Origin of the sequence: Salinivibrio sp. VGrn1 (assembly GCF_009377995.1) — a bacterium.
Classification (GTDB): Bacteria; Pseudomonadota; Gammaproteobacteria; order Enterobacterales; family Vibrionaceae; genus Salinivibrio; species Salinivibrio siamensis.
In genome coordinates this window covers 519041-576711 of record NZ_SATA01000002.1, presented here as the reverse complement: position 1 = coordinate 576711, position 57671 = coordinate 519041, and the positions used below count along the sequence as shown (strand labels likewise).

Here is a 57671-nt window from a genome sequence, read left to right as displayed (position 1 = left end):
AATGGCGTGTAGGGGTGTACTCTTTAAATGTGTTTTTCCCTTCATGCTTGGCACAATAAAGGGCATCATCCGCTTGCGCCAACAAGCAATCAATTGTGACAGTTTCAGCGTCCTCGCGCCGATGCTATCCATAGCTCGTGAGCGATAGGATTAGTTGCGATACAAGACCTTGATAATGTGCCAGCCGAATTTGGTTTTTATCGGCCCAAGCGGGCGCAATAACTCACCACTGAATACGGCTTTATCGAAAGGGGGTGCCATGTCACCGCGACGAAACTCGCCTAAATCCCCGCCTCGCTTACCCGAGGGGCATTGCGAGTACTTCTTCGCGAGCGTTTGGAAGTTTGCACCTTTTTTAAGCTGATCAAGCAAAGAGGTTGCTTGCGACTTATCGTTCACCAGTATGTGAAGGGCTGCTGCTTTCTTGGCCATCGGGATGCCTCATGAAATTAAAGCCGATCAGTATACCGGATTTCTTCAACTGAATAACAAGAATTGTGCGTCGACCAGCGCCGAAGCGCGCGAAGGGAGTCTAAGCAATGATGTCGGCGAGTATGACGGTTAGCGCGAAAAACAAGCACAGATTACTTAGAGGTGGAAGCATAAACTAGAAAAAAGCGCCTTGCCCCAGCCTTTTTAATGCCAGTTCTATTGAGTTTACTCATGCTCAATCACGTTTGACTTCTATCCGCCGCTATTGCAGTAGCCCCCCTTAAAACGCTGATTTGATCGCATTTTGATGCAAAAGAACACGTTATGGAGCGTCGCGTTTATCGTCATAAAAAGTATCAAAAAGAGATCTAAATCACACTGCTGGCACATTGATATTCATCTGACTTTAATATTTACACCTCTGATGGTTAAGCTGTCTGTATTATCTGCTATTTGTTTAGAAACATCGGCAGATGCTTTTACGGGTATAGGAGAGACAGGCACTTGCTGCCACCTCACTCGATGAGAAACCGATCTCAATCACACTCTCGTTAACCACGAGTGAAAGCTAATCCACATATCGGAGGGACATGATGTCCATTTACAGCCACCTTAAGCAATTGACTGCAATTTCATGCGTTGCCGCCGCGTTAGGCTTCTCAGCCATGGCTAATGCCGACACTTGGCGTTATGCCCACGAGGAGTACGAAGGTGACGTGCAAGACGTCTATGCACATAAGTTCAAAGAATATATTGAGGAGAACTCTGAGCACACACTGCAAATTTATCGTTTCGGTGAACTCGGTGAATCCGACGACATCATGGAACAAACGCAGGCAGGTATCCTTCAGTTTGTAAACCAATCACCTGGCTTTACCGGTTCGTTGATCCCAGAAGCACAAATCTTTTTTATCCCTTACCTGATGCCGACGGATATGGAAACCGTGATTGAATTCTTTCGTCAGAGTAAAGCGGTGAATGAAGACTTCCCCGAGCTGTATGAAGAGCAAGGCCTTGAGCTGCTCAAAATGTATCCTGAAGGCGAAATGGTGATGACGGCGGACGAGCCTGTGACTGAGCCTGCCGATCTTCAAGGTAAGAAAATTCGCGTCATGACTAACCCACTGCTTTCATCAACGTATGAAGCCTTTGGTGCGACGCCAACGCCATTGCCATGGGGTGAAGTATACGGCGCACTTCAAACCAATATGATTCAAGGTCAAGAAAACCCGATTTTCTGGATTGAATCAGGCGGTTTGTACGAAGTGTCACCTAACCTGATCTTTACGCACCACGGCTGGTTTACCACCGCCTCAATGGCAAATAAAGACTTCTTTGACGGCTTGTCATCCGACGAGCAAGCGATGATCCGCGATGCCGCTGACTATGCGTTTAACGAAACGGTTGAACACATCCGCGGCTTGGCTGAAAAATCGCTCGAGAAAATCAAATCATCGAGTGATGAAGTCACTGTGACACGCTTGACTGATGAGCAAATTGAGAAGTTTAAAGCACGTGCGCCACAGGTAGAGGAAACCTTCTACGAAATGACCGGTGAAAGCGGTAAAGCACTTCTTAACCAGTTTAAGAAAGACTTGGACGCTGTTACTAACTAGTCGCTAATCACTCAGGCACCGTGTCATGCGGTGCCTGTTTACCCGAGGAATACGTAATGACCGATTCCGACTCTCTCACGTACCACTCCGAGCTTCCCGGCCTCCTTGGCAAACTGGATACCCTGATTTGTAAAATCGAGTCCTTTATGTTGGCCGCAGGTGTGCTCCTAATGGCCCTTAATACCTGTGTCAATGTCATTGCTCGCTTTGGCTTTGGGCAGGGCTTGTTTTTTTCTGGCGAAATCAATCGCATTTTAATTGTTTTAATCACCTTTGCAGGGATTGGCTACGCGGCGCGTCATGGTCGCCACATCCGTATGTCTGCCCTGTATGACACCCTGCCTTTCAAAGGTAGAAAAATTTTAATGACAAGCATTGCGCTGATCACAGGCCTTATCATGCTGGTGTTGGCGTATTTTTCTTATCAATATATTGTCTCCGTTTATGACCGCGGTCGTATCTTGCCAGCACTTGGCTTCGAGATTTGGTGGATTTATATCTGGGTACCACTCGGCTTTATCGTCACCGGCATTCAGTACTGGTTGACTGTCTATAAAAATCTCACCTCGCCCGATGTTTACCTCTCCGCTGGCGTCCTCGATGGTTACGCTGAGACAGAAAGTGAAGTTTAAATAGGCACCTACCACTATGGCCATGACGTTAATGCTCATCATGATTGTCTTGCTCGTGCTTGGCTTTCCAATGATGGTCCCTTTGATTGCTGCCGCGCTAACCGGTTTTTACATGATGTTTGGCGGCGTTGGTCAAATGGATACTTTTATTCAGCAAGTGCTGGGAGGGATCCGTCCTGCCTCACTGATTGCTGTTCCTATGTTTATTCTCGCCGCCGATATTATGACGCGGGGGCAATCTGCTAACCGCTTGATTGATATGGTCATGACCTTTATTGGTCATATCCGCGGTGGGTTGGCGATCAGTACCGCCACCTCTTGTACTCTGTTTGGTGCCGTGTCTGGCTCAACGCAGGCAACCGTGGTAGCGGTTGGCTCGGCATTGCGTCCAAAGCTGCTTCGCGCAGGCTACAGCGACTCTTTTTCGCTCGCGTTGATCATCAACTCCAGTGATATCGCCTTTTTGATCCCACCCAGCATCGGGATGATCATTTACGGGGTGATCTCAGAAACCTCCATTGCCGAGCTATTTATTGCCGGGATTGGTCCTGGGTTAATGATTCTGACCTTTTTCTCGCTCTACTGCTTGTATTACGCCACTGTCCACAAAGTGCCGACAGAGCCTAAAGCGAGCTGGAGTGAACGGATTACCGCTACACGAAAAGCGTTATGGCCACTGATGTTCCCACTGATTATCGTGGGCGGGATTTATGGCGGCGTCTTTAGTCCCACAGAAGCGGCCGCGGTGTGTGTGCTTTATGCGATGATCTTGGAATTTGGTGTCTTTCGTTCACTAAGCAGCAAAGATGTGTTCACGATCGCGCGTTCAACCGGCTTAATTACCGCTGTGGTCTTTATTCTTGTCGGTGTCGGGAATGGCTTCTCTTGGATCATTTCTTTTGCGCAAATTCCGCAAACCATTCTCGAGGCAGTGGGGATAAGTGAAATGGGCCCGATGGGCGTATTGGCCTCCATTTCAATTGCCTTTTTTGTCGCCTGTATGTTCGTTGACCCGATTGTGGTTATCTTGGTGCTCACGCCTATATTTGCACCTGCGATAGAAGCCACTAGTCTTGATCCTGTACACGTCGGGATTGTGATCACCTTGCAAGTGGCGATCGGCTCAGCAACGCCTCCGTTTGGCTGTGATATTTTCACCGCTATTGCGATTTTCAAAAAACCCTATTGGGAAGTTATCCGTGGAACGGGGCCATTTATTGCAATGCTGCTTCTGTCAGCGGCATTACTGGTGATGTTCCCTCAGATTGCGTTATTCCTGCGTGATATTGCGTTTGGGTAACTAAACAACAGGAGTGATTGGATGTTTAAACGAATACTAGTTGCCGTCGATGGCTCATATTCTGCGTTAAATGCGTTAGATAAAGCGATTGAGTTGCAACAACTCACCCATGCTGAGCTCTACTTATTGTGTGTGTTTAAACATCACAGTTTGTTTGAGGCATCACTATCGATGGTTCGCCCCGATCGGTTGCAGATCCCAGACCAGACCCTGAGCGAATACGCCCGCAATATTGTTGAGCAAGCCAAACAACATGCAGTCGAAAACGGTGGCGAGAGTGTGCGCGGATTTGTCAAAGGCGGGCGCCCTTCCAAAACCATCATCAAGTTTGCGAAAAGCAAAGAGGTGGATTTGATTGTGATGGGCGCGCATGGCACCCACTCAGACAAAGACGGTATGTTTCTCGGCAGTGTCTCCCATCGTGTGGCAGGGCGGGCACATTGTCCCACTATGGTGGTTTAATCACCCGTGATGGCGTTTTCCGCGTTGTAACGCACTCTCATCACAACAAGAAAAAGGCCAGTATCGAAAGATGCTGGCCTTTTTTATCACTGTTTGCAGCGCTTTTATTGTAGGTGGAAATAATGACTATTTAGTACCAGATGAACACCGATAGAGGCAAGGTAACCGAGCATGATCACCGGTGCCCATTTTAGGTGGCCAAAAAAGGTGTATTTGCCGTGGGCTTGTCCCATCAAGGCCACCCCGGCCGCTGAGCCTAACGACAACAAGCTACCACCAACACCCGCCGTTAACGTCACCAATAGCCAGTTACCGTGCGACATCTCAGGGCTCATGGTTAATACCGCAAACATGACCGGAATGTTATCCACCACCGCAGATAAAATCCCAACCAGTGTATTCGCCCAAATAGGATTCCACTCGAGATACATCACATTCGAGACGAGCGATAAGTAACCAATCAAGCTAAGGCCGCCAACACACATCACGACCCCATAGAAGAAAAGCAAGGTATCCCACTCCGCGTGCGAGATGCGACGAAACACATCAAAAGGCACCACTGAGCCTAGGCGACGTAATGCCGCTTCGTCATTCTTCGCCTCCGCAATCGCACGCTTACGTGCCAATGAGCGCGGCAGGGTACGACGCAAGTAAAAGCCGAAGAACTGCAAGTACGCGAGGCCCATCATCATACCCATCACCGGTGGGAAGTGAATAAAGCCATGGAACGCAACCGCAGTGGCAATGGTGAGTAAAAACAACACCATAATACGACGCGCGCCACGTTTAAGCTCGACATGCTCTTGCATCACATCCGGTTGTGTACGTGGGATAAATAGCGACATGATAAAGGCGGGGATCACGTAATTGACCACAGACGGAATAAACAAGGCCCCAAATTCGGCAAAGGTCACTTTACCCGCCTGCCACACCATCAAGGTGGTGATGTCGCCAAAGGGACTAAATGCACCGCCGGCGTTTGCCGCCACAACAATGTTGATACAAGCCAGATTAATAAACCGAGGGTTATCACCGCCAATTTTTAGCACAATGGTACACATCAACAGTGCAGTGGTGAGGTTATCCGCCACTGGCGAGATAAAGAAAGATAGGATCCCAGTAATCCAAAACAGGCTTCTCAAATCGTAGCCTTTACTCAAAATCCACGCTTTCAAGCCATCGAATAAACGCCGTTCTTCCATCGCCGAGATATAGGTCATGGCCACCAACAAGAACAGCAATAGCTCGGCGTACTCCAATAGATTGTGCTCCAGCGCGGCATGCGCCGGTGCCATATTGCCCCATTGAGAGTAAGCAAAACCAATGAGTAGCCAAATCAAGCCAGCCGCCAGCAAAACAGGCTTCGATTTTCGCAAGTGAAGCTTTTCTTCTAGCATCACTAAGCTGTAAGCAACCGCAAAGATTGCCAAAGACGCATAGCCCACCCAAGACTGAGTTAAATCCAGTCCTTCTCCTGTCGTAGCGGCAAAAGCCGTTGGCGATACCATTGCCAACGCCGCAACCAAACGCTTCATCCTTGAGCCTCCAAATTTTGTTTCCTTACTTCTGATATGACAATTACGTCGTGTTAATCAGCCTGTTTCCGACTGTTTATTGACCGACCACCCGCCATAGAGACAAATCGCGTCGCCTCGGCGTGGTGACACATTTCTCACCATTAAAAGACAGTTTAAAAAGCGTGCTCTGTGGCAATCGTGCAATGTATCAATTGTTTATTTTGCACGGATAGGTCACCGCAGAACAAAAGCGAACATAATATTAACAAATATGGCGTTAACGTCTATTACTAAGCACGTTTCAACCGCAAAAAAGAGGTGACATGGGTTACTGTCAAGATTAATAATATCAACTTACTAGTTGGTAATCGCTGTCATAGTCAGCAAAAATCGACTAGATTTAAATAAAAAGTGAATGATTTTAGTCATCCTCATTGAAAAAACCAAAAAATAACACTTACACAACATCGCAAACGCATCATTGCTATCTTGCTGGGATGCATAATTCGAAGAAGGGAGTCACTATGAAAGCACCTAAACTCGCGGCCATCGTCTGCGCGGCTGCGCTGTCAGTGGGAACGACCACCTCCGCCCTGGCTGAAACGGCGCGTGTCGCCGTCTCTCAGATTGTGGAGCACCCGGCACTTGACGCCGCCCGCAATGGTCTATTGGATGGGCTAATTGCCAAGGGTTATACCCAGGGCGAGAATCTCGATTTTAAATATCAAACTGCACAAGGTAACCCCGCTATTGCGGTACAAATCGCTCGCCAGTATGTCGGCGAACAGCCGGATGTACTTGTCGGGATTGCGACGCCCTCTGCACAAGCACTCGCGGCCGCTACCCGTGATGTGCCAGTGATTTTCACCGCCGTAACCGACCCTGTCGGCGCTAAGCTGGTCAAAAACATGGATGCCCCTAGCGGCAATGTGACAGGCCTGTCTGATCTTTCCCCAGTGGCACAACACGTCGCACTGGCCAAAGAACTTTTACCCAACCTCTCCTCTATTGGCGTGGTGTACAACCCGGGCGAAGCAAACGCAGTGACCTTAGTCGAACTTCTCAAAGAAGCGGCGCAGCAGCATGGGATTAAAGTGGTCGAAGGGACAGCACTAAAAAGTGCCGACGTCCAGTCTGCCGCACAAGTCGTTGCGACACAGTCTGATGTGATTTATGCCCCAACAGACAATACAGTCGCCAGTGCCATTGATGGCTTAGTGGCAGCGGCCAATTCAGCCGGCAAACCCGTCATCGGCGGCTCCACCTCTTATATCCCTAATGGTGCCGTGGTGGCATTAGGCTTTGATTACTACTCGGTTGGCGTACAAACCGCAGATTATGTTGCCGCAGTGCTGGAAGGCAAACCGATTTCATCATTGCCAGCTAAAGTGGCGGAAGGGTCAGACCTTGCTGTCAATCGCGCAGCGGCTAAGAAACTCGGCCTCGAGGTACCTGCGTCTATCTTAGATCGCGCCTCACGCATCGTAGACTAGTTTGTATCAGTCTTGGAGTAGTAAATGACTGCAATTGCGTTCTTCGGCACCTTAGAGGTTGGGCTGATCTATGGCTTGGTCGCTCTCGGGGTCTATCTGACATTCCGTGTTTTGGATTTTCCTGATCTGACCGTTGACGGCAGCTTCCCAATGGGTGCTGCCGTCGCAGCAACCATGATCGTCGCTGGCTATAACCCATGGCTAGCGACGGCAGTGGCTATTTTGGCCGGGGGGATCACCGGGCTCGTCACCGCCTTTTTGACCGTAAAATGCGGCATCCTCAATTTACTCTCGAGTATTTTGACCATGATTGCCGCTTTCTCTATCAACATCCGTATCATGGGGCGCCCCAATATCGCTTTGCTCGGGGAAGAAACCATTCTCACCCCGTTCGAATCACTCGGGATTGCCCCAGCCTATCTTCGCCCCTTAGTGGTGGGCGTATTAGTGATTATTAGTGGCCTCCTCGTCATCCGCTTATTGGCCAGTGACTTCGGTCTTGGGCTACGTGCCACCGGGGTCAACGCACGGATGGTGAAAGCCCAAGGTGGGAGTACCGCGATGTATACCTACTTTGGTCTTGCGCTATCCAACGCCTTTGTCGGCTTTGCGGGGGCATTATTTGCGCAAACCAATAGCTTTGCGGATGTAACCTCTGGCGTCGGCACCATTGTGGTGGGGCTCGCCGCGGTGATATTGGGGCAAACGCTCATCCCTGGGCGTAAAGTCTGGGTAGCCGTTGTCGCGGTTATTTTAGGCTCTATCCTCTATCGTCTCGCCGTCGCATTCGCGCTGTCGAGTGGTATGTTTGGCTTGCAAGCCTCTGATCTCAACTTGGTGACCGCGGTACTGGTTGCCGTTGCGCTCATTGCGCCTAAAATGCGCCAGCAATATCAAAAGTCAAAACGTGCGAAACAGGCGGAGGTGTCAGGATGATCTCGCTTAACAACATTCAAGTCACCTTTAATCCTGGGACCGTGCTGGAGAACCGCGCGTTACGAGGCGTTAATCTCACGATTCCTGAAAAAGAGTTCGTCACCATCATTGGCTCCAATGGCGCGGGGAAGTCGACCTTGTTGGGTGCAGTGACAGGTGAAACCCCGATGATTGGTGGTCAGGTCATGATTGACGACATCGATGTGACGAAAAAAGCCGTTCACCAACGAGCCACCCTCGCCGCTCGTGTGTTTCAAGATCCACTTGCGGGTACGTGTGCCTCGTTAACCATTGAGGAAAACTTAGCCCTAGCCTATCGGCGTGGAAAAGGCCGGGGCTGGACACGTGCGCTTGGCAGTAAACGGCGTCAATTATTCCAAGAGCGCATTGCGATTTTGGGGTTAGGGTTAGAAGATAGGCTCGGTGACAGCATCGGCCTGCTTTCAGGGGGCCAACGCCAGGCGGTAAGTTTGGTCATGGCAACACTGTCAGACAGTAAGCTCTTACTGCTTGATGAACACACCGCAGCGCTGGATCCACGTATGGCCGCATTCGTGATTGATTTGACCAAAACCATCGTCAATGAGTTTAACCTCACGGCGATGATGGTCACTCACTCAATGAAAGATGCCTTGGCCTGTGGCGATCGCACCGTGATGTTACACCAAGGCAATATTGTTCTCGATGTGCACGGTGATGAACGCAAGAATATGGATGTCCCGCATCTGCTGGAAATGTTCAATAAAGTCCGTGGCGAAACCCTTGCCGACGACAGTTTGCTGCTCGGCTAACTCAGCCTTTCACATCAAGGAAAACAGACGGCGCTTATTTTCGAATAAGCGCCCAATTTTCTATTCTTGTTGCCAGATTTTTCGTGATAGCCAGTCTTCCATGCTAGGGTAGCGGTATCTTAGTAAGGGACTGACTATGAACATCCAAAGCGTTCTGCTCGCTTTATTGGTCGTACTGATCTGGGGCGTCAACTTTTCCGTCATTAAAGTTGGGCTGGAAACCTTGCCACCCATTTTGTTTTCAGGGTTACGATTTTTTATCGTCGCCTTGCCGGCGGTATTTTTTATTCCGCGTCCTAAGGTAAAACTGTGGCAACTATTCGCCGTGGGACTGAGCCTAGGCGTCATTAAATTTAGTTTGTTGTTTATTGCCATGCAGGACGATGCCTCAGCGGGTATCGCCTCGTTGCTATTACAATCACAAGTGATTTTTACCATTGCGTTAAGCGCCCTGTTCCTTAAAGAACATATTACCTTGCCGCAACGCATCGGACTTGCTGTTGCCTTTGTCGGCTTTGGGCTCTTCTTCGTCACGTCAACGGGGAGCGCAACACTCACAGGGGTGGCGATGATTGTTGCCGCTGGCTTTTTCTGGGCCATCGCCAACATGGTGATGAAACAAATGCCAGGCGTCAACCTGATGCACTTTATGGTTTGGGTGAGCTTAATCCCACCGCTGCCACTGTTTGCCCTTTCGTACTGGTTTGAGAGTCATCAACCTCTTGCGCTATTACAAGCGACACCGTTATCCGGATGGATATCAATTGCTTATGTGGGTTACTTATCTACACTGGTAGCGTTCGCTATCTGGGGATGGTTACTCAACCAGCACACCTCGGCCTCGGTCACCCCGTTTGCGCTATTGATCCCAATTGTCGGTATGGCGGCAGCGTCAATCGGGTTGGGAGAAACCTTATCGATGATTGAGTGGGTTGGCGCGGCCTTGATTGTCTCTGGCTTGAGCCTGTCTGTGTTGGGTCGGCGCATTGGTCGCTGGTTGGGACTAAAAGCGCGTGCCAGACCTACTTCTGCGCTGTAAGTGATTTACTCGGCCACCACTGATTAAGCAACCTGCCACCCAACGACGGCTGATACCGCCAGCAATAATCAAACATAGCCATTAGGCTGGGATTGCCATATTTGGACAGGCTGACGGCATGAAAGCGATTGTGGTTGGCTTTAAGAGTCTCAACCTTGTTGATCATCGCATCCGATTGCTTAGGCGCGATAAAATCTGACACCACCACTAGATCGGCGTTTTGATAGCGATCGCTTTCCATCAGATTGAGCGCTTTATCAATGACTGGCGTCATATCTGTGCCGCCATGAAAACGGTAGGAGAGAAAGCTCATCGCTTCTTGCAAACCACGCTCACCGGTTAACTCGTAGCTAATATGGTCAGTGGAAAACAGCATCACGTAGCAGTCTCGGTGCTCGGTGGCGGCAATTCGCATCAGCACGTACGCGAGGGCTTTAGCACACTGCTCTGGAAAACCGCTCATGGAGCCTGAGGCATCCACGGCAATGATAAACGGCCCTTTCTTTTGTTCCGGCTTAGATTGACTCGGCGCCTGTGTCTCGACTTTTTTACGACGATAGGCCTTACCGGAAAACTGATAATTAAGGAGCTGTTTGTCGACCAGTTGCTTGTAAAACACCACTTCAAGCGCCGGATCCGCGAGCAACACTGCTTCATTGGGCAACAAGCGATCAACCCGATCACTTTGACAAATCCCCGTGATATCGTCCGGCACATCCACCTGGCGCTCTGGTTTGGTTTTCAGGGTTTCATTGGGCTGTTGGCTGGGCCCAGAAAGATTCACCTGATTGGCCATGCGCCCAAGTTGTTCCGCAATAGCTTGAAGCTCCGGGTTTTTCTCTAGAAACGCAATAAACCGTTTAAGCAAGGTGACGTCTTGCTGAGAAAGAGAGCTTGCCGCCATATCCCACAGCCGCCCCACTTTGCTGATATCGCCCGACTGGTCAACGCCATCCATTTGCTGATAGGTTGCAATCCGGCGGTACAAATCTTCCAAGAGCTTTTGTTTTTGCGCCTCAACACTGTCGGACTGATTTTTTTGTATTTCGGCTTTTAAATGCGCGTGCCATTTATTGCAAAAGTACGACTGAAACATGGGATCGGCGTGCTGAGCTTGATGGGCGGCGAGCTTTTCCGCCTGCGGATAGAACGAAGAAACCGATTTTAATTGGCTCAGTAAAGTATCAATCTCTTTTTCAAACGCGCGCGCGGTTTTTTCGGTGGCCTGCTCGTAGTATTGAATTTCTTGCTTCAAGGAAGCTGACAGCCCTTGCTGCACCAGCTTGCGTTTCGTTTGCCCTCGCCAGCGCTGAAGCTGTTTTTTTACGGCTCGCTTAATCGCTGGGCTTCGTTCCGTCAACACGAGTAACTGGGGGTGAGACATCAACTCTGTCATCGCCGCATCCAGTAACCCAGACTCCGCGAGCATCAACCCCATGTTCAAGCTCTCAGCACTCAGCATGGCTCGCTCCTGAGAAGAACTCACCTAAGCGCGCTAAACGATTAACTTGACGCTCTAGGTTATCAATCTGCGTTTTTACCTCATGTTCCACATCCACCAAACTCGCTGATGCGATTTCCAGCAGATCCGGTTGCGCAAATAAATGCGGTAATCCGGCATTGAGTTGACTGCGCGCGCGACGAATTAAAAACTGCGCATGCTGCAATTGTTCAAGCGCATGATCGGTTTGTTGCTTCCAATCTGCTAGCTGCGATTCGCTCGGATCGTTAACCCCCACCAAAGCCATAGGTACAGGTCGATTAGCGATATCTTTAATGACCAAGGCGTGCTGCGCATCCCACTCTAACGTGAGCCGGCACAGATGATTGTTTTTATTCACATAGCCATACAAGTCTGTGCTGCCTGTTTTCAACTTTTTCTCAATGTCGGCCGCATCGAGATACACCCAGCGACTGTCACCTTTTTCTTGCTCTGAAACCGATGGGTTGGCCCGAAGTAGGACAAAACGAACCAAATCTCGACTTTGGTTGACCGTGAAGCGAGGCGACTGACTCACGTCAATCATTGCTTTGCGCGTGAGTCCAGCGGTGGCCGTCTCTTGTCGATAGGTCAGCGCCTCAGCCGTATCTTGCTCAATCTCTTCTAATGCCACTTTGACGTCATCGATCAAGGCGAGTACTTCTTGTTGATCGAACAGCACTTCTTTGGCAAATGCCTGCATTACCGTTTGCACGACATCGCGCGATTCTGGGCTATGCCATAGGCAGTCTTCCAGTAACAATAAGTCCAGTGGCGCGACTTCGTCACGACCATTGAAAAAAGCGGCCGCTTTTAGCAAACGCACTGCCTTTTTCCACCGGCGATCCGACACATAAAGCTCACTTGGATCGAACTGTGATTGCTCACTGCCGGCATTTTCTACCCGTTGTTTTAGGGTGTAGAGTTTTTCGAATATCGCATCGGGCAGATCCAGTGTGGGAATAATGGTCTGCCAATGCTGATATTCTTGATGGCTAATTTTCAACTTATCGGCCACCGTTGCCTCATCTTGGCTGGGCTCGGTAAGCATCAGTTTGAAGTTTTTCTTCTCTTGGATCCGATTGACGAACACTCGTAGCAACATGCGATCGTACAAGGCATCGAGCCCACTGTCCGGCTCGGGTAATTCGTTGGACGCTGTCACCAATAAACGCATAGGAACAGGATAAACATGCTCGCCATTTTTAAAGGTGCGTTCGTTGACCACGGTCAGCAAGGTATTGAGGATAGCCGGCCCTGCTTTCCATATTTCGTCCAAGAAGACAACGTCGGCGTTAGGCAAATAGCCATCGGTCAAGCGTACATATTTGCCCTCATCTTTCAGCGCCTGAATCGAGAGCGGGCCAAATACTTCTTCCGGCGTGGAAAACCGAGTCATCAAATACTCAAAAAACTGGCTGTTATCAAACGCCTCGATCAATCGTTTAGCGATATAACTTTTCGCAATCCCGGGCGGGCCAAGTAAGAAGATACTTTCACCGGCAAGCGCGGCCAGTAGACACATCTTGATGGTATGTTCGCGCTCGTACACCCCACTGGAAAGCGCATTGATGAGGCTGGCTATACGCTCAGGTAGCAAAGCACGTTGACTGACGGTGGCAAGATTTTGAGACAAGTGATACTCCGATTTTCATCGCTATACAGGGTATTTTTGTGCTTGATAACCACGAAGCGCTTGTTGATTTAATCATGGCAAGCCAAGCGCTATTTGCCATTAACCAGCTGACCAACTGCACAAAAAACACACTATTATGTAAACTAATATTAATTAATATGTCGATATATCATTAGCGCACTTGTCAGATAGTGACATAGATCACTCTCAAGTCAATCTTGCGACACCCCCTCTTGTCATTGCTTGATAATTAACCTGCTTTCACTACGGGCCAGTGTGAGTGGCCACCCCACTCAGTCCATGACCCATCGTAAACCGCCACAGGGTAGGCGAAGTAGTGCTCAGCCACAGCAGCCAAAATGCACGCGGTAACCCCCGAGCCACAACTTACTACGTTAACCCGCGTATCACTTAAGTGAGGTAATACGGTCGATCGCGCTTCACGCTCACTGATCACAAAGCCTCGTGGGTCAGTCAACGTGGCAAAGGGAAGATTCGTGGCGCCAGGCATATGGCCACTACGAATCCCCTCTCTCGGTTCAGGGGCGTCGCCATAAAAGCGTGTTTCAGGACGAACATCAATCACATTCATCACGGCGAGTTTGTCTGCCAAGGTGGCACCATCCATATAGCGGTACGGTTTAAACTGCGTCTGATAGGTCGCTTCGACACGTGGCTGCGGCGGGGTATTATCAATCAGCTCTTCTGAAGCCATCCATGCAGGTAACCCACCATCCAGGATAAACACATTTTGATGACCCATCACTTTACACATCCACCAAGCACGCGCCGCTGAAAACAATCCTTGGGTGTCATACACCACCAGGGTATCTTGCGACGCAATGCCTAATGCGCCCATATGCTGGGCGAAGCGCTCTTCATCAGGCAACATATGGGGCAAGCTAGACGTGGGGTCTTTGATACGACTGTCGAAGTCAAAAAAAACGGCCCCCGGAATCCGACGTTGTTGCCACTCTTGAACGCTATCCCTCGACACATCAGGCATAAACCAACTGGCGTCGACAGGGATCACGGTATCGAGGCGCTGAGCCAGCCATTCGGCGGTTACAAACACTGACATTTTGACGGTTCCTTTTCATCGTTGATTGACGGCTTACCACTCTTTCACAAGATATTGACCTTTCTCATCTGGTGTCAGCCTGCGTTTTTACTCATACTGAGAGCCTCGCATTGAAGATGCAACTAAATGAGGATGTGAATGACACCGTCTCGCGTGATCAGTGGCACTATTTTACTGTTTCCCACTTTGCTACTCGCGCCTAGCACGGCCTTGGCGGCTGGCTTTGGGTTAACGATTGAAAACGACAGCCCATTAGGGGTCGACAACCAATACACCAGTGGTGTTTATGCGCATTGGCATGCGGATTGGTCAGATGATCTCACTCGTGCGTCTGTCACGCCTATTCGTTGGTTTGCCGAGCAACTTCCGCTCAACGAGTCGGCAAGGCAAGGCTGGAGTGTGGATATTGGGCAAATGATGTGGACGCCCAATGATATTACCTATACCACACCTCAACCCGAGGAACGCCCTTATGCAGGGTTGATATTTATCGAGCCCGGTATCTACCAGCAGACGCCAGAACGGGTCGATAAGTGGTCACTGATGCTTGGTATGGTTGGTCCCGCGTCACAAACGGAAGAAGGGCAGTCTTATGTGCATGATGTCATTGACTCTCCCGATCCTAAAGGCTGGGACTATCAAGTGGAAAATACCCCAGTGGCACAGCTTGCCTATGAGCGGCACCAGCTTTTACACCGTAGCGAGCATCAAGAATGGGGAGTGACTGGACGTGCGGATATTGGCAACTTCCGTAGTGAGCTGTCAGCAGGCCTTAGCTACCGAGTGGGGCTGGATCTCGCCAACACGTATGGAGGAATCAGTTATGAGCCCGGCCGGCACCTCGATAGCCGCTTATTTGAGGCCAGTGAACAAGGTGCCTTCTTGTATACGGCTATCCAAGGTCGCTACCGTGCCAATGACATCACCATCAATGGCGATAAGCCGCCAGAAAATGCAGACATCGATATGACGCATTGGCAAGCCAGTGCCGCAGCTGGGGTAGCGTTTTATCAACCTCGCTGGGGCACGGATATCAGTGTCGTACTGCATACCAAAGATTATGAACAAGCGATCGATAACACCTACAGTTACGTGTCTTGGACCGTGCACTATCGCTATTAGCGATAGTGTCATTCCCTTTTCCATTATCTTGAGGGAGCCGCCGCCGTTTTCGCACTGCGCGGTAGCGCCAATTTATCGGAGAATTTCATCCACAACAAAGACGCGAGAATCATCGCAATACCCAACCATTGCAGCGGTTGTAGCGTCTCATCAATCCAAAGTACCCCCAGGGTCACGGCCGTAAGCGGATTGAAGAACATGATGATCGACTGACGATTGGGCCCCAGCACGGTAATTGAGCGAATGTAAGCCCAATAGCCAACGGCGGTATTCAGTACGATTATCCACGCTAGACCTGGTAAAGCGTCAAGTGTTGGCGCTTGCGGCGGCCCAGCCAAGCCCCATGCAAACGGCACGAGCATCACACCACCAAGAACCAACTGCCATGCGGTCAGACCAAAAATATCTTTCGCTTCCCATCGCTTCATCCACAATGTTGACTGCGCGACAAAGAAGGTTGCTAATAGCATGGCGCCCGCTCCCACCCAATCGATGTCTGTGGATGGATTCAGCAACAATCCCACTCCCAATAGCCCGAGTAGTGCCAAGCTAAGCAGCTTAGGCTCTGGCCGTTTTCCTTCGGTTAACCACTGCAACAGCATCAGAACGAGCGGTAAGGTGGCTCCTAACGTCCCCGCCACCGCGCCCGGTAGTCGATATGCCGCGATAAATAGCAGTAAAAAGAAAGCAGCAATATTGAAAAAGCTCACTGCGAGCATTCTCGGCAAACTCAAGGGTAAACCACGGCGACTGATCAACAGCATTAAGATCCCTGCAGGCAGCGCCCGCCAGACCGCCATCCAGTAAGGGGAAAGATCCCCCAAGTACAATGCAACCGCCGAATAAGTACTTCCCCAAAAAATGGGGGCGAGAATCGCGATGAAATAATGCATAACCTGTCTCCATTTATCTTTATGTGAAGATAAATTAGCCAACACATTGATCAACATCAAGTATCTTTATTGAAAGATAAATAGTTGAGGGCGAACTTCGCCAGCGCAATGAAGTGGAGCTGCTATGCTTATTTATTGGTAAAACAGGGGGATACTAGAATGATTAATACCGAAAATGCCGTCGTTTTGTTGATTGATATACAAGGTAAGCTGGCGCAAAAAGTGGTGGGTAGCGAGGAATTACACCAAAAAGTGGCCCAATTAGTGCGCGGTTGCAAACACTTCGATGTGCCTGTCGTTTGGGTAGAACAACTGCCTGAAAAGCTTGGTGCAACAACGTCGGCGCTCGCCGACCTCATGCCAAACAACACGCCCATTGCCAAACACACCTTTAGTGCCTTTGCCGAGCCTCGTGTAGCGCAGACATTGCGTTCACTGAACCGTAAACAGGTGATTCTTTGCGGCATTGAAACACATATTTGTGTGTATCAAACCGCCTGTGATCTGCTTCGCCATCACTACCATGTGCATCTTGTCACGGACGGGATGTCATCCTGTCACCCTGTACACCATCAAAGTGGCATCGCTATGATGCAGCAGCATGGTGCTTGGATCACCGTGGTCGAAGCCTTGTTGTTTGAGTGGCAACAACATGCAGGAGGGTCGGACTTTAAAGCGTTTTTGTCACTCATCAAGTAAGCACTCAGTAGATCTCTAATGATTGATATCACGTAGTGGTGGTCATAATGCGCAAATTTCGGATTTGCAAACGGCAAAGTGAGACGTATGCCTCATTTTGCCTCCTAACAATTTAATTAGTGGTCTAATATTATTCAGGACGCATGTTTGAAAAGGAAAGGAAGCATATGTACAAACGACTACTCTCAGCCGCTATTCTCTCGCTATCGGCGTTACCGGCCAGCGCAGATGACCACCACTGTGGCAAAGTCACTATCGCCGATATGAATTGGAATTCTGCTAGCCTGATTGCCAACATCGATCAGTTTATTTTAGAGCATGGCTACGGCTGCGATGCCGAGCTTGTCCCTGGTGATACCATGCCAACGGGCACCTCGATGATTGAAAAAGGTGAACCCGACATTGCCCCCGAGTTTTGGAGTAACTCGATGCGTGAAGGCCTGCAGCGCGGTATCGACGAGGGCCGAGTTCGCTACGCCGGTAGTGCATTTGTTGAAGGCGGCGAAGAAGGGTTTTGGGTTCCACGCTATATGGTCGAAAAACATCCTGAGTTGAAGACCATTTCAGGGATCAAAGCGAATGCTGATTTATTTCCTCATCCAGAAGATGCCTCCAAATCCGCTTTTTATGGCTGCCCCGCGGGCTGGAACTGCCAAATTACCTCAGAAAACCAGTTTGAAGCTTTAGAGTTGGCTGACAGCGGCTTCGAAATTGTCGATCCGGGCTCTGGTGCAGGCCTTGCAGGTTCAATCGCCAAAGCCTACGAACGAGAAGAAGCGTGGTTTGGCTATTATTGGGCACCCACTGCTGTGTTGGGCAAATATGACATGGTAAAAGTGGACTTTGAGACAGGAACAGACGTACAGCACTACAAAGACTGTATTACCTCAAACGATTGTATGAACCCGCAAGCAACCATGTATCCGGCGGCTGACGTTGATACCGTGGTAACAGAACGCTTTGCCACTCGCGCCCCCGAAGCGCTGACTTACTTGAAAGAGCGTGGCTTCACCAACGATCAAATGAATGGCTTACTTGCCTGGATGGAAGAAAACCAGGCCGATGGGGAATACGCGATGACCAATTTCCTCATCAATCATGAAGACATTTGGACCCAGTGGGTACCCAGTGACGTCGCTGAAAAAGTAAAAGACGCCCTGTAACGTTGAAACAGCCAGCGCAGAGCTGCCGCTGCGCTGGCTCTCCTTAAGCAGTATAGGAACAATAACAATGGCTGATTCATGGCTAACGGAAGTGCCAGAAATGAGCAGGCGTGATCTGCTCGCTATTCGACAAACACTCGACGGCGCGTATCGCGACTTCTCCCGCGAATATGGTGAAGGTATTGAAGCCTTCTTTGACCCCCTCCTCCACTTTCTCGTTTGGTTCGAAGACTTACTCCTCGCCACACCTTGGTGGCTGGTGATTGCCGTACTTGCCGGTATTGCATACCTCGCCAGTCGCTCTTGGAAGCTCCCCACGGCTGTGGTTGTTTCTTTCACCCTGATTGCCTATTTGGGCATGTGGGAAGATACCATGAGCACCATGAGTATCATTTTGGTGTGTACACTGGTCGCTATTGGCGTGGGTGTGCCGATAGGCATTGCCATGTCCAAGTCCAATCGTACCCAAGCCGTGGTCACACCGTTACTGGATATTATGCAAACCATGCCCGCCTTCGTGTATCTCATCCCAGTGGTGATGTTGCTGGGTATTGGCAAGATCCCCGGGGTGATCGCGGTGGTTATCTATGCGATTCCTCCGGTGATTCGTTTGACAAACCTGGGGATCCGGTTAGTTGACAAAGATGTGTTAGAGGCAGCCACAGCCTACGGCGCCAATGGTTTTCAGCGTTTATTCCAGATCCAGCTCCCCCTAGCAATGCCAACCATTATGGCAGGCATTAACCAAACCATTATGATGGCACTGGCGATGGTGGTCATTGCCTCGATGATTGGTGTTTCGGGCCTTGGACAGCCTGTACTTAAATCGATTACTAACCAATACTTTACCTTGGGCCTTCTCAATGGTCTCGCCATTGTGGTGATTGCGATTATTTTCGATCGTGTGTCTCAAAGCTACGCCAAACGTTCCCAGCAGCATCTCAAAGGAGGCGATCATGACTAAGCCAGTCCAGGACACCTTAATTGAGATCCAAGGCCTATATAAAGTGTTTGGCGACCACCCGCAAAAGGTAATGCCTGCGGTCAAAGCAGGAAAAAGTAAAGATGCCTTATTACAAGAAACAGGGCATACCATTGGACTCAGTGATATTAATCTATCCATTCGTCGCGGTGAGGTCTTTGTGATCATGGGCCTGTCGGGCTCTGGAAAATCGACCTTAATTCGTCATTTCAATCGCTTGATTGATCCCACCGAGGGTGAAATCCGCGTCGAAGGCACCGATATCATGAAGCACTCGCAAAAAGAGTTGCAGGCGTTTCGACGCCATAAGATGTCCATGGTGTTTCAACGTTTTGGTCTACTCCCGCACCGTACAGTGAGAGAAAATGTTGGGTTTGGTTTACGAATCCAAGGAGAGGGAAAAGCGCAACGCGATCAAAAAGCGGAACAATGGTTGTCGACTGTGGGTCTTGACGGCTACGCCGATCAATATCCGGCACAATTATCTGGCGGGCAACAACAACGTGTCGGTCTCGCGCGCGCCCTCTGCACGGATGCAGAAATTTTGCTGATGGACGAAGCATTTTCTGCCCTTGACCCCCTCATTCGCAGTGAGATGCAAGACCAACTGATTGAATTACAGGAAAAATTACATAAAACCATCATTTTTATCACTCACGATCTGGACGAGGCATTGAGGCTTGGTGACCGTATTGCCATTTTACGTGATGGTAAGCTCGTACAAGTCGGAGAGCCTGTCGATATATTGCTCCAACCGGCCGATGACTATGTCGAGGCTTTCGTGAAAGACGTCAACCGTGCTCGCGCATTAACGGTCGAAACCGTGATGCAGCCACAAATCTGTCGTATCAGTGCCAACACGATTGGCGATGCAATTCAGCAGATGCGTCAGCAAAAGGCCAACTATGGCTATTACATCACAGAAGAAGGCTATCAAGGCACCCTGAGTCAAAAAAACCTCAGTGACAAAGATCCAAGCGGTGATATCGAGGCAAGTCTTCTCGAAGACGTGCCTGCCATTGAGCAAGACTCGTTATTGGAAACCGTCATCCCAGATACGTTGGAGTCAAAATGGCCACTACCCGTCTTTGATAATCAAGGCGAGCTAATTGGGCACCTCTCACGGCAAACAGTGGCCAGTATTCTCAGTGAAAGTGGCCACAAACACGCAGCCGCACCTGACGACAAAGACTCAACGAAAAAAGCCAGTTAGCCAATAACGCACTCTCGCTGACTGTGAACGCGTCCCGCTCAGGCGGGGCGCTTTTTTGTTGTCGCGCTTTTCTGCACCATTTTTCAGCCTCGTCACTGACGCTATCCGCGTCATGTTCATAAAAATGAACAGTGATTTCACTCGCAAATCACATTACTGAGACACCTGTCATTCTACTGAAACAGTGGCTCCTTAAGCTGCGGCGCGTATATAGATTAGACAGTTGACAGGAAGTACCATGAGCGTAAGACAGCGGTTATTGATCGCCTTCACCCTCTTTATCGCCTCGACCATCGGACTCGGTAGTCTCGCACTTTGGATATCGGCTCGCTCCGCGGATGCCTCAGCCGAATATGTAAATCATCAACTTCCCGAAGTATGGGCGCTTTTAGCTCTTGAGCGTGATCACCGCGACCTCGTCAATCTGTCGCAAAAAATCAAAGCACAAGTCTTATTCTGGAACGAGATCACCCCTGAGTTTGAAAAGCTTCAACAACGCTATCAACAGAGCTGGCAAGCGTTGTCACAGTATCCGTCTTTGTCGGACTGGCGTGCCGAACAGCTAGAAGGTAAAAAGAAGTTCGACCAATACCTCACCAAGCTTGCTAAAACGGTCGACAGTAAAAGCTTTTACGATGCTGGGCGTCTCGTGGACTTTGACCTCTACCCTGCCGTTGACCCCATGTTAGCGGCCATCAACGAAAAGCTGACCGAGCGTCAAGATAACGCGAAAGACTCTGCCGGCGCGCTTATTACCTTTTTGCACCAGCAATCGAACATCGTCTATGTCGGTTGTGGGATCACACTATTGCTGGCCTTAGTACTGATGACTTGGCTACGAAAAACCGTGGTGGTGCGCCTGAATCATATTGCCACGTCCCTGACGGATATCGATAAGCGCTCCGATCTCTCCGTGCGTTTATTCGATAAGTATCAGGATGAAGTCAGTGCCGTCGCTCAGGCATCTAATAACCTGCTCGATAAGTTCAGTCACTTTGTCACCGATATACAATCGCGGACATCAGCGCTTGATCAACAGTCAGATACCTTAGACCAACAAAGCACGCAAGTGGCGACGATTAACGAGCAAACACGGCAAAACGTTAACGATGTCGCGCAATCCCTGACCGTTATGGAAAGCGCAACCACAGAAATCGCCAACGCCATTCATGATACCCGTGAGTACATCGGCAAAGTCTCTCAGGACAATGATGAAATTCAAACGCAAATGAGTGCGACAGAAGCCTCAATTGCCCATAGCGTCAAGGTGGTGGAAAACGTGTCGAGTACCATGGCAACCTTGAAACAAACCAGTAACCAAATTGCCGGCGTCATGGATGTGATTGAGGGCATTGCAGAGCAAACTAATTTGCTGGCCCTCAATGCCGCGATTGAAGCGGCACGCGCTGGTGAGCATGGGCGAGGCTTTGCCGTCGTCGCTGATGAAGTGAGAAGTTTGTCTCAACGCACAGCACAATCAACTGGCGATATTCGAAACTGGATCAATGACTTACTCGGCCAAGTTGATACCGCCAATAATCTACTAACGGAAACACAGTCAGCCAGTGCCGACAATCAGCAAGCCAGTGTCCGACTACAGGGCTATTTAGGCGAGATGCATACCACTTTCCAAGGGCTTGAACAACTCAGCGCGGAAGTTGAAGCAGCCCTGGGCTCTCAGCATAAAGAAATTGCTCACCTCACCCAGCAGCGTCGCGCGCTCAAACAAGGTAGCCAATCACTCACCGAGGCAATCGATACCACCAGTAATGTCAGTAGTCAGTTAAGCCACCAATCCAGCGCGTTGACGCAATTAACTGACCAATTTCAAACCTAATAGCTTGATGTGATAAGGGCGCTTCGCGGCGTATCGAGGACGCCCCTTTTTCACAGGGGCTATGTGGCTTAGACATTATTAATGCGTGCGAAACCGGCCGCCAGATCGGCAATCAGATCGTCAACGTCCTCTAATCCGATATGTAGCCTGACGAGTGTGCCGGAAAAATCCACCTTACCCACAGGCCGGATGCGATTGAGTTGCTCTGGCTGATTGGCCAACAACAACGACTCAAAGCCGCCCCATGAGTAAGCCATACTGAAATGCTGCAAATGATCACAGAAAGCGTCCAATTGCGCATCAGACAAACGCTGATCAAACACAAACGAAAAGAGCCCATTGCTGCCTGTAAAATCTCGCGCGAAATAGCGGTGCCCAGGACAATCTGCAAATGCAGGATGGAGCACACTGGCTACTTCGGTTTGCTCGTTCAGCCAATTGGCTACCTGTAACGCATTATCCTGATGCTGGGCAAGGCGTACATCCAAGGTTCTCAATCCGCGAGCGGCTTGGTAAGCGGTATCAGGATCGACCGTTTGTCCCATTAAATAGGCGCGCTCGCGCAAGGTCGGCCAGCAGCGCGCATTGGCAACAGCGGTACCTAGCATATTATCCGAATGACCAATAATATACTTGGTCCCAGATTGGATCGAAATATCCACGCCTTGCGTTAACGGTTGATACAAGCGACCTGCTGCCCACGTGTTATCCATCATGATAATCGCATCTGGCGCTCTTTCTCTTACCGCTTGAACGATTGCCGGCGTATCGTGCACTTCCATGGTGTAAGAACCTGGTGACTCTAGAAACACAACGCGTGTATTTGACGTAATACGTTGACCAATCTCCGCACCCTCGAGAGGATCAAAATACTCGGTCGACACCTGCATATCGGCGAGAATTTTCTGACAAAAATCTTGAGTTGGCTCATACGCCGATCCTGAGACCAAAATGTGGTCACCTGTTTTTACAAACGCGAGAATACTGTTTGCAATGGCTGCCGCACCACAGGGAAAGAGTGCACACCCCGTTCCTTGCTCAAGCTCGGTCATGGCATCTTGAAGCGCAAAATGGGTAGTGGTTCCGCGTCTGCCATAGAACAAGGTTTGCTGGTGACGGTTGGCAATCGCGTGCTTTTTCTCGGCTAATGTATCAAAAACAATTGAAGAGGCGCGCTGTACGACTGGGTTGACCCCACCAAGGGTATAGGCTTTACGGCGTCCGGCATGTATTAGCTGCGTACGACTGTGTTTCTTTTCCATCGTTCACTTCACTCATCCTAGGTTGACTGACTAATAGCCTACGGATTTACATAAAGGCAGTAAAGACATTTAGATGGCCAAATTAAATTTTATGACATCGATTTGGCTATATGTCATAGCGCTCAGCACTAACTCGTTCCGCCTATTGATACCCGTGTTGACTATTGTTTACAGTACTAAGTAGATCACAATTTCACCATTCTCTCCTAGCACTACCATAAAAACGTATATACATTGTATATCTAAAAGATAGGCGCATTAGCATGGCGAAAAAAGAAAAAACAAAGAAAGATAGCCAGTTACTGATAAGAATCAATAGTGAGCAACGGGATGCATTCTTAGAGGCCTGTGACGAACTGGATACGTCCGCAGCACGGGAAATACGCCGATTTATTAAACAGTTTTTAAAAGACCACGAAACGAATAAATCATCGTGATCACACTTGGGGTGGACATGCCGGCCCCGTCCACAGCATTGAAGCTGTATTGCAGTGGCAAACGCTTCGGCAAATCATCAATAAGGAGAGAAACCATGGCAAAAGCGTCAAAAAAAGATTTGAAAAAATCGATTAAGAAAGCAAAAGCGAAAGTTGCAAAACAGGAAAGCAAGCTGAAGAAGCTCAAAAAGCAACTAAAAAAAGCCTAAATCACAGGCTGATACGCAATAAAAAAGCTCGGCATTGCGACCGAGCTTTTTATTTTTGTGTCATCAACGTCTATTTGTCATGACGAGATACAGAAAGTGTCTCTTACTCCGACAATATGGGCTCGACCGTAAATCGTCCAACATCAACACCCACGACCTTGACCTGTTCGCCAGCCAGCAATGTACAATCACCGGCGGCCGAGCTGAGTCGCAGTTGCCAAGTGACGCCTGAGTATTTAATCGTCGAAGGCTGCTCTCGGCTCAACGGCTCATTGAGCGTCAATATCAACCCGATAAAATCACTATGACGATTATCCGGACGTCGTCCGCCGCGTTGTAGCTGTTTAAGTGGGCGCCACAGCATGGCAGTTAACAAGCCTGCACCGATCCCAGTACTGCTAAATAACGCCGTAACGGTTTCTGGCACAACACCGACCATCGCCAACAGTCCCACTAAAATGGCAGCAACACCGGTTGCTAATAAAACAATGGTCGATAAGCCAAGCAGCCACACTTCGACGGCTAACAGCAACAAGCCCACAATCACGGTTAATTCTGCGAGGTAGATACTCACACTAAACATCCTGTTTTACGCTTTGCTCTTATTGAGTGTATCAATAATTGTCATCGCTTCTGCAACCACATTCGCTGCACCCGTTCCAGAATCAGGTAACAGTACGACTGAGGACTCTTTGGCAATCGCCTGTTTCGCCTTGATCGCTTTTTCTGCCAGCTCCAACTGGATGGCTTTTTGGCCTTCCTCTGTTATTGCTCGTGTCCCTACGATTTCAAGTGCTTCGGCTTGCGCCTCGGCAACCGCGATTATGGCTTGCGCCTCACCTTCCGCTTGCAAGATTTGCTCAGATTTCTCTGCTTCCGCCGCTAAGACTCGGGCCTGCTTTTGACCTTCAGCAACGTTGATATCCGACTGACGCGCCCCTTCTGACTCAAGAATAACCGCACGCTTCTCTCGTTCAGCCTTCATTTGACGTTCCATGGCATCGAGAACAGAGCGAGGTGGATCGATATCCTTGATTTCGTAACGCAGCACCTGAACGCCCCATGGCTGAGCGGCCTCATTGATGGCAGAGACAATCGCGGTGTTTAAGCTTTCGCGCTCTTCAAACGTTTTATCCAGCTCCATTTTACCCACTTCACTACGCATGGTAGTTTGCGCAAGCTGAGTCACGGAGTACACATAATCATCGACGCCATAGCACGCTTTATACGGATCCAATACCTTGATGTACAAGACACCGTCAACAACGAGCGAAATGTTATCTCGCGTGATCGCGGATTGACTGGGTACATCATATGCTTGTTCTTTTAATGTTCTGGTATAACCAATACGATCGATAAATGGCACGATGAAATTGAGACCCGCTTCCATCGTCTTGTAATACTTACCAAATCGCTCTACAACATAAGCCGTGTTTTGTGGCACAAACTTAATCGCACCGCGTAGTACCACGATCACTAAGACCGCCAGCACCACCCAGACGCCAATAAAACTCGACGTTTCTAAAAAAATCGTATCCATGGAGAAGCCCTATCACTGCGGGTCACAATCATGACTCGCATAAACAAACACAAACGCGCGCACACAAGTGTTTACGGCGTTACTCATCGCGTTTTATGATACGTTATTGTCAGCATAAAAAGACATCATCCAACGGTTAATTTGACACTCCTCGCAATCTAGATCGCTTTTCTATGAGGCTCTTTGCGTCGATACAACACAGTTATCAGGCCATGCTCTCATTTTCACAACAAGCTCACACAAAGTTGCCTCTTTCATCCGCAAAATAGATTTACCTCACACTCTTTTGGGTGTATTCTCGATAATGTTCAACCGTGTTGGTTGACGAACTATTGGTCGTAGACACACCATGTTGCAACCAATAGTAAACTGACGCGCAAATAACGCGTGGTCCTGTTGAAGCTGCTTGGCAGCTTCGATAATCGGAAATTTATGCAGCAATTGAATATAGATACATCGAAACACCCTACCGCTAGGCTGGAAAGTTAGTTGTCCTGAAGATATTCGCTACATTTGCCCATAGAGTCGATTAACGGCACTCGCGTCACTGCAACACCTAGTTAATATATTCAGGAGACACCATGTCCAAAGCTAATGGTTCCGTTAAGTGGTTTAACGAAGAGAAAGGTTTCGGTTTTATCCAGCAAGAGAACGGTCCAGACGTATTCGTTCACTTCCGTGCTATCGTTGGTGAAGGCTTCCGCACACTAGCAGAAGGCCAACAGGTTGAGTTCGATATCGAGCAAGGTCAGAAAGGCCCACAGGCTGCGAACGTCGTTCGTCTGTAAGCCAAACCAAATTTAAGAGAAAGGCGCCCAGTTGGGCGCCTTTTTTGTCGCTATCATTTGTGCTTTAGTCTACCCCATCATTTTTTAAACGAAACCTCATCAAGGTCGCATTCCTTTCACACTCGCTATAGACGCTCTCGCCACCATCCACTAGGCTGAAAACATAGACATTGTCAGGAGGACGTATGCTATCTCCGTGTTTAATTGTTGACGATCATGAAATGATTCGTGACACCATTGGATTGATGGCCCAAGCGCTTGGTATTAAGTCGGTGATCACGGCAGCAGATGGTGCCGAAGCGATATCAAAGGCGTACCATGAAGAGCCCAATCTGATCATTACCGACTTACAAATGGATCCCATTGACGGGTTGGAAATGTTACGCCTCATGCGAAGCGGCCGCTATCATTTGCGTCATGACACGCCCATTATCATTTTAACCGCTAACGCATCTCAGGCAGTGATCAGCGAGTGCATTCGCTATGACGTCGATGCTTTTATGGTTAAACCGGTGAAAAAACAAGATCTAGAAAACCGTGTCAAGCAGCTCTCTAAACAGACCAAAGCTAAAAAGCCCCCCACATTCTACTTTGAGATGTACCAGTCAGATCCTGCCAAATCAACGGAGTTTGAGCACAACGGCGCGATTGTTTTTACTGAGGAAGAGCAATACCAGATAGAGTGCATCACAGAGCCTGTCATTGATACACCATTGCCTCCTGAAGGCTCTTCAGAAAAAGAGCCACAAGTATCGGCCCCCATTAAACGAGAGCGCAAGTTTATACGTTGGCAAGAAAAGTATACAGTGGGGGATCCATCATTGGATGAGAGTAACAAGCAACTGCTCTCTATCATCAACGATACGTATGAGGCCATTGCCTATCACCATGAGGACGAGACTAAGACGGATTTTGAGGCCCTCGCGCAACGCTTTCGTGACTACATCGACACTCACTTTCAGCTAGAGGAAGATATTCTCGAAGCACGCGCCTACCCCAAATACAAAGAGCATGCTGCGATTCATCAACGCCTCGCCCGGCAAGCGCAATATGTGCTGCTACAGTGCCAAGCCGACCCAGAACTATACCGCTCTGAATTCTTTAAGTTTTTGCGTTATTGGTGGATGCACCATGTCGTTCGTGAAGATACTCAGTATCGCGATTTTTTACTGCAAGGTCCTTAATACGTGAGAGTGTACCTACATTGTCTTCCAAGACGGCCTTTCTAGGGCCGTCAGGCATACCTTCCGCCCATCCCCTCGATGTGGGAACCTGCCCACACCTTTAGGCCAGTAAATGTTACTTCTCAAAACACTTACTTTCACAAAAAATTTAACAATAAACAAATTCATATATTTCATAAACTTAATTATAGATGACAAATCCAACACTAAAATCTGGGGTTGATAAACCAAATTCATCGCCTATTATATAAAACGAATTCGTTAGAGCACAAAACAATTATGTGGCGATCAAAAACGACAGACACGGCAGTACTTGAATCCGAGGTACGTGACCGTAAACAGACCCAGACCAACACGAAGTTTGTGTTTCGTAAGCCAGCCATCAAGGATGGCGGCAACATCTATCGATTAATCACGCAGTGCCCACCGTTGGATGTGAACTCCGCTTATTGCAACTTCCTACAGGCGACACACTTTAAAGAGACCTGTGTCGTTGCAGAGCGAGAGGGTGATGTACAAGGCTTTATCTCGGGCTACATTCGCCCTGAGCAGCCAGACACGTTTTTTGTCTGGCAGGTTGCAGTGTCACCCAAAGCACGTGGTGAAGGGCTTGCCCTCTCGATGATCGAAGCGCTGATGGCACGTAAAGTCTCAAGCAATATTCGCTTCATCGAAACCACAATCACAGAAGACAACGCCGGATCTTGGGCGCTGTTTAAAAAGGTAGACCGCCTCTACGGTACAGGTGGTCAGCGCTCCGTGTTCCTCGACGAACAGGAGCATTTCAACGGTGAACATGACACCGAATACCTTTTCCGAATTCCACTCAAAAAATAACAGGATGAGTTATGGATATCTTTAAATCGCAGGAGTCAAATGTTCAATGTTACGCCAACAACTTCCCCGTTGTGTTTGAAAGCGCTAAGGGTTGCTGGATCACGGGCGTAGACGGCAAGCGCTACCTCGATTTTCTTGCTGGCGCCGGCTCGCTCAACTACGGGCATAACAACCCAACGTTGAAAAAAGCACTGATCGAGTACATCGAGAAAGATGGCATTACACACGGCCTGGATATGTACACAGGTGCAAAAGCACGCTTTCTCGAAGTATTTAAAGAGCACATCTTGGCACCGCGTGAGTTGGACTATAAGTTCCAATTCACTGGCCCAACAGGCACCAACGCAGTTGAAGCGGCAATGAAGCTTGCCCGTAAAGTTACAGGCCGCGCAAACATTGTGTCTTTCACCAACGGCTTCCACGGCTGTACATATGGTGCATTGGCAGTGACGGGTAATCATCATCACCGCGGTGGTGGCGGCATCCCTGTCAACAACGCCGTGACACGTCTTCCGTATGATGGCTATGCAGACGTTGATGGTTTAACTTTGTTCGAAACCATGCTGAATGACGCATCAAGTGGTCTAACAGGCGGTGATAAACCTGCTGCCGTGCTTCTTGAAGTCGTCCAAGGCGAAGGTGGCCTAAACGCAGCCTCTAATGAGTGGTTGCAGCGCCTGCAAGACATTTGTAAGGCACACGATATCTTGATGATCGTAGATGACATCCAGGCTGGTTGTGGCCGTACGGGTACGTTCTTCAGCTTTGAGCCGTCAGGCATTAAGCCCGATATTGTGACGCTGTCCAAATCAATTGGTGGCTATGGCTTGCCAATGGCTGTGGTCCTACTAAAACCTGAGCTGGATCAATGGGCACCGGGTGAGCACAACGGTACATTCCGTGGTAACAACCACGCGTTTGTGACTGCCGCGGAAGCGATTGACACATACTGGCGTGATGATCAATTCCAAACGCATATTCAAGAACGTGCCGATCAATTGAACAAAGTGTTGCAAGAGATGCTTAACAAGCACGGTGATCTTTTTGAGACCATCAAAGGCCGCGGTTTGATGCAAGGCATTGCGTGCCAAAATGGTGATATTTCAGATGAGATCTCCAGCCTGTGTTTTGACAATGGCATGATTATCGAGACCGCGGGTCCAGATGATGAAGTCATCAAATTCTTCTCGCCACTGACAGTCAGTGAAGCAGAGATGGAAAAAGGCCTGCAGATCTTCGTTAAGTCTGTTGAGCAGTATAAAAAACAGAAGCTCAAGAAAGCATCGTAATCGCGAAGACGGCGATCCCCGCTTAACGAAGAGACGTTGAAGGAATAAACATGATTGTTCGTACATTAGAAGAATGCCAGAAAACTGAACGCCGTGTAGTGGCTGAAAACTGGGAAAGCGTACGCATGCTGCTACGCGATGATAATATGGGATTTTCTTTCCATATTACCACCATCTATGCCAACACTGACACGCACATTCACTACCAGAACCACTTAGAGTCTGTGTATTGCATGTCGGGTGAAGGTGAAATTGAAACCACGGATGACGGCAAGGTTTATCCTATTAAACCTGGCACACTGTATATCCTAGACAAACATGACGAACACCAGCTTCGTGCTAACAAAGGTGTTGATATGGTCATGGCCTGTGTGTTCAACCCACCTATTACTGGGCAGGAAACGCACGATGAGAACGGTGTTTATCCATTAGTCGATTAACCGTCATGGGGCAGCCGGATGCTGCCCCTGTAAACCCAATCGACTCCCTAATTCATAAAAGCCCACAAGGAGCTCACATGAATCATACCGTTGAAAAGATCGGCGGTACGTCGATGTCAGCCTACGACGCTGTCATGGATAATATCTTTTTGTACCCGTCAAACCCGTACAACCGCATTTTTGTCGTTTCTGCTTACGCTGGCATCACGGATGCATTGCTGGAGTGTAAGCGTTCGGGTAAGCCCGGCATTTATCGCCTTCTCGCGGCAAATAACCCTAAATGGCGTGATGCGATGGACGAGTTAGAGCAACGTATGCTGCTCATTAACAGCAATATGTTCCCCGATCCTGTATACCGTGAGCGTGCTGATAACTTTATCCGCCAACGCATGGAAAAAGCACATAGCTGTATCGAAGGTATACTCGAAACCTGTAACTATGGGCAGTTTTCTCTGGAAAGCTATCTACCACAAATTCGTGAGTTCCTCTCCTCTATCGGCGAGGCGCACAGTGCGCACAACTCAACGCTACTGCTCGAAAGTGTGGGAATTAACTCACGATTTGTTGACCTCTCTGGTTGGGATAACCCCGATGAAGGCAAAGGCGACCTCAACACGGTGATCGCCAATGCTATGGAAGACATTGACTTCAGTACTGAGCTGCCCATCGTTACCGGCTACGTCTATTGTGATGAAGGTCTGATGAAGACCTATGACCGTGGTTACAGTGAAATGACATTCAGCCGGATTGCCGTGTTAACCAAAGCAAGTAGCGCGGTGATCCACAAAGAATATCACCTAAGCAGTGCCGACCCTCGCATTGTAGGTCCAGAGCGTGTACAGCCAATGGGCCTCAGTAACTACGATGTGGCTGACCAGCTTGCTAACTTAGGGATGGAAGCCATCCACCCGAATGCAGCCTCTGGTATGCGCGCTGTGGGTATCGAATTGGTCGTGAAAAACACCTTCGAGCCTGAGCACGCGGGTACGGTGATCTCTCACAAATATCGTCCAAAAGACAAAGAGATCGAGATCATCGCCGGTCGAGATAAGGTGCTAGCTCTCCACATCTTTGACCAATCAATGGTTGGGCATGTTGATCAGGTCAGCTATGACGTGATGGAAATCATTCGCGAAGAGAACGTGCAGCTCATCAGTAAAGAGATGAATGCCAACTCAATTACCTACTACTTAGACGGCAAGACAGCCAGTCAAGATAAGGTGATTAATCGTGTTGAGAAGCTCTACCCGAAAGCGAAGATTACGGGTGAAATGGTCGCACTGATTTCTGTCATTGGTAGTCGTATCGACTCAAACCAAACCATGAGCAAGGGTATGCTGGCGTTGCTTGACGCAGAAATAAACCCTAAAGCAGCTCACTCATCGATGCGCGATGTGGACGTGCAATACGTAGTACTTGATAAGTTCTACCACGCGTCGATCTGCGCCCTACACGCTTGTTTTATCGAAGAGCCTACGCCTAAGCCAACCATTCGGGCCGCTTAAGACCCTGGTGCATATGACAAGCGAAAAACCATACCCCCTTACCTAAGGGGGTTTTTCAGTTTTATAAGCTAGCCTAAACCCCCTCCTTGCGATTAAAAACCAACTTAATCACCTCTCAATGTTGATAAAGTCTAACTAAACGGTAAAATTCCGCACTTTATCTTGATAGCTGTAGTGCCTTTATGATCGATCCCAATATGCTCCCCGTTTATTTAACCGCGGTTGTCGCACTTTTGCTGGTGCCCGGACCGGATATGTTGCTAATCGTGAGCGCCAGTCTTAGCTATGGCAGACGGGTTGGTATGGCCGCAAGCTTGGGTAATGCAACATCAGGATTGATCCTGACCGGGTTAGCCGCAACCGGCGTATCAGCCATGATTGCGATGTCGCCAACGGCCCTCACCATTCTGCAGTACGTGGGAGCCGCGTATTTGCTCAAAATGAGTATAGATATGTGGCGTGCCTCTCCAACAGACAGCGCCGAGCTCGCGCATCATCAAGGCATGGGCAAATATCTCTATAAACGCGCGGTGATGACCAACCTATTGAACCCAAAGGCACTACTGTTCTTTGTGTTGTTTTTACCGCAGTTTATTTCGCAGCAAATTCAAGCCTCGTCCAGCACGCAATTACTAACGCTTGGTCTCCTCCTCAACCTATTAGGGCTCGCGTTTAATCTGCTTTTAGTGGCAATAGTCGGCAAGCTTGGCAGTGCAATGCTCACCAATACCCGTGTCCAAATGTATCAGCATAAAATCATGGCATTGGTTTTTGCGGCACTCGCGGTCTGGCTGTTTACCCAACAGTCGTTGTAATCCATCCACTTAGCTGGGTAAAAAACCGACGAACCAGACGTTGAGCGATAAAAAGTCAGACAGTTGTCTGATATATTATACCGCTGTCAGTCGTATAACTGACTTTGGTTCGTTGGTGGCGTCTAACGCCCTTGCCTTTATCGGATGGATTCGGTCACGTGTTTAATCTTCACCTTCCCACACTGACTCTGGCTTACATCAGTGTGTTCTGGCTACTCACCATTGGCGTTTTGTTGATTGGGTGGCAGTTTAATCAGCACAAAGATATCAAGCTTTGGGGACTGGCTTGTCTGCTGATCTCAACGGGCACGTCGGTGTATAACATTGGCAATGTCACCGAAACGTCGGGGCTCGTCTGGATTGGCACCACAGCCGCGATCTGCTCTCATATTCTGGTGTGGTTAGGCACGCAATCCTTCGTGGGCACGTCCTCGTCGTGGCGGACGGCTTCGCTGGCAGCACTCTTGGGTGTAGGGGTTTATACACTGATTCTTGCCAATCATATTCCGCTTGCGCTCCGTATTACTTGGTACTGTGCGTTCTACGTGGCAATGCACCTTGCGGTTTTAAAACTCATTGTTGAGAGTCCAGAGAGGAAGCGGATAGGTTTTACTCTCTATGCGTCCGTGCTCCTCCTCTTACTGATACTTTATGGACTTCGTGCCTACTTCGCCTTTGACACACCGATGGAAAACACCGGCCTATCTCAACGTTATATCGCCGTGTATTACTTGATCTTAATGGCCGAGTTCGTCAAGTTTATGACCTTCATTTACCTTTGTTTTGAGCGACTGGAGTACACACTTTGTCAACTTGCGCTCCGTGACACTCTGACACAGCTTCCGAATCGACGCGCCTTTATGACGCAATCCGCACAGTGTCTCCTTTCTAACCAGCCGAATGCCCTTATCCTTGCTGATTTGGATAATTTCAAAAGTATTAATGATGTATATGGTCACCTTGCTGGCGATCAGGTATTGGTCGCTTTCAGCCAACACTTAGAACGGATCACCCAACAAGAAGGGGCGTTTTGCGCCAGAACGGGAGGTGAAGAATTTATTTTGCTACTCAGTGGCCAGTCTGTGCGTCGCGTACAAGAAATAGCGCTACAGCTGAAGCGACAAATCGAGGCATGCCAGGTGACGACCGAACATGGCCATCACATCCAGTTTACGGTGAGTATCGGCGTCGGCATCAAGCGCCAAATGCAATATGTTGCGATGAATCAGTTATTTGAGTGCGCAGATACGGCTTTATATGAAGCCAAGGCCCGCGGGCGAAACCGTGTAGAATTTGCGTTAACTGAACATCGTGATGCGCCCTCCAGTGTATCACCAACATCCAACCAGTCGCCCATCAGCCAAGAAACTGATAATCCTTCTCTGCCTAAACGTTATCTCGAGCGTCAATCTTTGTCATAATAGGCGTTCAGCCCGTAATAGGAGAACGTGTAATGGATGAGAACACCGCCACGCTACTGAATCTGCGTGTCATTGAAGTCAGCGACTATCAACCCTTAGCAGAGTTGATGGATCTCGTCTTCCCGGATGTCGGCGGTGCTTGGCCTAAGAGCACGATCATGCAACTGGTCACCGCTTTCCCGGATGGCCAGATATGCATTGAAGATAATGGAAAAATCGTCGCCGCCGCGTTAACGCTAAAAGTATCCTACAACCGCTTTTCACTGCCGCATACCTATGCCGACATTATCACGGATGACGGTGTGGTATTCCACGACTCAAAAGGGGATGCACTGTATGGCCTCGACGTGTTTGTACACCCTGATTATCGTGGCCATCGCCTTGGCCGTCGACTTTACGAAGCGAGAAAAGATCTGTGTCAGGCGCTGAACCTAAAAGCGATCCTCGCCGGCGGCCGTATACCTGGTTATCACAAACACAATGATGTTTCGGTGACGGATTATATTAATAAAGTCAGAAGAAAAGAGATTCACGACCCGATCCTTTCTTTCCAGCTATCTAATGACTTTGATGTTAAGCGTTTGATGAATCGCTATTTGCCCGAAGACGATAAGTCGGCGGGCTATGCCACACTGTTGGAGTGGGATAACTTCTTCTATGAAGAAGATGCATCCTCCGTGCATGATATTGAAAAAACCATCGTCCGCCTCGGGGTCGTGCAATGGCAGATGCGTCATGTGCTCTCAGTGGATGATCTTTTGAATCAGGCCGAATTCTTTGTCTCATCCTTAGCCAACTACCAGTCAGATTTCGCGCTCTTTCCCGAGTTTTTCTGTGCACCATTGATGGGGCTTGCACCTGATAAGCGCTCCGTCGAGGCAATTCGCTTTCTCAGTGAGTTTACCCAGGCGATTAAGCAACGTTTTTCGCAATTGGCCGTCACCTACAACATCAATATTATCGCTGGCAGTATGCCCGTGTTGGAAAATAGCAAACTGTATAACGTCTCCTATTTAATGCACCGCGACGGTAGCATTGATGAGCAATACAAAATCCATATTACGCCGCACGAACAACGTGACTGGGTGATCGATGGCGGGGATACGGTCAAAGTCATTGAAACCGACGCGGGCCGGGTGGGTATTCTCACCTGCTATGACGCCGAGTTTCCTGAGTTGGGGCGTATTCTTGCTGAGCAAGGTGTACAGATCCTATTCGTGCCCTTTTGGACCGATACCAAGAACGGTTATTTACGCGTGCGCCTTTGTGCTCAAGCACGAGCGATTGAAAACGAGTGTTATGTCGCGATCGGCGGCAGCGTGGGCAACCTTCCTCGGGTAGATAATGTGGACATCCAATACGCTGAGTCTGCGGTATTTTCACCCTCGGATGTCTATTTTCCGCACGATGCGACACTCGCGGAAGCCAATGCCAATACCGAGATGATGATTTTCGCAGACGTCGATTTGGACAAGCTCAAAATGCTGCATGAACGAGGTTCGGTAACGAATTTGAAACACCGCAGGCCCAAGCTCTATGCCAGCCATTTAAGCCAAGGCTAAGCAAAAACGCAGTGATCCAGGTGGGAATCATTAAGACCCCGAGAGTGATTTGTGCGCATCGCACTGACTTTGTTCAAGGTCAGTGCATTTACTGGTGTAAAGGATCACTCTCTTGGTAGAATCAACCCGTTTCTGCGTAAGCGTTATTAAGAGAGATTCCGAATGGGACGAAGTTTTGAAGTTCGTAAAGCGTCAATGGCGAAAACCCAGGGCGCGAAAATTAAGGTTTATTCAAAGTACGGTAAAGAGATTTACGTATGTGCTAAAAATGGCGGCTCGGATCCTGAGAGCAATCTATCACTGCGTCGTTTGATTGAGAAAGCGAAAAAAGATCAGGTTCCAGGTCATGTGATCGACAAAGCGCTTGATAAAGCCAATGGCACAGGTGGCGAAAACTATGAAGTGGCGCGTTATGAAGGCTTTGGGCCTGGCAGCTGCGCGGTGATTGTTGATTGCTTAACGGATAATAACAGCCGTACTTATATGGACGTGCGCCAGTGCTTTGTGAAAAACGATGCGAAAATTGGCACGCCCGGTGCGGTGTCTCATATGTTTGAGCACCAAGCTGTTTTCCAGTTTAAAGGAGATGATGAGGAAGGCACGCTTGAAGCCTTGGTCATGGCTGATGTGGATGTGTCAGACATCGAAGCAGACGAGGGTATCATTACAATTTTTGCCCCTCACACAGAGTTTTTCAAAGTGAAAAATGCGCTAAGTGACTATCTTGGCGACACGCCGATTGATCTTGAAGAGATCACCTTTGTGCCTCAAATCGACACTCAGGTCAGCGGCGAGGATGTTGAACGTTTTGAAAAGTTCCTCGATATGCTTAACGACTGCGACGACGTCCAAAATGTCTACCACAACGCAGAGCTAATCTAAGCACAATGACTAAGCGCCATGTCATCATGGCGCCTTATCGCTCACCCAGTTGCGTGAGTAGCATTTGCGAAAATAACGCCCAGTTTTGACGAAATCTATCATCCCCCTGCAGTACATAACTTTGCAAACCCACACCAAGGAAAAAGGCATCCACGACACGAATTGCCGTATCAATCTGATGCTGCGGAATCTTCCCCTGATAAAAATACTCAATCGCACGCGTGTATTCCGTTAAACCATGTTGAGAAAAGCGCTGAATAGCCACCCTGAACTGTTCATCAAATAAGGCTTGGGTTGTAAAGCTATACATCGCTTTCATCGCATAAGGCTCACATTGCATGGTGAGGTACAAGGTATCCCCTGTCACTTCGAGATAACTCTCAAAATCATCAAAATTTGCAGGCTCGGCCACAGCAAGAAACATAGAGATTAATTCATCAACCGCTGCATATTTGACGGCATCAAGGTTGTCAAAATGATGATACAGCGCCCCTTTGCTGATTCCGGCTTTCTTCCCTAATTTTGTTGCCGTTAATGCAGCAAGCCCCTCATTTCCAACGATTTCTAGCGTTGTCGAAAGAATGTGTTGGCGCATAGCACGCGACGCAATTTCGTTTTTGTTCATCGTTTTTTGATCAAAAGTGAAAGTCCAGATGAAAAAATAAAACATACCGAATGTTCATTCAATTTTTTTCGGGCAAAATGTGACCGATAACCGAATGATTTCTCAACACGGAAGCGTCGGAAGAAAAAAGAGGATGAAAGTGGGTGTTGTAAAATAACAGAACAAGGCTCAAAGACAGGTTCAAACGCAATGGCTACAATGAATAGAGGCAGAACTGATAAGAGGTTAAGTAAGTGATGAAAAGAGTGTGGGCGTTGCTGTTAACACTAGCGGTTGCATGGCCGGTGAGCGCTAAGACCACGTATGTGGTTGGCGTACAGAGTTTTTCACAGTATTACCCGTATTCAGCCTACTCTAACCGTAACTATTCTGGCTTTAACCGAGAGCTGTTGGATATGTTTGCCAATGAATACCACTACCGTTTCGTCTACAAAGCGCTTCCCCTAAGACGCCTTTACCACCGCTTTGTCGAGGGCGCTGTCGATCTGAAATATCCAGACAGTCCAGATTGGAGCCCAGACATTAAAAAAAAGGTCAGTGTGACATACAGTGATCCTGTGGTGAGCTACACGGATGGCGTCATGGTTATTGACCAACACTATGGCCGGCCTTTGGATGAATTCCGTTTTCTCGGCGTGGTAGCCGGATTCACTCCCCACCCTTATCAATCACGTATCAGCGCCGGAAAAATACGTGTCGATGAAAGCTATCAATATGATTCGCTGTTAATGAAGGTAATCAGTGGTCGCGTTGATGGCGGCTACGCCAATATTGACGTCGCACAGTTTTATCTTGACCAAAAGGGCCTCAAAAAAGGCTCGGTAAAGTTTGATGATACCCTCCCACATGTGAAAGGAACTCGTCACCTTTCAACAATTCACTATCCAAAACTGATTAAAGAATTTAACCAATTTTTAGCCGATAACCAAGCCAAGATTACTGAACTAAAAGCACGTTATGGGCTTGAGTGATTGAGGTTTATTTCTTCATTTCAGTCCACAGTGCTGTATACTCGACACGCCATTTCAGGCAGGATGATGCGGTTGAATCAGAGAGAGAAGAGTTGCTTTGCGTAATCAGCTTATCAGTTTAGATTTGTTTTATGCCATTGAGCACCTTATGCCCGGAAAGCGTACTGCCGCGTTATTCCGTCGGTCAATTAAACACCTCCCTGTAACCACTTTGGCGCTTACCCATTACGACTCCGCTGCAGGGCTTCAGCTCGCATTATTCCGTCATTGCCGTAACTATGTGGCTTTTACACAAGGCAAGCCCATTTCGCCTGATTTTGATTTCTCTGGTACCGCCGAGCAAATATTGGCTGCCGAATCAGTGATGAAAGCCTTTATTCGTGGCGCCTACTGGTGGGTGGAATATCATATGAGTCTGTATCGTGACGATTGGAGCCAAGAACAGTCTCAACGTTGGTTAAAGGATTTACGTTTGCTGGTACAAGTCATTATCGGTGTCGGGAACTGTACCAATGCTGAATTTTTGATCACACACCGAGGCCCTATCCAAGCCCTGACTTACGATACACACCTCGAGCCTTTTCTCACCAATTATTAATCATCCAGGCACGCGCCGAGATCCGAGTTTGTCTATTGATTGAGCATCCCACACTGCTTTCGCTATTTCGTCACGTTTATTCGCTAGCCTAGGCCCATGACGATGACACAAGGTTCACCATGAAGCGATTAAAGCGGTATCAATACGAGCGGTATGCCATTTTATGCCGCGCCTCTTATCCTACCTTTTTTAATCACACGCAATACGGCTTCAGTCCGAGTGGACGACGTGATATTTACGACCGCTGGGGGCGCTGTATTATTCGTGTACTCTGGCGAGATGATGACGATGTGGTGGTGGTATTTCGTGGCTCGCAAACCTTGTGGGACTGGCTAGTAAATTGTGCCTGTGGTCCTAAGCGTATTCGCATGGCTAACACTTATTGTTACGTACACTGGGGATTTCACTACTTACTGACACAAAAAAGTTTACCCTGGCAACAGCACAAGCGTCGTTACCAAGCTATGACCACGAGCCAGTTTGCTGATGTCGCACAAGCGGCGGATATGGCTTCCTTAGACGGCGATACGGTGCTCGATAAACTCTGCTCCGCCCTGTCGCCTTTGGTTCAGGCCAACAAAAAAGTCTCTTTTATTGGTCATTCGTCAGGCGGCGCGATGGCAGTTATTGCCGCGGCGATGCTTCAACCACAAATGGGCAGTGCTATTAAACGCATCGTCACCTTTGGTCAGCCTGCCGCTGGTATGTGGCGTTTTAAGCGGCATTATCCCTTTCATACCAAAACTTATCGTATCTGTTGTGATGTCGACATCATTACCTTCTTACCCGGGATTCCTTTTCTGTATTGGCATGTCGGTCGGCTTCTATGGCTACATGAGAACAAAATTTATACCGACACGTCGTCACTGATTCGCGTGCTCAGGGTTTTATTTAGCTGGCTCGCACGCCCCATCGCGTATCATTACATGGATAAATACATCCGACGCAAAGATTACTTTGACCAACACTAATTGGCCTGTATCAACCAATACGTGATCTTGATACCAGCTTCCTTCACTGTCCCAAGACTGTCACCCAGCAGTCACCCCGTTTTCATATTGCCTCGCCACACTTTCGACCGGCTTTGCGATGTACTTTTTGGCGCATCGCTATCACCTAAATCATAAATACGATAACGAACAGAAAGGAATAATTGTCGTGAGCAAGCATATTGACCAACGTCCGCTGGACGCAGAACCCGAATTCAATCGCTTTATTGATGCCGCCGTAAGTCGTCGCCGCTTTTTACAAGGCGCGGGCGCCGCTAGTACGGTCGCTTTTTTTGCCGCTAACCCTGTTGCCAAAGCAGTGGCTGGCAGCATGAGCAAAAGTGAACTGATAGGCTTTGACGCAATCCCGACCTCAACCGCTGATACAGTCAAGGTACCTGCTGGCTATAAGGCAGACGTACTGGTGTCTTGGGGCGATCCTATCTTTACTAATGCGCCTGCTTTTTCGCAACAAAACAATGCCGATGCGCAAGCTCAGCAGTTTGGCGACAACAACGATGGCATGACATTTTTCCCGCTCGCCAATGATCGCGCCCTGCTCGCGGTCAATAACGAGTATATCAACGATGAGTATTTGTTTACGCACGGTGGAGAAAACATCTCAGCCGATGATGCGCGCAAATCGCAAGCGGCGCATGGCGTCTCTTTGGTCGAACTCAAAAAAGTCGATGGTCGCTGGACAATCAATCCGCAAGGTCGCTTAAACCGTCGTATTACCGCTTATACAGAAATGGCAATGACAGGTCCCGCCGCCGGCCATTCACTGCTCAAAACCGCGGCTGATCCGTCGGGTAAAATGATCCTCGGCACTTTTAACAATTGTGCCAACGGCGAAACGCCTTGGGGCACCTATCTGACCTGTGAAGAAAACTTTAATGGCTATTTTGCTAGCGAAAAAACCGTCACCTTGGGCAAAACCTATCAGCGCTATGGCATCAGCGATACCGATTGGGGATACGATTGGTACAAGCACGACGAGCGCTTTGATGTCGCCAAGCACCCCAATGAGCCCCACCGCTTCGGCTGGGTGGTCGAAATTGACCCTATGGACCCCAATTCGACCCCGAAAAAGCGCAGTGCACTGGGTCGCTTTAAGCACGAAAATGCCGCGCTAACGGTCAATGATGATGGGCATGTTGTCGTGTATATGGGCGATGATGAACGTGGCGAGCACCTATATAAATTTGTCTCTGAGGGAAAATACGATCCGAGTAAAGGTAGCGCTAATCGCGATTTGCTCGAGAACGGTACCTTATATGTCGCCAAATTTACCGGCAGCGACGACGAGCTCAAAGGTCAAGGGGAGTGGTTAGAGCTCACCTTTGGTAAAAATGGCCTGACCCCAGAAAATGGCTTTCCCGACCAAGCCAGCGTGCTCATTTTTGCCCGCGAAGCCGCGACGCAAGTGGGTGCAACCACCATGGATCGTCCTGAGTGGGTCGCCGTGCACGCCGACAACAAGCATGTCTTCTGCACCCTCACCAATAACAAGTACCGTGGCGTGAAAGACAGCCAACCATTAAATGCGGCCAACCCACGCACCAAAAACCCGTATGGCCATATTATTCGCTGGGCACCGACCCAAGGCGATCATACTCAGCCTACTTTTGAGTGGGACATTTTCGTGATGGCCGGCCATCCTGAAAAGCAATCTGGATTAATGGCGGGTACCGATAACATCAATAGAGACAACATGTTTAACAGCCCAGATGGTATCGGCTTTGATCGTGCCGGTCGTCTTTGGATTCAAACCGACGGTGATTACTCCAACGAGGGAGACTTCGCTGGCATGGGCAATAACCAAATGCTGTGTGCCGACACGCAAACGGGGGAAATTCGTCGCTTCCTTACCGGGCCAACATCGTGTGAGATCACGGGACTGACCTTTACGCCTGACTCACGCACTATGTTTGTGGGTGTACAACACCCAGGCGCCCATTTCCCTGCAGGCGGTGACGCCATTCCTCGCTCTTCGGTCATCATGATCACCAAAGAAGACGGTGGCGTAATCGGTACTTAACCCTTCATCGTCCAATGATCTAAGCCTTACTTTGTTAAAACAGCCCAGCCCTTGCCAACGCAAGGGCTTTTTCTCTCCTTACCTCTCAATTGAGTCGCTCAATTTTTATACGCCACTGCCAACTATTAACTATATTTATAGAGGGAATATGTAACGATCGTGCACCAAACTGTGTCCAGCGCGTTGATAAAGTGACGTAATTGAATATAAATCAAAACGTTGGCGTGATGCAGTTGCCGAGGAGAGCCGACAGCATGGCGACAGAGACACAAGTCACCGAGACGCAAGGAACGGTTGCTGCCGTTCAACCTGATGGCCAAGTGCGTCAGATAGAGGCAAATCAAACGGTTTCAACGGGAGAGCTCGTCACCGCGGTGGGCAACGAGCCTGCCTCAGTGCGCCTTGAGAATGGTGTCGATACCAACCTCGCCTTATCTGCCTTGCTTGTCGGCGAAGATGAAGACGATACGCTGGTACAAGATTTACCTGAGGATGTGCTTGAAATCATTGAAGCCATCCAACGCGGTGAAGATCCCAATGCGATTGAAGATGCCGCCACCGCAGCCGGTGCGGCGGCTTCAGGTTCTGCGATCACGGCCATGGCAATCATTGAAGCGAACGGCCGTATTGGCGAGATCATTGCGGGTTTCCAAACTGAGGGCATTACCAACCCCGATGGTGGCATTACCGACGAACAGCTTTTTGCTCTAACCGCACTAAGATTGGCAAGTGCTGACGCCGTATTCCCTGCCGCAGATACCAATGAAGCGCCGAGCGCCGAATCGCTCACCTTCAGTACCGACGAAGATCAACCCCTGGTGCTGACGCCCAATCAAATACTGCAGCAAATCAACGATCCAGACGGCGATACCCTCACCATTGTTTCCATCAACAGTGGCAATCCAGATGTCGAAATCGACGAGGATGAGTCTGGTAATATCGTCATCACACCACCGCCCAATTTCAATGGCGATCTTGATCTCACAGTCATTGTTTCCGATGGCCAAGCAGAAACCCCGTCCGATATCACGGTCACCGTGAATCCCGTCAACGATGCTCCGACGCTGCAATTTTCTGCCATATCGGTCACTGAGGATGCGGTCGCGGCCGGCGATACCGTCGGCACTGTAACGGCGACGGATATAGAAGACGATGTCCTCACCCTATCGTTGACTGACGGTGGACAAAACTATGTCGAGTTGCAGGGTAATAATGTTGTTCTCACTCAGGCAGGCGTAAATGCAATCAATAATGATGCACTAGATATCGCCTCGCTGACATTTACAATCACCGCCTCAGACGGCGAAGCGAGCACCTCTCAAACCTTCACCTCAGCAGTGGAACGTATTGACGATCCCGCATCCATCACAGGTGATACCTCAGGCACGCTCTCGGAGGGGGAAATCGATGGCTCTGATGGAAGTTTGATAGCCAGAGACTCGGTTTCCGGTACCTTGTCGATCACCGATCCGGACGATAGCCCAACGTGGATCGATAGCACGCAATCCGGCCTGTATGGTGAGCTCGTCTTCACTAATGGCAACTGGACCTACACCGCAGATAGCGATGCTGTGCAATCTCTTAGCGAGGGCGATGCGGTTTCGGATAACTTCACTGTGACTGCATCAGACGGCAGCAGCCAAGTGATCGCGATAACTATCACAGGTACAAATGATGATCCTGTGATTAGCGGCCAAACCCTTGGCGATGTTGTCGAAGACAGCATTTTAGAAACGACAGGATCTCTCAGTATTTCGGATGCAGATGGTAACAATGCGCCGAGCTTTTCCGATGGCAATGTGTCCGGTCAGTACGGTGAGTTATCACTGATGAATGGTACTTGGACTTATACGCTGGATAACAACAGCAGTCTTGTTCAAGGTTTAAACGCCGGCGATCAGGTGACCGACACCATCACCCTCACTGCAAGCGATAACACACAACAAGATATCGTCATCACCATTACGGGGACGGATGATGCCCCTGAAGTCACTGGAAGCTTTACTGGCTCGGTCACCGAAGGTGACGTGGGCGATACCGCAGTAACTGCCACGGGCACCATTGCGATCAGTGATGTGGATGACGGCGATAATCCAAACTTTGCCGATGTCACACAGGCAGGTACTTATGGCTCGCTAGAACTGGTCAACGGCAATTGGACTTACACCCTCGATCAGTCTGCCGTACAGAATTTAGATGACGGCGATCAGATCAGCGACACCATCACGCTTACTGCATCCGATGGTACAGAGCAAGATATTGTTATCACCATTACCGGTAGAGACGACTTACCTGAAGTGACTGGTAGCTTTACCGGTTCAGTCACCGAGGGCAATGAAGGCGATGCGGTCACTGCCACCGGTACCATTGCGATCAGTGATGTCGATGGCGACGACAATCCGACGTTTGCTGACGTCACACAGGCAGGCACTTATGGCTCGTTGGAGCTAGTAGATGGTGCTTGGACCTACACCCTCGATCAGAGCTCAGTGCAGGATTTAGATGCCGGCGATCAAGTGACCGACACCATCACCCTCACCGCAAGCGATAACACGCAACAAGATATTGTTATCACCATTACGGGGACCGACGATGCACCTGATGTCACCGGTAGCTTTACCGGTTCAGTCACCGAAGGCAACGAAGGCGATGCGGCCACTGCAACCGGCACCATTGCGATCAGTGATGTGGATAGTGACGACGCGCCAACCTTTGCCGATACCACAAAAACCGGGACTTACGGTTCGCTAGAGCTGGTCGGTGAGAACTGGACCTACACCCTCGATCAGTCTGCGGTGCAGAATTTGGATGCCGGCGATCAAGTTACCGACACCATTACCCTGACAGCAAGCGATAACACCCAACAAGATATTGTCATCACCATTACCGGTAGCGAGGACCTACCTGAAGTCACCGGTGAGTTTATTGGTTCCGTGACCGAAGGCAACGAAGGTGATGCACCTGTCACTGCCACCGGCACCATTGCGATCAGTGGTGTGGATGGCGACGACAATCCGACCTTTGCCGATGTTACACAGGCAGGCACTTATGGCTCGTTGGAGCTAGTAGATGGTGCTTGGACCTACACCCTCGATCAGTCTGCCGTGCAGGATTTAGATGCCGGTGATGAGGTGACAGACACTATCACGCTCACCGCAAGCGATAACACACAACAAGATATTGTTATCACGATTACTGGTAGCGAAGATGCGCCTGAAGTCACCGGTGAGTTTGTTGGCTCAGTCACCGAAGGCAATGAAGGTGATGCTACCGTGACTGCCACCGGCACCCTTGCGATCAGTGATGTGGATAGCGACGATAATCCGACCTTTGCCGACGTCACACAGGCAGGCACTTACGGCTCGTTGGAGCTAGTAGATGGCGCTTGGACCTACACCCTCGATCAGAGCTCAGTGCAGGATTTAGATGCCGGCGATCAGGTCACCGATACCATTACCCTGACTGCCTCTGATGGCACTGAGCAAGATATTGTTATCACGATTACAGGGACGGACGACGCCCCTGAGGTCACCGGTAACTTTACCGGCTCAGTGACCGAAGGCAATGAAGGTGATGCTGCCGTGACTACCACGGGCACCCTTGCGATCAGTGATGTTGACACCGACGATAATCCAACCTTTGCCGATGTTACACAGGCAGGCAACTATGGCTCGCTAGAGCTGGTGAACGGCAATTGGACTTACACGCTAAATCAGAGCTCAGTACAGAATTTAGATGACGGCGATCAGATCAGCGACACCATCACTCTGACCGCCTCTGATGGCACCCAGCAAGATATTGTTATCACCATTACGGGGACCGACGATGCGCCTGAAGTCACCGGTGAGTTTGTTGGCTCAGTCACCGGAGGCAACGTGGGCGATGCAGCGGTCACTGCCACCGGCACCATTGCGATCAGTGATGTGGATAGTAACGACGCGCCAACCTTTGCCGATACCACAGAGAGCGGCACTTACGGTTCGCTAGAGCTGGTGAACGGCAATTGGACTTACACGCTCAATCAAAGCTCGGTTCAGGATTTAGATGGCGGTGATCAGGTGACGGACACCATCACCCTCACCGCAAGCGATAACACGCAACAAGATATTGTCATCACCATTACCGGCACCGACGACTTACCTGAAGTCACCGGTATCTTTACCGGCTCAGTCACCGAAGGCAATGAAGGCGATGCTGCGGTGACTGCCACGGGCACCATTGCGATCAGTGATGTCGATGACGACGATACACCGATCTTTGCCGATGTCACACAGGCAGGCACCTATGGTTCGCTCGAGCTGTTCAATGGCAGTTGGACGTACACCCTCGATCAATCTGCCGTGCAGAATTTAGATACCGGTGATCATGTGACCGACACCATCACCCTCACCGCAAGCGATAACACACAGCAAGATATTGTCATCACCATTACGGGGACCGACGATGCGCCAGAAGTGAGTGGTGAGTTTGTAGGTTCAGTCACCGAAGGCAATGCGGCCACTGCAACCGGCACCATTGCGATCAGTGATGTGGATAGCGACGACAATCCGACGTTTGCCGATACCACTGAAGCGGGGACTTATGGCTCGCTAGAGCTGGTGAACGGCAACTGGACTTACACGCTCAATCAAAGCTCAGTGCAGCATTTAGATGCCGGCGATCAAGTCACCGATACCATTACCCTAACTGCGAGCGATAACACGCAACAAGATATCGTTATCACTATTACTGGTAGCGAGGATGCGCCAGAAGTCAGTGGTGAGTTTGTTGGCTCGGTCACCGAAGGTAATGAAGGTGATGCGGCGGTGACTGCCTCCGGCACCATTGCGATCAGTGATGTCGATAGTGACGACGCGCCAACCTTTGCCGATACCACAGAAACCGGGACTTACGGTTCGCTAGAGCTGGTCGGTGAGAACTGGACCTACACCCTCGATCAGTCTGCGGTGCAGAATTTAGATGACGGCGATCAAGTTACCGACACCATTACCCTGACAGCAAGCGATAACACCCAACAAGATATTGTCATCACCATTACCGGTAGCGAGGACCTACCTGAAGTCACCGGTGAGTTTATTGGTTCCGTGACCGAAGGCAACGAAGGTGATGCACCTGTCACTGCCACCGGCACCATTGCGATCAGTGGTGTGGATGGCGACGACAATCCGACCTTTGCCGATGTTACACAGGCTGGTACTTATGGCTCGTTGGAGCTAGTCGGTGAGAACTGGACCTATACACTAAATCAGGGCTCGGTTCAGGGTTTAGACACCGGCGATCAGGTGACCGACACCATCACCCTCACTGCAAGCGATAACACACAACAAGATATTGTCATCACTATTACCGGCACCGACGACTTACCTGAAGTTACCGGTAGCTTTACCGGCTCAGTCACCGAAGGCAACGAAGGCGATGCGGTCACTGCCACGGGTACCATTGCGATCAGTGATGTGGATAGCGACGACAATCCAACCTTTGCCGATACCACAGAGAGCGGCACTTACGGTTCGCTAGAGCTGGTGAACGGCAATTGGACTTACACCCTTGATCAGTCTGCGGTGCAGAGCTTGGATGCCGGCGATCAGGTGACCGACACCATCACCCTCACCGTAAGCGATAACACGCAACAAGATATTGTCATCACCATTACCGGCACCGACGACTTACCTGAAGTCACCGGTATCTTTACCGGCTCAGTCACCGAAGGTGACGTGGGCGATACCGCAGTAACTGCCACGGGTACCATTGCGATCAGTGATGTTGATGGCGACGATGCGCCAACCTTTGCCGATACCACAGAGAGCGGCACTTACGGTTCGCTAGAGCTGGTGAACGGCAATTGGACTTACACGCTCGAGCAAGCCAGCGTGCAGGATTTAGATGCTGGCGATCAGGTGACGGATACCATTACCCTTACTGCCTCTGATGGCACTGAGCAAGATATTGTCATCACGATTACCGGTACCGAGGATGTGCCGGTGATCATTGGTGACTTTACCGGATCTGTCGTAGAGGGCGATGTCGGTGATGATCCAGTCACCGCATCTGGCTCGCTGACCATTACGGATGCTGATGGTAGTGATACTCCATCCTTCCCAGATACTGTGATATTCGGGGATTACGGTGAACTTGAGTTAGTGAATGGACAGTGGACGTATACGCTGGATCAAACAACGGTTCAAAGCCTTGCTGCCGCTGAAGTCGTCACAGACGAGATTACAGTTACAGCCAGTGATAACTCTCAACAAACGATTACAATTACGATTACAGGCACAGCAGAGGCCGTTCCCTCTATAACTGGTACCTTTACAGGCTCTGTCACTGAAGGCGATATCGGTGATTCTCCCGTTACCGCCACTGGGACTATTCAAGTCAATAATGGAGGCAATACTAACTTTCTGAATGTGGTTGATGATGGCGATTACGGCCAACTGGTGCTTAATGGTGACAATACATGGACCTATACGCTTGACCAGTCTGCGGTTCAACATCTCGATAATGGACAATCGATAACAGATGTAATCACCGTAGCTGTATCTAATGGTGTCGAGCAAGCGATCACGATCACCATTACCGGTACCAATGACGCTCCCATATTGACCCAAGCCGTTTCTACGCAAACTCTGCAAGAAGATTTTGTTAGCTACACCATTGATCTCAATACGGTGTTTTCCGATATCGACAGTGACGATACCTTGAGTTTCGATGTGGCAAATGTGCCCAGTGGAGTTTCTGTCTCTATTGATGCGAATGGAGTCGCGACCATTTCTTCGGTCGCCGATTGGAGTGGGACAGAGACAGTAAGCTTCCGCGCCACCGATACCCAAAATGCGAGCCTGACCCACGATGTCACCTTCAACGTCGAAGGGGTTGCTACCGCCCCCACCCTCACAGTCAGCCGTGGCGATCAATCACTGACTTATATCGATGACACGGGACAAATCTCCGCCACTGACCCTGGCGCGGGCGGGTCACGTGCGATTCTTTCGCCCTTAACAATCTCCGGCACCGCCAATGAATCGGGCGAAACACTTACTTACCGAATCAGCGGCTTACCGGATGATGCAGTATTATCAGCGGGGACAAAAGAGGCAAGCACCGGCGATTGGCTACTCACGGACTCGCAACTGAGTGGTCTTAATCTCGCCTCTCCTGCCGATATTACTGGTGTCACGCTATCGATTACGGCTATCAGTACCGACGGCACGGATCAGGCATCAACCACGGCCACTCTGAATCTAGAAAATGACAGCTTTGCACAGACCGAAGGACAAGCCACCAGCATTGCTAGTGTCGACGGACTGATCAGCAACAATACAGACACACAGGCCTCTGTCACCCGCGTTGCCACCAATGCCAGCCAAGGAGAAAGTGGTAACAGTGAAATTGTGATCGGCCCAGCCACTATCGCCACCGCATTGGGTGGCAGTGTTACTGTCAATGCCGACGGTAGCTTTACCTACACCGCACCTGCGGTGAATCATGCAGGCGGCGGTCACGTCTATGACAGCTTCTCCTACCAAAGTAGCGAGAATGAAGAGTGGACAACCGTGACCTTCGATGTGAGCGACTCTGCGCCGGTAGCCCATGATGATAGTGATAGCGTAGCCTCTGGCGCCTCGACAGGTGGGAACGTGATCACTGCCGGCGCCGGTGCCGATACCCTCGGGGCGGATACCACCACGGTGACCGCGGTTAGCTTCAATGGCACCACGTATGCAGTCAACGGCAGTACTGTGATTGTCACATCGCAAGGGCAATTAACCATTCAACCCGACGGCAGCTATCTGTATCAATCATCGGTCGCGTCAACGACGGATGCCAGCACGCTGGACGATGAGGTATTCACCTATACCCTCACCGACAGCGATGGGGATACGAGTCAGGCGCAGCTCACACTCGGTCATGACAACAATACCCAGTTAAACGCCAATATCGCTTCAGTCAGCGAGCAAGGGTTAGTGAGCGACGATAATAGTCAAATCACCCAAGGTAACCTGTTGGATAATGATACGGGGATTGGCGTTAATGTCAGCCTGCATCAAATTAATGGGCAAAGCTTTGGCAGTGATGGTGTTTTAACCCTCACCACTGCCAGTGGCACTCTGACTGTTTATAACCAAGACAACACCCAAGGTTATCGCGCGGGTGACTACACCTATACGCTCAATAATGCCACCAGCGGTGATAACGTGAGCGAAGCCTTCACCTACACCACCTATGATCCGACGGCGTCTACGGCGTATCGCTCATCGACATTAACGGTCAATGTGCAAGATGACACGCCGACCTCAGACAACATCGAAAGTGCCTTGTACGCGACGGCGGAGAGTAGCTCGACGTTTAACCTTATTCTCACCATTGATCTGTCCGGCAGTATGTCCGATCCGGTTGACCCAAGCGATCCGGATTCACCCACTCGGATGGAAGTTACCAAAGCCGCACTGAAATCTATGGTAGAGGAATATGATAAACTCGGCGATCTCAACATCCACATTGTGTCATTTTCGAGTGAAGCCCAGTCTTCAGGTTGGATGCTTAACGATGTCAGCAGCGCATTAGACGCAATCGAGGGTCTGTATGCCGGCGGCGCAACCCGATACGATAACGCGCTGAACGAGATCATAGATATTGTCGATACCTCAGGGCTGACTGCGGATAAAACCATCTCGTATTTTATCTCGGACGGAATGCCCAATGATGACTTTGAAAATAACACCAGTCTGCAAAGTGCGTGGCAAAACTATGTCAGTACGCAAGGTATTGATGAGTCCTTCAGTGTTGGAGTCGGGGATGGCATTACGACATCGCCACTGACACCGATTGCGGCAAGCAGTTCAGGCAATACCAGTGACAATGTATTACTGGTCACCGATGAAAATGAGCTCGCCTACTCACTACTACAAACCATTGAGAGTGGACAAGTGTCAGGCGGCCTCGTGCTGATGGATGATGACGGCAATACTGTCTCCTTATTCGGGGCCGATGGTGGCTATATCTCCGCGTTCACCTTGGATGGACAAACGTACAACTATGATCCCACAACTGACAGCGCACAGCAGACCTTTGAAACCGCAAAAGGCGGTATCCTCACCATCAATTTTGATACCGGAGAATACGACTACCGCGTGGCGGTCGACAGAGATATTCTCAACGAGCAAGAGCAAATCGCACTGACGCTTACCGACAACGATGGCGATACCAGTGACGTTAATGTCGTCATTAATCTCTACTACGAGGCACGGCTTGACGCCAATCACGATATTGTGATCACCAATATTCATGACGGTAGCCCAATCGTCATTCCCGGTTTGGCCTTAACCCATAACGATATTCCTTCGATGGACAGCACGATCACTGCCACCAGTAATGCGATACAAGGGTCGGTAACGGGCACGGATGACATCACCTTCACACCTGATACTGCGATGAATCCGCAAACCATTCTTGATCCCATCGGTAACGATTCCGAGTTTATCGCAGAATCCGAACTGGGCGATTTCGCCAACTCGTTTGCTCAGGCACAGAGCCTAGATCGCGGTAAGTTCGGCACCATGACACAGGAGGTGTGGACACACATTGATGCTGATAACTATGGTGCCAATGCTGCCCTAACCGGAACGGTCAGGCGAGGCTACGACGCTGATTTAACGAAGATGGATCTATATGAGAATGAAACGCTTACCTTCGACGATGACGTATGGGCAAATAATCTCACAATTAACGTTTATGATGAAAATCAGCAGTTAATACAGCAACTCAATCCTGACAATGGCACCAGTGATAGTTTTACACCAGATAGCCAAGGGACGTATTACTTCCAAGTTGTATCGAACAATTTGCTTAATGTGGAAGAAAGCTACGAGATTTATCTTACCTTGGATAGTTCGAACGCAGTGTTACCAGAGCCTGAGCATCAATTTGAGTACACTACCTCTAACGGCAGTTATATGGACAGTGCACTGGTTGATATTATTGCCATTGATGACCAAATGCTAGAAGGTAACTATCAAAGTGAAATTCTCGCGGCCGGTACAGGTGACGACACCCTGATCGGTAACGAAGGAGATGATAGCTTACTCGGGAACCACGGCGATGATACGCTTGATGGCGGCCTTGGCGATGATTTGCTGATTGGCGGCCAAGGTGACGACACGTTGACAGGGGGGCTTGGGTCAGACACTTTCGCCTTTTTGAGCGGTGATCAAGGGTCTATCGGCGCTGAGGCGGTTGATCGTATTACTGACTTTGATGTGCAAAAGGACACACTGGATCTCTCCGAGCTTCTGATTGATGAAGACCAAGACGGTGCGAATCTAGAAGACTACCTAACCCTTGAGGACAACGACCAAGGTGAAGCCACCTTGTACATCGCCTCGGCGGGCGATAATCAAATCGACCAGCACGTGGTGTTTGAAAACCTCAGTGTGGCAGACATGGCTAGTGCATACGAAATTGATATGAGTGGCCTGAGCAGCCAAGAGCTAAGCGCTTCTGTGATTGATGCCATGATCCAACAAAGCAAACTGATGACAGACTAACCCATGCCTAACGCGCACCTTATGCGTGATAGTCGCAAGTTTACGTTTTATTTTGCCAAACAAAGGGGCAGAATAGCGCCAAAACTTGCCAGAAGCATTACGGGAGCGATTTTGTTATCTGAGTTGAAAAACATCGCCCAACTGTTGGTCGAAAACAAACTATTGACCACCATTGGTGTTATCGTCTTTGTTAGCGTGATCCGTCGCCTGATTTTGCGTCATATTCGCGGTGATAGTAACTTTCTCAGCGAAGATCAACGTAAGTGGATATCTCGCACTAAAAATGGTGCATTTAGTCTGCTTTTACTGTTTTTGTTCTTGTTTTGGAACACAGAAATTAGTGAGTTTGCCCTCTCGCTCACAGCCATTGCGGTCGCGGTGGTAGTGGCTTCCAAAGAAATTATCCTGTGCTTTACCGGTTCTATTCAGCGCGCCAGTTCACGATCATTTCGTATCGGGGATTGGATTGAGGTCGGTAACTCTCGTGGCGAAGTGATCGAGCACAATTTGATGGCGACCAAAATTCAAGAAATAGATACCCATCATGGGCACTATTGCTACACCGGAAAAACCGCGACATTACCGAACAGCTTGTTTTTCTCTACCACTGTGAAAAACCTGAACTTTATGAAGCGCTATGTTTATCACCATTTTCACCTGGTGATCCGTGGCGATATAAATTTATATCCCCATATTCCGGCGCTGCTGGCACGCATCGACGATCATAGCGAGGATTTTCTCGATATCGCTCGACGTTATAACCATGTGATTGAACGTCATGCGGGGGTGGATTTGCCTGGGCCTGAGCCTCATGTCTATTTGTCTCATACCGATACTGGCGAGCAACATGTCCACGTCCGCCTGTTCTGTCCGACCGAACGCGCCGCCGAACTCGAACAATTAATACGGGAAGACATTATGACGCTGTATTGCGAAAAGTTGCTCCCCGCAGCTGACGGCAAACTGAGCGAACAAACCGAGTTGACAGCGGCCGAAACGACCGCGCCTTCAACACCCGCTTGAGAGAATAAAGCGCTCGTGACGATCACGCGCGCTATCAAGCGATCAACTGAGTGACGACGCATCACGTCCAAGTAAAACTCACAGTAAAAACAACGTCCCTAAGCCCAAGAAAGCGACAAAGCCGACGATGTCCGTCACTGTGGTTAAAATCACTGAGCCTGACAGTGCCGGATCAATCTTCAGCTTCTCTAATAACACTGGCACAAAAATCCCCGCCAATGCCGCACTGATGATATTGGCGACAATCGCAGCACCGATAACCGCACCAAGTCCCCAGCTTTCAAACCAGTAACCCGCAATGGCACCAATCACAAGCGCCCAAAGCACACCATTAAGCAGCCCCACTTTAAATTCCTTGCTCAAAAGAGGCTTTAGGTTAGCTTTAGAGATTTGCCCGAGCGCGAGACCTCGCACGATCAGCGTCAAGGTTTGACTACCGGCGATCCCCCCCATGGATGCGACCACGGGCATGAGTACCGCCAGCGCGACAACCTGCTGCAACGTTGCTTCAAATAGACCGATAAACCATGACGCGAGAAAGGCTGTCATTAGGTTCACCCCAAGCCATAACGCACGGTTGCGCGCACTTTTCATCACCGGGGAGAATAAATCTTCATCTTCATCCAAGCCCGCGGTGGCCATAATTTGCGCTTCTGCCCGTTCCGCTTGCATCTCATAAGCCGTGCCCAAATCGAGTCGCCCAATCAACATATTACCGTCATCCAGCACGGGCAGTGCGATTTCTTCACTGCTCGCGACTTTGTCAGCGCTGGTATAAATATCATCACGTGCGTTCAAGCTGGGGAACTGTTCACGGACCAGCTCACTGATTTTTAGCACCCCGTCCGCGCCGAACAGCTTATGAATAGGGACAGCCCCTACCCAGATGCCTCGACTGTCGACAACGAAGACATGATCACAATATTTGGGCATCACACGGCGCAGTAAACGCAGTACCACATTGACTTTTGTTTTGGCGGGCACCACTAAGGGTTGATGATCACACCAATGCCCCACTTGGTTATCCGCATACTGTTGTGCCGAGGCATAGCGTTGCTTTTGCTCCGAGTCCATACGACCGAGCGCTTCTTCTAGCAGCGGTTCGGTCAACACATCTTGCAACTCCAACAAGGTGTCCGCGTCGAGATCAGCAAAAAGCGTATGGAGTTGTGCCTCATCAACGGCACGGATCACCGCCTCACCGGCGTCATCACGCATTTCCGCCAACACTGGCAGTTGTAACGAGGGAGAGAGTTGTTCCCAAAAGCCCACACGATCGTTGACGGGCAAGGCTTCCAACAACAGAGCGAGGCTATCCACACCGTGTGCTTGCTCTATCTCTTGTATCGTCTCGGGCGCATCTTGATCGACTTTTGATAGCAAATCGTCAATCACTTCTTGTCTATCACTCGTTTGCATGGTATTTCCTTCTCAACGGTCATCATATGCACAGCAGTCCAGCGAACCGCCCCCGGCAGGGGCGCTCAGCTGTCTCCTATGTGCGATGCTAGTGCCGTTTCCAGTGTGCGATGGTTATCACATATCATCGCCGATTTTTCAGATTCTTACCACGAATAACCGCTATCACTTCTATGGTGAAAGCAAGGCAGAGCACTAACGAGTAATGATAACAATGCCGGTTCAATCAACGGAAAAAGTGTGTGTAGGTTGGCGTGAGTGGATTAGCCTCCCCGACCTCAATATTGCGCGTATAAAAGCCAAAATTGATACGGGCGCGCGGACTTCATGCTTACATACCTTCAAAATCGAAGAGTTTGAGAAAGGAGACGTCACTTGGGTTCGTTTTTGGATCCATCCTCACCAAGGCGATGACGAGCATGTGATTCAAGCAGAAGCGCCCGTGCTTGCGCGTCGTATCGTGCGCGACTCTGGCGGGCATGAGCAACTTCGCTATGTGATTCAGACCACACTTAAAGCCGGTGAACTGTGTTATCCCATAGAGATGACACTCACCGCACGCGATAACATGCGCTTTCGTATGCTGTTAGGTCGCACCGCAATGACGGGAAACGTCATTGTCGATCCTATGCATTCATTTCTGCTTGGCAAATAGGAGCCCTAACCACAATGAAAATCGGTATCCTTTCCCGGAATAAAAACCTCTATTCCACTCGACGCCTGATTGAAGCGTGCGAACAACGTGGCCATGAGTATAAAATTATTGACGCACTACGCTGTTATATGAGCATTAACTCGACACAACCGTCGATTCATCTCGCTGGCGAGGAGTTAGAGGGGTTTGACGCCATCATTCCGCGTATCGGCTCCTCAGTCACCTTTTATGGCTGTGCCGTATTGCGCCAGTTTGAAATGATGGGGGTTTTTCCTGTTAATGAGTCCGTGGCCATCACCCGCTCTAGAGACAAGCTAAGGTCAATGCAATTGCTGTCGCGCAAAGGCATAGGTATGCCGCATACTGGGTTTGCCAGCAAGCCGGGTGATGTGGGTGATTTACTGGAAATGGTGGGCGGTGTCCCTGTGGTCGTCAAGCTGCTGGAAGGCACCCAAGGCATTGGTGTCGTCCTCGCCGAAACCAAAAAAGCAGCTGAAAGTGTGATTGAAGCCTTTATGGGCTTAAAAGCCGATATTTTGGTGCAGGAGTACATTAAAGAATCCAGCGGTGCTGATATTCGCTGCTTTGTGATTGGTGACAAGGTGATTGCGGCAATGAAACGTCAAGCCCAGCCAGGCGAGTTTCGCTCTAATTTACACCGCGGAGGCTCAGCATCCTTGGTTCGGATCACGCCCGCAGAGCGACGCACAGCTATCGCAGCGGCTAAAGCCATGGGGCTCAATGTCGCAGGGGTTGATCTGCTGCGCTCAGAACGTGGCCCGCTTGTCATGGAAGTTAACTCCTCTCCAGGGCTGGAAGGCATTGAAAACGCGACCGGAAAAGATGTTGCTGGCATGGTCGTGGAATATATCGAAAAGAACGCTTACTCAAAAAGGACACGCACTCGTGGGAAGGGCTAAAAAAAACAAGGCCATCGAAATCGGTGGCGAGACCGTTAACCCAGGTGATCGCCTTAGCTTAGAGCTGGAAATCGCCAAGCTTTATACCCACGCCCCACTCAACGTGAGTATAGAGGTTCTTAATGGCAAACTATCGGGCCCTACACTGTTAATCTGTGCGGCCATTCATGGCGATGAGCTCAATGGTATCGAGATTGTTCGCCAAATTATGGCGAGAACCGACACCCAAAAACTACGCGGAACAATCGTTGCCATTCCCGTTGTTAATGTATTTGGCTTTATTCATAAGTCTCGCTATCTGCCGGATAGGCGTGATTTGAATCGCTCCTTTCCGGGCTCTGAACGTGGCTCAATTGCCGGGCGCATGGCGTATCAGCTGTTTAATGAAGTGATCAGCCAATGCACCCATGTGATCGATTTGCATACCGCCGCTATCCACCGCACCAATCTGCCACAAATCCGCGCCAATTTAGATAACCCAGAAGCGGGGGCGATGGCGACCGCATTTTCCGCCCCTGTGGTTGTCGACGCCGCCTTAAGGGGCGGCTCCTTACGCGCAGAGGCAGAAGCGATTGGCATTCCGGTGATCACCTATGAGGCCGGTGAAGCCCTACGCTTTGAGCCTTACGCAATTAACGCAGGGGTCAGGGGAGTGATACGCGTAATGCGCCACTTAGGTATGCTGCGTCAGTCGCGGCGGAAATTACCTTACAAACCCGTCACAGCCAGAGCAACCCGATGGGTGCGCGCCGATGCCGATGGCATATTCCGCAGCCACATTGCACTGGGTGAAATGGTCTCCAAGCAACAAGTAATCGGTATCATTTCTGATCCAGCAGGCAGCCAAGAGGTAGAAGTGATCGCGCCTCAGAGCGGTATCCTCATCGGGCAGCAAACACTGCCCGTGGTCAATGAAGGTGACGCTATCTTTCATATTGCTTTTTTCTCACAGTCTGACGATTTGATTGAACAACACTTGGAGGGTTATCGAGACCAAGTCAAAGACGACCAAGATGATGAGTTAAAGTGGGGAATTGGTACGCTATCAACATGATCGAGTCACGAGAAACAAACCGTACTACTTGCATCGAGCAATAAGATTCATAACACTACGCGTTTTGTAGCACGGGCACCCGCCCGTTCAATAAGAGGAACGACATCATGCTGACATGGCAAGACATCGTCGCTCGAAGTGAAAGCGGTAATCTCGCGCCGCCGTCGCGGGTTGAGAAAACAGACCAAGAGTGGCAAACACAACTCAGTGAAGAAGCCTTTCGTGTTACCCGGCAAAAAGGCACAGAGCGCGCGTTCAGCTCAGGCATGTGTACGCTCTTTGAGCCAGGGCGTTATGGGTGTACATGCTGCGGCACCTTGCTGTTTGATGCGCATGA

Annotated in this window: 46 protein-coding genes (1 of these 46 cut by a window edge); 35 read left to right on the top strand and 11 right to left on the bottom strand. The window is 49.6% G+C overall.

Annotation, left to right across the window (positions count from 1 at the left end):
• Positions 1-150 precede the first annotated feature (150 nt).
• Positions 151-432, bottom strand: coding sequence for a peptidylprolyl isomerase PpiC (gene ppiC, locus EHW56_RS05540; RefSeq protein WP_046075958.1), 282 nt, complete (start codon positions 430-432; stop codon positions 151-153).
• Positions 433-1022: 590 nt separating this feature from the next.
• On the opposite strand from ppiC, the gene dctP reads away from it, so the two are divergent.
• From dctP to EHW56_RS05520, 4 genes are read left to right on the top strand one after another with little or no spacing between them, the layout of a single operon-like run.
• On the top strand, positions 1023-2048 hold the full coding sequence (dctP, locus tag EHW56_RS05535) for a TRAP transporter substrate-binding protein DctP (RefSeq protein ID WP_197075773.1): 1026 nt from the start codon (positions 1023-1025) through the stop codon (positions 2046-2048).
• Positions 2049-2104: 56 nt separating this feature from the next.
• On the top strand, positions 2105-2680 hold the full coding sequence (locus EHW56_RS05530) for a TRAP transporter small permease (RefSeq protein ID WP_046075960.1): 576 nt from the start codon (positions 2105-2107) through the stop codon (positions 2678-2680).
• Positions 2681-2696: 16 nt separating this feature from the next.
• On the top strand, positions 2697-3980 hold the full coding sequence (locus EHW56_RS05525; protein ID WP_046075961.1) for a TRAP transporter large permease: 1284 nt from the start codon (positions 2697-2699) through the stop codon (positions 3978-3980).
• Between the two features lie 21 nt (positions 3981-4001).
• Positions 4002-4442 carry a universal stress protein gene (locus tag EHW56_RS05520; protein ID WP_046075962.1) on the top strand — a complete coding sequence of 147 codons (441 nt, stop codon included), beginning with the start codon at positions 4002-4004 and terminating at the stop codon, positions 4440-4442.
• Between the two features lie 104 nt (positions 4443-4546).
• On the opposite strand, the gene nhaD is transcribed toward EHW56_RS05520, so the two are convergent.
• Complete coding sequence (gene nhaD / locus EHW56_RS05515; RefSeq protein ID WP_077668577.1) at positions 4547-5977, bottom strand: sodium:proton antiporter NhaD; 1431 nt, start codon at positions 5975-5977, stop codon at positions 4547-4549.
• A 506-nt stretch (positions 5978-6483) separates the two neighbouring features.
• On the opposite strand from nhaD, the gene EHW56_RS05510 reads away from it, so the two are divergent.
• From EHW56_RS05510 to EHW56_RS05495, 4 genes are all read left to right on the top strand, one after another.
• Positions 6484-7452, top strand: a complete 969-nt coding sequence (locus EHW56_RS05510; protein ID WP_152798828.1) for an ABC transporter substrate-binding protein — start codon at positions 6484-6486, stop codon at positions 7450-7452.
• Positions 7453-7476: 24 nt separating this feature from the next.
• On the top strand, positions 7477-8388 hold the full coding sequence (locus EHW56_RS05505) for an ABC transporter permease (protein ID WP_152793885.1): 912 nt from the start codon (positions 7477-7479) through the stop codon (positions 8386-8388).
• A complete protein-coding gene (locus EHW56_RS05500; RefSeq protein WP_046075966.1) occupies positions 8385-9179 on the top strand; it encodes an ABC transporter ATP-binding protein in 795 nt (264 codons plus the stop codon). Before EHW56_RS05505 ends, EHW56_RS05500 begins: the two co-directional genes overlap by 4 nt.
• Before the next feature lie 136 nt (positions 9180-9315).
• Entirely contained in the window at positions 9316-10218 is a 903-nt protein-coding gene (locus EHW56_RS05495; protein WP_152798827.1) for an EamA family transporter, read from the top strand.
• Here the strand turns inward: EHW56_RS05495 and viaA are convergent.
• From viaA to EHW56_RS05480, 3 genes are all read right to left on the bottom strand, one after another.
• Entirely contained in the window at positions 10202-11680 is a 1479-nt protein-coding gene (gene viaA / locus EHW56_RS05490) for an ATPase RavA stimulator ViaA (RefSeq protein ID WP_152793882.1), read from the bottom strand. The two genes, EHW56_RS05495 and viaA, sit on opposite strands and share 17 nt — an antisense overlap.
• On the bottom strand, positions 11667-13334 hold the full coding sequence (locus tag EHW56_RS05485; protein ID WP_227486424.1) for an AAA family ATPase: 1668 nt from the start codon (positions 13332-13334) through the stop codon (positions 11667-11669). The genes viaA and EHW56_RS05485 overlap by 14 nt, the downstream gene beginning before the upstream one ends.
• A gap of 250 nt (positions 13335-13584) precedes the next feature.
• Positions 13585-14415: a rhodanese-like domain-containing protein gene (locus EHW56_RS05480; protein ID WP_152793880.1), complete on the bottom strand. Its 831-nt coding sequence runs from the start codon at positions 14413-14415 to the stop codon at positions 13585-13587.
• A gap of 138 nt (positions 14416-14553) precedes the next feature.
• Between EHW56_RS05480 and EHW56_RS05475 the strand changes: the two genes are divergently transcribed.
• A complete protein-coding gene (locus EHW56_RS05475; RefSeq protein ID WP_052708152.1) occupies positions 14554-15537 on the top strand; it encodes a lipid A deacylase LpxR family protein in 984 nt (327 codons plus the stop codon).
• 23 nt (positions 15538-15560) lie between these two features.
• Here the strand turns inward: EHW56_RS05475 and EHW56_RS05470 are convergent, their stop codons facing one another.
• Positions 15561-16430 (bottom strand): DMT family transporter, encoded by an 870-nt coding sequence (locus EHW56_RS05470; protein ID WP_152793878.1) that lies wholly within the window; start codon positions 16428-16430, stop codon positions 15561-15563.
• Between the two features lie 159 nt (positions 16431-16589).
• Between EHW56_RS05470 and EHW56_RS05465 the strand changes: the two genes are divergently transcribed.
• The 5 genes from EHW56_RS05465 (at position 16590) to EHW56_RS05445 (ending at position 22324) form a co-directional block, all read left to right on the top strand.
• Positions 16590-17129, top strand: coding sequence for an isochorismatase family protein (locus tag EHW56_RS05465; RefSeq protein WP_152793876.1), 540 nt, complete (start codon positions 16590-16592; stop codon positions 17127-17129).
• A 167-nt stretch (positions 17130-17296) separates the two neighbouring features.
• On the top strand, positions 17297-18292 hold the full coding sequence (locus EHW56_RS05460) for an ABC transporter substrate-binding protein (RefSeq protein WP_077579279.1): 996 nt from the start codon (positions 17297-17299) through the stop codon (positions 18290-18292).
• A gap of 67 nt (positions 18293-18359) precedes the next feature.
• Positions 18360-19256 (top strand): proline/glycine betaine ABC transporter permease, encoded by an 897-nt coding sequence (locus EHW56_RS05455; protein WP_046075974.1) that lies wholly within the window; start codon positions 18360-18362, stop codon positions 19254-19256.
• Positions 19249-20487 carry a glycine betaine/L-proline ABC transporter ATP-binding protein gene (locus tag EHW56_RS05450; RefSeq protein ID WP_077579277.1) on the top strand — a complete coding sequence of 413 codons (1239 nt, stop codon included), beginning with the start codon at positions 19249-19251 and terminating at the stop codon, positions 20485-20487. Before EHW56_RS05455 ends, EHW56_RS05450 begins: the two co-directional genes overlap by 8 nt.
• Positions 20488-20725: 238 nt before the next feature.
• Positions 20726-22324 carry a methyl-accepting chemotaxis protein gene (locus tag EHW56_RS05445; RefSeq protein WP_152798825.1) on the top strand — a complete coding sequence of 533 codons (1599 nt, stop codon included), beginning with the start codon at positions 20726-20728 and terminating at the stop codon, positions 22322-22324.
• A 68-nt stretch (positions 22325-22392) separates the two neighbouring features.
• Here the strand turns inward: EHW56_RS05445 and metC are convergent, their stop codons facing one another.
• Positions 22393-23586 (bottom strand): cystathionine beta-lyase, encoded by a 1194-nt coding sequence (gene metC / locus EHW56_RS05440; RefSeq protein WP_046075977.1) that lies wholly within the window; start codon positions 23584-23586, stop codon positions 22393-22395.
• A 263-nt stretch (positions 23587-23849) separates the two neighbouring features.
• On the opposite strand from metC, the gene EHW56_RS15310 reads away from it, so the two are divergent.
• Positions 23850-24023: a hypothetical protein gene (locus EHW56_RS15310; RefSeq protein WP_167369758.1), complete on the top strand. Its 174-nt coding sequence runs from the start codon at positions 23850-23852 to the stop codon at positions 24021-24023.
• 312 nt (positions 24024-24335) lie between these two features.
• On the opposite strand, the gene EHW56_RS05435 is transcribed toward EHW56_RS15310, so the two are convergent.
• Both EHW56_RS05435 and EHW56_RS05430 read right to left on the bottom strand, forming a co-directional pair.
• Positions 24336-24806, bottom strand: a complete 471-nt coding sequence (locus EHW56_RS05435) for an NfeD family protein (RefSeq protein ID WP_370517119.1) — start codon at positions 24804-24806, stop codon at positions 24336-24338.
• Between the two features lie 15 nt (positions 24807-24821).
• On the bottom strand, positions 24822-25772 hold the full coding sequence (locus EHW56_RS05430; RefSeq protein ID WP_046075979.1) for a slipin family protein: 951 nt from the start codon (positions 25770-25772) through the stop codon (positions 24822-24824).
• Between the two features lie 581 nt (positions 25773-26353).
• Between EHW56_RS05430 and EHW56_RS05425 the strand changes: the two genes are divergently transcribed.
• From EHW56_RS05425 to EHW56_RS05380, 10 genes are all read left to right on the top strand, one after another.
• On the top strand, positions 26354-26560 hold the full coding sequence (locus EHW56_RS05425; RefSeq protein WP_025744354.1) for a cold-shock protein: 207 nt from the start codon (positions 26354-26356) through the stop codon (positions 26558-26560).
• 185 nt (positions 26561-26745) lie between these two features.
• A complete protein-coding gene (locus EHW56_RS05420) occupies positions 26746-27744 on the top strand; it encodes a bacteriohemerythrin (RefSeq protein WP_152793870.1) in 999 nt (332 codons plus the stop codon).
• Between the two features lie 279 nt (positions 27745-28023).
• A complete protein-coding gene (gene ectA / locus EHW56_RS05415) occupies positions 28024-28581 on the top strand; it encodes a diaminobutyrate acetyltransferase (protein ID WP_077668604.1) in 558 nt (185 codons plus the stop codon).
• Positions 28582-28592: 11 nt separating this feature from the next.
• Positions 28593-29870 carry a diaminobutyrate--2-oxoglutarate transaminase gene (gene ectB / locus EHW56_RS05410; protein WP_077666906.1) on the top strand — a complete coding sequence of 426 codons (1278 nt, stop codon included), beginning with the start codon at positions 28593-28595 and terminating at the stop codon, positions 29868-29870.
• A gap of 50 nt (positions 29871-29920) precedes the next feature.
• Complete coding sequence (locus tag EHW56_RS05405) at positions 29921-30310, top strand: ectoine synthase (RefSeq protein WP_046075984.1); 390 nt, start codon at positions 29921-29923, stop codon at positions 30308-30310.
• A gap of 77 nt (positions 30311-30387) precedes the next feature.
• Positions 30388-31815: an aspartate kinase gene (locus EHW56_RS05400; protein WP_046075985.1), complete on the top strand. Its 1428-nt coding sequence runs from the start codon at positions 30388-30390 to the stop codon at positions 31813-31815.
• A gap of 182 nt (positions 31816-31997) precedes the next feature.
• Positions 31998-32630 (top strand): LysE family translocator, encoded by a 633-nt coding sequence (locus tag EHW56_RS05395; RefSeq protein ID WP_152793868.1) that lies wholly within the window; start codon positions 31998-32000, stop codon positions 32628-32630.
• A 158-nt stretch (positions 32631-32788) separates the two neighbouring features.
• Positions 32789-34051 carry a GGDEF domain-containing protein gene (locus EHW56_RS15675; RefSeq protein ID WP_152793866.1) on the top strand — a complete coding sequence of 421 codons (1263 nt, stop codon included), beginning with the start codon at positions 32789-32791 and terminating at the stop codon, positions 34049-34051.
• A 32-nt stretch (positions 34052-34083) separates the two neighbouring features.
• Complete coding sequence (locus EHW56_RS05385) at positions 34084-35613, top strand: bifunctional GNAT family N-acetyltransferase/carbon-nitrogen hydrolase family protein (protein ID WP_152793863.1); 1530 nt, start codon at positions 34084-34086, stop codon at positions 35611-35613.
• Positions 35614-35775: 162 nt separating this feature from the next.
• Positions 35776-36495: a YebC/PmpR family DNA-binding transcriptional regulator gene (locus EHW56_RS05380; RefSeq protein ID WP_046075989.1), complete on the top strand. Its 720-nt coding sequence runs from the start codon at positions 35776-35778 to the stop codon at positions 36493-36495.
• A 34-nt stretch (positions 36496-36529) separates the two neighbouring features.
• Here EHW56_RS05380 and EHW56_RS05375 read toward each other — a convergent pair whose 3' ends face one another.
• Positions 36530-37165 carry a TetR/AcrR family transcriptional regulator gene (locus EHW56_RS05375; RefSeq protein WP_152793861.1) on the bottom strand — a complete coding sequence of 212 codons (636 nt, stop codon included), beginning with the start codon at positions 37163-37165 and terminating at the stop codon, positions 36530-36532.
• A gap of 188 nt (positions 37166-37353) precedes the next feature.
• Between EHW56_RS05375 and EHW56_RS05370 the strand changes: the two genes are divergently transcribed.
• The 6 genes from EHW56_RS05370 to EHW56_RS05345 all read left to right on the top strand — a co-directional run bounded on the left by EHW56_RS05370 (position 37354) and on the right by EHW56_RS05345 (position 53286).
• On the top strand, positions 37354-38091 hold the full coding sequence (locus tag EHW56_RS05370; protein ID WP_152793859.1) for a transporter substrate-binding domain-containing protein: 738 nt from the start codon (positions 37354-37356) through the stop codon (positions 38089-38091).
• A 97-nt stretch (positions 38092-38188) separates the two neighbouring features.
• Complete coding sequence (locus EHW56_RS05365; RefSeq protein WP_046075991.1) at positions 38189-38689, top strand: hypothetical protein; 501 nt, start codon at positions 38189-38191, stop codon at positions 38687-38689.
• 119 nt (positions 38690-38808) lie between these two features.
• Positions 38809-39660, top strand: a complete 852-nt coding sequence (locus EHW56_RS05360) for an Mbeg1-like protein (RefSeq protein WP_077607039.1) — start codon at positions 38809-38811, stop codon at positions 39658-39660.
• Positions 39661-39847: 187 nt separating this feature from the next.
• Positions 39848-41719: a PhoX family phosphatase gene (locus tag EHW56_RS05355; RefSeq protein WP_370517120.1), complete on the top strand. Its 1872-nt coding sequence runs from the start codon at positions 39848-39850 to the stop codon at positions 41717-41719.
• Positions 41720-41973: 254 nt separating this feature from the next.
• Positions 41974-52263 (top strand): VCBS domain-containing protein, encoded by a 10290-nt coding sequence (locus EHW56_RS05350; protein ID WP_152798823.1) that lies wholly within the window; start codon positions 41974-41976, stop codon positions 52261-52263.
• 111 nt (positions 52264-52374) lie between these two features.
• Positions 52375-53286 carry a mechanosensitive ion channel family protein gene (locus EHW56_RS05345; RefSeq protein WP_227486425.1) on the top strand — a complete coding sequence of 304 codons (912 nt, stop codon included), beginning with the start codon at positions 52375-52377 and terminating at the stop codon, positions 53284-53286.
• Positions 53287-53364: 78 nt separating this feature from the next.
• Here the strand turns inward: EHW56_RS05345 and EHW56_RS05340 are convergent, their stop codons facing one another.
• Positions 53365-54705 (bottom strand): magnesium transporter, encoded by a 1341-nt coding sequence (locus tag EHW56_RS05340; RefSeq protein ID WP_077459023.1) that lies wholly within the window; start codon positions 54703-54705, stop codon positions 53365-53367.
• Between the two features lie 214 nt (positions 54706-54919).
• On the opposite strand from EHW56_RS05340, the gene EHW56_RS05335 reads away from it, so the two are divergent.
• The 4 genes from EHW56_RS05335 to msrB form a co-directional block, all read left to right on the top strand.
• Positions 54920-55360, top strand: coding sequence for an ATP-dependent zinc protease (locus EHW56_RS05335; RefSeq protein WP_152794521.1), 441 nt, complete (start codon positions 54920-54922; stop codon positions 55358-55360).
• Between the two features lie 14 nt (positions 55361-55374).
• Positions 55375-56280 (top strand): 30S ribosomal protein S6--L-glutamate ligase, encoded by a 906-nt coding sequence (gene rimK, locus EHW56_RS05330; RefSeq protein ID WP_069360827.1) that lies wholly within the window; start codon positions 55375-55377, stop codon positions 56278-56280.
• Positions 56267-57334, top strand: a complete 1068-nt coding sequence (locus EHW56_RS05325) for a succinylglutamate desuccinylase/aspartoacylase family protein (RefSeq protein WP_370517121.1) — start codon at positions 56267-56269, stop codon at positions 57332-57334. The genes rimK and EHW56_RS05325 overlap by 14 nt, the downstream gene beginning before the upstream one ends.
• A 107-nt stretch (positions 57335-57441) precedes the next feature.
• On the top strand, positions 57442-57671 hold the 5' portion of the coding sequence (gene msrB / locus EHW56_RS05320; RefSeq protein WP_046075494.1) for a peptide-methionine (R)-S-oxide reductase MsrB. It continues 214 nt past the right edge of the window; only the first 230 of its 444 coding nucleotides appear in the window; it begins with the start codon at positions 57442-57444; the stop codon falls past the right edge of the window.

Excerpts from the sequence above, each read along its gene's own strand:
- EHW56_RS05360 (WP_077607039.1), top strand. The coding sequence starts at position 38,809 with ATGAAGCGATTAAAGCGGTATCAATACGAGCGGTATGCCATTTTATGC.
- EHW56_RS05425 (WP_025744354.1), top strand. The coding sequence starts at position 26,354 with ATGTCCAAAGCTAATGGTTCCGTTAAGTGGTTTAACGAAGAGAAAGGT.
- EHW56_RS05510 (WP_152798828.1), top strand. The coding sequence starts at position 6,484 with ATGAAAGCACCTAAACTCGCGGCCATCGTCTGCGCGGCTGCGCTGTCA.
- ectA (WP_077668604.1), top strand. The coding sequence starts at position 28,024 with ATGTGGCGATCAAAAACGACAGACACGGCAGTACTTGAATCCGAGGTA.
- nhaD (WP_077668577.1), bottom strand. The coding sequence starts at position 5,977 with ATGAAGCGTTTGGTTGCGGCGTTGGCAATGGTATCGCCAACGGCTTTT.
- EHW56_RS05465 (WP_152793876.1), top strand. The coding sequence starts at position 16,590 with ATGATTAATACCGAAAATGCCGTCGTTTTGTTGATTGATATACAAGGT.
- EHW56_RS05495 (WP_152798827.1), top strand. The coding sequence starts at position 9,316 with ATGAACATCCAAAGCGTTCTGCTCGCTTTATTGGTCGTACTGATCTGG.
- viaA (WP_152793882.1), bottom strand. The coding sequence starts at position 11,680 with ATGCTGAGTGCTGAGAGCTTGAACATGGGGTTGATGCTCGCGGAGTCT.
- EHW56_RS05525 (WP_046075961.1), top strand. The coding sequence starts at position 2,697 with ATGGCCATGACGTTAATGCTCATCATGATTGTCTTGCTCGTGCTTGGC.
- EHW56_RS05420 (WP_152793870.1), top strand. The coding sequence starts at position 26,746 with ATGCTATCTCCGTGTTTAATTGTTGACGATCATGAAATGATTCGTGAC.
- EHW56_RS05500 (WP_046075966.1), top strand. The coding sequence starts at position 8,385 with ATGATCTCGCTTAACAACATTCAAGTCACCTTTAATCCTGGGACCGTG.
- EHW56_RS05450 (WP_077579277.1), top strand. The coding sequence starts at position 19,249 with ATGACTAAGCCAGTCCAGGACACCTTAATTGAGATCCAAGGCCTATAT.
- EHW56_RS05380 (WP_046075989.1), top strand. The coding sequence starts at position 35,776 with ATGGGACGAAGTTTTGAAGTTCGTAAAGCGTCAATGGCGAAAACCCAG.
- EHW56_RS05460 (WP_077579279.1), top strand. The coding sequence starts at position 17,297 with ATGTACAAACGACTACTCTCAGCCGCTATTCTCTCGCTATCGGCGTTA.
- EHW56_RS05400 (WP_046075985.1), top strand. The coding sequence starts at position 30,388 with ATGAATCATACCGTTGAAAAGATCGGCGGTACGTCGATGTCAGCCTAC.
- EHW56_RS05340 (WP_077459023.1), bottom strand. The coding sequence starts at position 54,705 with ATGCAAACGAGTGATAGACAAGAAGTGATTGACGATTTGCTATCAAAA.
- EHW56_RS05470 (WP_152793878.1), bottom strand. The coding sequence starts at position 16,430 with ATGCATTATTTCATCGCGATTCTCGCCCCCATTTTTTGGGGAAGTACT.
- EHW56_RS05475 (WP_052708152.1), top strand. The coding sequence starts at position 14,554 with ATGACACCGTCTCGCGTGATCAGTGGCACTATTTTACTGTTTCCCACT.
- EHW56_RS05505 (WP_152793885.1), top strand. The coding sequence starts at position 7,477 with ATGACTGCAATTGCGTTCTTCGGCACCTTAGAGGTTGGGCTGATCTAT.
- EHW56_RS05335 (WP_152794521.1), top strand. The coding sequence starts at position 54,920 with ATGCCGGTTCAATCAACGGAAAAAGTGTGTGTAGGTTGGCGTGAGTGG.
- ppiC (WP_046075958.1), bottom strand. The coding sequence starts at position 432 with ATGGCCAAGAAAGCAGCAGCCCTTCACATACTGGTGAACGATAAGTCG.
- EHW56_RS05455 (WP_046075974.1), top strand. The coding sequence starts at position 18,360 with ATGGCTGATTCATGGCTAACGGAAGTGCCAGAAATGAGCAGGCGTGAT.
- metC (WP_046075977.1), bottom strand. The coding sequence starts at position 23,586 with ATGGAAAAGAAACACAGTCGTACGCAGCTAATACATGCCGGACGCCGT.
- EHW56_RS05530 (WP_046075960.1), top strand. The coding sequence starts at position 2,105 with ATGACCGATTCCGACTCTCTCACGTACCACTCCGAGCTTCCCGGCCTC.
- EHW56_RS05395 (WP_152793868.1), top strand. The coding sequence starts at position 31,998 with ATGATCGATCCCAATATGCTCCCCGTTTATTTAACCGCGGTTGTCGCA.
- dctP (WP_197075773.1), top strand. The coding sequence starts at position 1,023 with ATGATGTCCATTTACAGCCACCTTAAGCAATTGACTGCAATTTCATGC.
- EHW56_RS05445 (WP_152798825.1), top strand. The coding sequence starts at position 20,726 with ATGAGCGTAAGACAGCGGTTATTGATCGCCTTCACCCTCTTTATCGCC.
- EHW56_RS05405 (WP_046075984.1), top strand. The coding sequence starts at position 29,921 with ATGATTGTTCGTACATTAGAAGAATGCCAGAAAACTGAACGCCGTGTA.
- EHW56_RS05520 (WP_046075962.1), top strand. The coding sequence starts at position 4,002 with ATGTTTAAACGAATACTAGTTGCCGTCGATGGCTCATATTCTGCGTTA.
- EHW56_RS05350 (WP_152798823.1), top strand. The coding sequence starts at position 41,974 with ATGGCGACAGAGACACAAGTCACCGAGACGCAAGGAACGGTTGCTGCC.
- EHW56_RS05375 (WP_152793861.1), bottom strand. The coding sequence starts at position 37,165 with ATGTTTTATTTTTTCATCTGGACTTTCACTTTTGATCAAAAAACGATG.
- EHW56_RS05430 (WP_046075979.1), bottom strand. The coding sequence starts at position 25,772 with ATGGATACGATTTTTTTAGAAACGTCGAGTTTTATTGGCGTCTGGGTG.
- EHW56_RS15310 (WP_167369758.1), top strand. The coding sequence starts at position 23,850 with ATGGCGAAAAAAGAAAAAACAAAGAAAGATAGCCAGTTACTGATAAGA.
- EHW56_RS05480 (WP_152793880.1), bottom strand. The coding sequence starts at position 14,415 with ATGTCAGTGTTTGTAACCGCCGAATGGCTGGCTCAGCGCCTCGATACC.
- rimK (WP_069360827.1), top strand. The coding sequence starts at position 55,375 with ATGAAAATCGGTATCCTTTCCCGGAATAAAAACCTCTATTCCACTCGA.
- ectB (WP_077666906.1), top strand. The coding sequence starts at position 28,593 with ATGGATATCTTTAAATCGCAGGAGTCAAATGTTCAATGTTACGCCAAC.
- EHW56_RS05385 (WP_152793863.1), top strand. The coding sequence starts at position 34,084 with ATGGATGAGAACACCGCCACGCTACTGAATCTGCGTGTCATTGAAGTC.